Annotated in this window: 64 protein-coding genes and 1 pseudogene (2 of these 65 only partly in view); 14 read left to right on the forward strand and 51 right to left on the reverse strand. The window is 43.5% G+C overall.

What is annotated here, in order from left to right; genetic code table 11:
* Positions 1 to 87 carry the 3' portion of a LysR family transcriptional regulator gene (locus ACED48_RS10155; protein WP_017058547.1) on the forward strand. Its footprint begins 846 nt before the window's first position, so only the last 87 of its 933 coding nucleotides appear in the window; the start codon falls outside the window, past its left edge; it ends in the stop codon at positions 85 to 87.
* A gap of 49 nt (positions 88 to 136) precedes the next feature.
* Here the strand turns inward: ACED48_RS10155 and ACED48_RS10160 are convergent, their stop codons facing one another.
* Positions 137 to 964, reverse strand: coding sequence for a LysR family transcriptional regulator (locus tag ACED48_RS10160; protein ID WP_017058548.1), 828 nt, complete (start codon positions 962 to 964; stop codon positions 137 to 139).
* A 158-nt stretch (positions 965 to 1,122) separates the two neighbouring features.
* Here ACED48_RS10160 and ACED48_RS10165 point away from each other — a divergent pair, with 158 nt between their 5' ends.
* Complete coding sequence (locus ACED48_RS10165) at positions 1,123 to 1,311, forward strand: hypothetical protein (RefSeq protein WP_017058549.1); 189 nt, start codon at positions 1,123 to 1,125, stop codon at positions 1,309 to 1,311.
* 244 nt (positions 1,312 to 1,555) lie between these two features.
* On the opposite strand, the gene ACED48_RS10170 is transcribed toward ACED48_RS10165, so the two are convergent.
* The 4 genes from ACED48_RS10170 to ACED48_RS10185 all read right to left on the reverse strand — a co-directional run bounded on the left by ACED48_RS10170 (position 1,556) and on the right by ACED48_RS10185 (position 5,170).
* Positions 1,556 to 3,091, reverse strand: coding sequence for a PepSY domain-containing protein (locus ACED48_RS10170; RefSeq protein WP_017058550.1), 1,536 nt, complete (start codon positions 3,089 to 3,091; stop codon positions 1,556 to 1,558).
* Between the two features lie 112 nt (positions 3,092 to 3,203).
* Positions 3,204 to 3,554 (reverse strand): hypothetical protein, encoded by a 351-nt coding sequence (locus tag ACED48_RS10175; RefSeq protein WP_017058551.1) that lies wholly within the window; start codon positions 3,552 to 3,554, stop codon positions 3,204 to 3,206.
* A gap of 307 nt (positions 3,555 to 3,861) precedes the next feature.
* Positions 3,862 to 4,257, reverse strand: coding sequence for a cytochrome b562 (locus tag ACED48_RS10180; RefSeq protein WP_017058552.1), 396 nt, complete (start codon positions 4,255 to 4,257; stop codon positions 3,862 to 3,864).
* A gap of 166 nt (positions 4,258 to 4,423) precedes the next feature.
* On the reverse strand, positions 4,424 to 5,170 hold the full coding sequence (locus ACED48_RS10185; protein WP_017058553.1) for a phosphatase: 747 nt from the start codon (positions 5,168 to 5,170) through the stop codon (positions 4,424 to 4,426).
* Between the two features lie 319 nt (positions 5,171 to 5,489).
* Between ACED48_RS10185 and ACED48_RS10190 the strand changes: the two genes are divergently transcribed.
* On the forward strand, positions 5,490 to 8,507 hold the full coding sequence (locus tag ACED48_RS10190; protein WP_017058554.1) for an HD domain-containing phosphohydrolase: 3,018 nt from the start codon (positions 5,490 to 5,492) through the stop codon (positions 8,505 to 8,507).
* Between the two features lie 15 nt (positions 8,508 to 8,522).
* Here ACED48_RS10190 and ACED48_RS10195 read toward each other — a convergent pair whose 3' ends face one another.
* Positions 8,523 to 9,542: a DMT family transporter gene (locus ACED48_RS10195; protein ID WP_017058555.1), complete on the reverse strand. Its 1,020-nt coding sequence runs from the start codon at positions 9,540 to 9,542 to the stop codon at positions 8,523 to 8,525.
* A gap of 91 nt (positions 9,543 to 9,633) precedes the next feature.
* Here ACED48_RS10195 and ACED48_RS10200 point away from each other — a divergent pair, with 91 nt between their 5' ends.
* Entirely contained in the window at positions 9,634 to 10,533 is a 900-nt protein-coding gene (locus ACED48_RS10200; RefSeq protein ID WP_017058556.1) for a LysR substrate-binding domain-containing protein, read from the forward strand.
* Positions 10,534 to 10,641: 108 nt separating this feature from the next.
* The gene (locus ACED48_RS10205) at positions 10,642 to 10,962 is read left to right on the forward strand and encodes a heavy metal-binding domain-containing protein (protein WP_004730185.1); all 321 of its coding nucleotides are present in this window, start codon (positions 10,642 to 10,644) and stop codon (positions 10,960 to 10,962) included.
* A gap of 143 nt (positions 10,963 to 11,105) precedes the next feature.
* Here ACED48_RS10205 and ACED48_RS10210 read toward each other — a convergent pair whose 3' ends face one another.
* The 7 genes and pseudogenes from ACED48_RS10210 to ACED48_RS10240 form a co-directional block, all read right to left on the reverse strand.
* Entirely contained in the window at positions 11,106 to 11,945 is an 840-nt protein-coding gene (locus ACED48_RS10210) for a tetratricopeptide repeat protein (protein WP_017058557.1), read from the reverse strand.
* A gap of 176 nt (positions 11,946 to 12,121) precedes the next feature.
* Positions 12,122 to 12,547, reverse strand: a complete 426-nt coding sequence (locus ACED48_RS10215) for a hypothetical protein (RefSeq protein ID WP_017058558.1) — start codon at positions 12,545 to 12,547, stop codon at positions 12,122 to 12,124.
* Between the two features lie 73 nt (positions 12,548 to 12,620).
* The gene (locus tag ACED48_RS10220; protein ID WP_017058559.1) at positions 12,621 to 12,905 is read right to left on the reverse strand and encodes a hypothetical protein; all 285 of its coding nucleotides are present in this window, start codon (positions 12,903 to 12,905) and stop codon (positions 12,621 to 12,623) included.
* Between the two features lie 233 nt (positions 12,906 to 13,138).
* The gene (locus tag ACED48_RS10225; protein ID WP_017058560.1) at positions 13,139 to 14,923 is read right to left on the reverse strand and encodes an ABC transporter ATP-binding protein; all 1,785 of its coding nucleotides are present in this window, start codon (positions 14,921 to 14,923) and stop codon (positions 13,139 to 13,141) included.
* Entirely contained in the window at positions 14,917 to 16,683 is a 1,767-nt protein-coding gene (locus tag ACED48_RS10230) for an ABC transporter ATP-binding protein (protein ID WP_017058561.1), read from the reverse strand. Before ACED48_RS10230 ends, ACED48_RS10225 begins: the two co-directional genes overlap by 7 nt.
* A 246-nt stretch (positions 16,684 to 16,929) precedes the next feature.
* Positions 16,930 to 17,067: pseudogene (locus ACED48_RS10235) on the reverse strand (DNA mismatch repair protein MutT); the annotation flags it as partial.
* A gap of 236 nt (positions 17,068 to 17,303) precedes the next feature.
* A complete protein-coding gene (locus ACED48_RS10240) occupies positions 17,304 to 17,978 on the reverse strand; it encodes a Rha family transcriptional regulator (protein WP_017058563.1) in 675 nt (224 codons plus the stop codon).
* Between the two features lie 632 nt (positions 17,979 to 18,610).
* Between ACED48_RS10240 and ACED48_RS10245 the strand changes: the two genes are divergently transcribed.
* Complete coding sequence (locus ACED48_RS10245) at positions 18,611 to 18,820, forward strand: hypothetical protein (protein WP_017058564.1); 210 nt, start codon at positions 18,611 to 18,613, stop codon at positions 18,818 to 18,820.
* Between the two features lie 2 nt (positions 18,821 to 18,822).
* Positions 18,823 to 19,533: a nucleotidyl transferase AbiEii/AbiGii toxin family protein gene (locus ACED48_RS10250; protein ID WP_017058565.1), complete on the forward strand. Its 711-nt coding sequence runs from the start codon at positions 18,823 to 18,825 to the stop codon at positions 19,531 to 19,533.
* Positions 19,534 to 19,621: 88 nt separating this feature from the next.
* On the opposite strand, the gene ACED48_RS10255 is transcribed toward ACED48_RS10250, so the two are convergent.
* The 23 genes from ACED48_RS10255 to ACED48_RS10365 all read right to left on the reverse strand — a co-directional run bounded on the left by ACED48_RS10255 (position 19,622) and on the right by ACED48_RS10365 (position 36,840).
* Positions 19,622 to 21,262 carry a hypothetical protein gene (locus tag ACED48_RS10255; protein WP_017058566.1) on the reverse strand — a complete coding sequence of 547 codons (1,641 nt, stop codon included), beginning with the start codon at positions 21,260 to 21,262 and terminating at the stop codon, positions 19,622 to 19,624.
* Positions 21,259 to 21,732, reverse strand: coding sequence for a hypothetical protein (locus ACED48_RS10260; RefSeq protein WP_017058567.1), 474 nt, complete (start codon positions 21,730 to 21,732; stop codon positions 21,259 to 21,261). The genes ACED48_RS10255 and ACED48_RS10260 overlap by 4 nt, the downstream gene beginning before the upstream one ends.
* Positions 21,726 to 22,613: a hypothetical protein gene (locus tag ACED48_RS10265; protein WP_017058568.1), complete on the reverse strand. Its 888-nt coding sequence runs from the start codon at positions 22,611 to 22,613 to the stop codon at positions 21,726 to 21,728. Before ACED48_RS10265 ends, ACED48_RS10260 begins: the two co-directional genes overlap by 7 nt.
* Before the next feature lie 5 nt (positions 22,614 to 22,618).
* The gene (locus ACED48_RS10270) at positions 22,619 to 23,185 is read right to left on the reverse strand and encodes a hypothetical protein (RefSeq protein ID WP_017058569.1); all 567 of its coding nucleotides are present in this window, start codon (positions 23,183 to 23,185) and stop codon (positions 22,619 to 22,621) included.
* An 8-nt stretch (positions 23,186 to 23,193) separates the two neighbouring features.
* Positions 23,194 to 24,720, reverse strand: coding sequence for a phage tail protein (locus ACED48_RS10275; RefSeq protein WP_017058570.1), 1,527 nt, complete (start codon positions 24,718 to 24,720; stop codon positions 23,194 to 23,196).
* Positions 24,721 to 24,771: 51 nt separating this feature from the next.
* Complete coding sequence (locus ACED48_RS10280) at positions 24,772 to 25,434, reverse strand: phage tail protein (protein WP_017058571.1); 663 nt, start codon at positions 25,432 to 25,434, stop codon at positions 24,772 to 24,774.
* 6 nt (positions 25,435 to 25,440) lie between these two features.
* The gene (locus ACED48_RS10285) at positions 25,441 to 26,631 is read right to left on the reverse strand and encodes a baseplate J/gp47 family protein (RefSeq protein WP_017058572.1); all 1,191 of its coding nucleotides are present in this window, start codon (positions 26,629 to 26,631) and stop codon (positions 25,441 to 25,443) included.
* Positions 26,628 to 26,993, reverse strand: coding sequence for a DUF2590 family protein (locus ACED48_RS10290; protein WP_017058573.1), 366 nt, complete (start codon positions 26,991 to 26,993; stop codon positions 26,628 to 26,630). Before ACED48_RS10290 ends, ACED48_RS10285 begins: the two co-directional genes overlap by 4 nt.
* Positions 26,974 to 28,794, reverse strand: a complete 1,821-nt coding sequence (locus tag ACED48_RS10295; protein WP_017058574.1) for a phage tail tape measure protein — start codon at positions 28,792 to 28,794, stop codon at positions 26,974 to 26,976. Before ACED48_RS10295 ends, ACED48_RS10290 begins: the two co-directional genes overlap by 20 nt.
* Before the next feature lie 29 nt (positions 28,795 to 28,823).
* Positions 28,824 to 29,012 (reverse strand): hypothetical protein, encoded by a 189-nt coding sequence (locus tag ACED48_RS10300; protein WP_371694013.1) that lies wholly within the window; start codon positions 29,010 to 29,012, stop codon positions 28,824 to 28,826.
* Positions 29,009 to 29,290, reverse strand: a complete 282-nt coding sequence (locus ACED48_RS10305) for a putative phage tail assembly chaperone (protein WP_017058575.1) — start codon at positions 29,288 to 29,290, stop codon at positions 29,009 to 29,011. The genes ACED48_RS10300 and ACED48_RS10305 overlap by 4 nt, the downstream gene beginning before the upstream one ends.
* An 11-nt stretch (positions 29,291 to 29,301) precedes the next feature.
* Positions 29,302 to 29,613 (reverse strand): hypothetical protein, encoded by a 312-nt coding sequence (locus tag ACED48_RS10310; RefSeq protein ID WP_241811125.1) that lies wholly within the window; start codon positions 29,611 to 29,613, stop codon positions 29,302 to 29,304.
* Between the two features lie 224 nt (positions 29,614 to 29,837).
* Entirely contained in the window at positions 29,838 to 30,437 is a 600-nt protein-coding gene (locus tag ACED48_RS10315; protein WP_017058578.1) for a lysozyme, read from the reverse strand.
* A complete protein-coding gene (locus tag ACED48_RS10320) occupies positions 30,424 to 30,633 on the reverse strand; it encodes an HP1 family phage holin (RefSeq protein WP_017058579.1) in 210 nt (69 codons plus the stop codon). The genes ACED48_RS10315 and ACED48_RS10320 overlap by 14 nt, the downstream gene beginning before the upstream one ends.
* A gap of 4 nt (positions 30,634 to 30,637) precedes the next feature.
* Positions 30,638 to 30,844, reverse strand: a complete 207-nt coding sequence (locus ACED48_RS10325) for a TraR/DksA C4-type zinc finger protein (protein WP_017058580.1) — start codon at positions 30,842 to 30,844, stop codon at positions 30,638 to 30,640.
* A 21-nt stretch (positions 30,845 to 30,865) separates the two neighbouring features.
* Positions 30,866 to 31,318, reverse strand: a complete 453-nt coding sequence (locus ACED48_RS10330) for a phage protein (RefSeq protein ID WP_017058581.1) — start codon at positions 31,316 to 31,318, stop codon at positions 30,866 to 30,868.
* Positions 31,319 to 31,321: 3 nt separating this feature from the next.
* Positions 31,322 to 32,455: a DUF2586 domain-containing protein gene (locus tag ACED48_RS10335; protein WP_017058582.1), complete on the reverse strand. Its 1,134-nt coding sequence runs from the start codon at positions 32,453 to 32,455 to the stop codon at positions 31,322 to 31,324.
* Positions 32,456 to 32,477: 22 nt separating this feature from the next.
* Positions 32,478 to 33,131 (reverse strand): phage virion morphogenesis protein, encoded by a 654-nt coding sequence (locus ACED48_RS10340; protein WP_017058583.1) that lies wholly within the window; start codon positions 33,129 to 33,131, stop codon positions 32,478 to 32,480.
* Complete coding sequence (locus ACED48_RS10345; protein ID WP_017058584.1) at positions 33,124 to 33,612, reverse strand: phage tail protein; 489 nt, start codon at positions 33,610 to 33,612, stop codon at positions 33,124 to 33,126. Before ACED48_RS10345 ends, ACED48_RS10340 begins: the two co-directional genes overlap by 8 nt.
* A gap of 11 nt (positions 33,613 to 33,623) precedes the next feature.
* Complete coding sequence (locus tag ACED48_RS10350) at positions 33,624 to 34,088, reverse strand: head completion/stabilization protein (protein ID WP_017058585.1); 465 nt, start codon at positions 34,086 to 34,088, stop codon at positions 33,624 to 33,626.
* 118 nt (positions 34,089 to 34,206) lie between these two features.
* Positions 34,207 to 34,944: a phage terminase small subunit gene (gpM, locus tag ACED48_RS10355; RefSeq protein WP_017058586.1), complete on the reverse strand. Its 738-nt coding sequence runs from the start codon at positions 34,942 to 34,944 to the stop codon at positions 34,207 to 34,209.
* Positions 34,945 to 34,953: 9 nt separating this feature from the next.
* A complete protein-coding gene (locus ACED48_RS10360) occupies positions 34,954 to 35,964 on the reverse strand; it encodes a phage major capsid protein, P2 family (protein ID WP_017058587.1) in 1,011 nt (336 codons plus the stop codon).
* Positions 35,965 to 36,840: a GPO family capsid scaffolding protein gene (locus ACED48_RS10365; protein WP_017058588.1), complete on the reverse strand. Its 876-nt coding sequence runs from the start codon at positions 36,838 to 36,840 to the stop codon at positions 35,965 to 35,967.
* Positions 36,841 to 37,015: 175 nt separating this feature from the next.
* Between ACED48_RS10365 and ACED48_RS10370 the strand changes: the two genes are divergently transcribed.
* The 3 genes from ACED48_RS10370 (at position 37,016) to ACED48_RS10380 (ending at position 41,479) form a co-directional block, all read left to right on the forward strand.
* On the forward strand, positions 37,016 to 38,794 hold the full coding sequence (locus ACED48_RS10370) for a terminase large subunit domain-containing protein (RefSeq protein WP_017058589.1): 1,779 nt from the start codon (positions 37,016 to 37,018) through the stop codon (positions 38,792 to 38,794).
* A 4-nt stretch (positions 38,795 to 38,798) separates the two neighbouring features.
* Positions 38,799 to 39,818, forward strand: a complete 1,020-nt coding sequence (locus ACED48_RS10375; protein WP_017058590.1) for a phage portal protein — start codon at positions 38,799 to 38,801, stop codon at positions 39,816 to 39,818.
* 1,409 nt (positions 39,819 to 41,227) lie between these two features.
* Positions 41,228 to 41,479 carry an ogr/Delta-like zinc finger family protein gene (locus ACED48_RS10380; RefSeq protein WP_017058593.1) on the forward strand — a complete coding sequence of 84 codons (252 nt, stop codon included), beginning with the start codon at positions 41,228 to 41,230 and terminating at the stop codon, positions 41,477 to 41,479.
* Here ACED48_RS10380 and ACED48_RS10385 read toward each other — a convergent pair.
* The 11 genes from ACED48_RS10385 to ACED48_RS10435 all read right to left on the reverse strand — a co-directional run bounded on the left by ACED48_RS10385 (position 41,454) and on the right by ACED48_RS10435 (position 48,061).
* Positions 41,454 to 42,098: a hypothetical protein gene (locus ACED48_RS10385; RefSeq protein WP_017058594.1), complete on the reverse strand. Its 645-nt coding sequence runs from the start codon at positions 42,096 to 42,098 to the stop codon at positions 41,454 to 41,456. The genes ACED48_RS10380 and ACED48_RS10385 overlap by 26 nt on opposite strands.
* Before the next feature lie 36 nt (positions 42,099 to 42,134).
* Entirely contained in the window at positions 42,135 to 42,356 is a 222-nt protein-coding gene (locus ACED48_RS10390) for a hypothetical protein (protein WP_017058595.1), read from the reverse strand.
* Positions 42,357 to 42,467: 111 nt separating this feature from the next.
* Positions 42,468 to 45,119 (reverse strand): replication endonuclease, encoded by a 2,652-nt coding sequence (locus tag ACED48_RS10395; RefSeq protein ID WP_017058596.1) that lies wholly within the window; start codon positions 45,117 to 45,119, stop codon positions 42,468 to 42,470.
* Positions 45,119 to 45,304, reverse strand: coding sequence for a hypothetical protein (locus tag ACED48_RS10400; RefSeq protein WP_017058597.1), 186 nt, complete (start codon positions 45,302 to 45,304; stop codon positions 45,119 to 45,121). Before ACED48_RS10400 ends, ACED48_RS10395 begins: the two co-directional genes overlap by 1 nt.
* A complete protein-coding gene (locus ACED48_RS10405; RefSeq protein WP_017058598.1) occupies positions 45,301 to 45,531 on the reverse strand; it encodes a hypothetical protein in 231 nt (76 codons plus the stop codon). Before ACED48_RS10405 ends, ACED48_RS10400 begins: the two co-directional genes overlap by 4 nt.
* Positions 45,531 to 45,932 (reverse strand): hypothetical protein, encoded by a 402-nt coding sequence (locus ACED48_RS10410; RefSeq protein ID WP_017058599.1) that lies wholly within the window; start codon positions 45,930 to 45,932, stop codon positions 45,531 to 45,533. Before ACED48_RS10410 ends, ACED48_RS10405 begins: the two co-directional genes overlap by 1 nt.
* Positions 45,929 to 46,372 (reverse strand): DUF3850 domain-containing protein, encoded by a 444-nt coding sequence (locus tag ACED48_RS10415; RefSeq protein WP_017058600.1) that lies wholly within the window; start codon positions 46,370 to 46,372, stop codon positions 45,929 to 45,931. Before ACED48_RS10415 ends, ACED48_RS10410 begins: the two co-directional genes overlap by 4 nt.
* Positions 46,373 to 46,374: 2 nt before the next feature.
* Positions 46,375 to 46,779, reverse strand: coding sequence for a hypothetical protein (locus ACED48_RS10420; RefSeq protein WP_017058601.1), 405 nt, complete (start codon positions 46,777 to 46,779; stop codon positions 46,375 to 46,377).
* Positions 46,780 to 46,889: 110 nt separating this feature from the next.
* Positions 46,890 to 47,183 carry a hypothetical protein gene (locus ACED48_RS10425; protein ID WP_017058602.1) on the reverse strand — a complete coding sequence of 98 codons (294 nt, stop codon included), beginning with the start codon at positions 47,181 to 47,183 and terminating at the stop codon, positions 46,890 to 46,892.
* 11 nt (positions 47,184 to 47,194) lie between these two features.
* Positions 47,195 to 47,734 carry a phage regulatory CII family protein gene (locus tag ACED48_RS10430; RefSeq protein WP_029627314.1) on the reverse strand — a complete coding sequence of 180 codons (540 nt, stop codon included), beginning with the start codon at positions 47,732 to 47,734 and terminating at the stop codon, positions 47,195 to 47,197.
* 114 nt (positions 47,735 to 47,848) lie between these two features.
* Positions 47,849 to 48,061 (reverse strand): hypothetical protein, encoded by a 213-nt coding sequence (locus tag ACED48_RS10435; protein ID WP_004742462.1) that lies wholly within the window; start codon positions 48,059 to 48,061, stop codon positions 47,849 to 47,851.
* 91 nt (positions 48,062 to 48,152) lie between these two features.
* Between ACED48_RS10435 and ACED48_RS10440 the strand changes: the two genes are divergently transcribed.
* The 3 genes from ACED48_RS10440 to ACED48_RS10450 are packed head-to-tail and all read left to right on the forward strand — an operon-like array spanning position 48,153 to position 51,741.
* Complete coding sequence (locus ACED48_RS10440; RefSeq protein WP_017058604.1) at positions 48,153 to 48,779, forward strand: phage repressor protein CI; 627 nt, start codon at positions 48,153 to 48,155, stop codon at positions 48,777 to 48,779.
* Positions 48,779 to 50,773: an ATP-binding protein gene (locus ACED48_RS10445; RefSeq protein ID WP_017058605.1), complete on the forward strand. Its 1,995-nt coding sequence runs from the start codon at positions 48,779 to 48,781 to the stop codon at positions 50,771 to 50,773. The genes ACED48_RS10440 and ACED48_RS10445 overlap by 1 nt, the downstream gene beginning before the upstream one ends.
* 47 nt (positions 50,774 to 50,820) lie before the next feature.
* Positions 50,821 to 51,741 (forward strand): HNH endonuclease, encoded by a 921-nt coding sequence (locus ACED48_RS10450; RefSeq protein ID WP_017058606.1) that lies wholly within the window; start codon positions 50,821 to 50,823, stop codon positions 51,739 to 51,741.
* A gap of 31 nt (positions 51,742 to 51,772) precedes the next feature.
* Here ACED48_RS10450 and ACED48_RS10455 read toward each other — a convergent pair whose 3' ends face one another.
* The 3 genes from ACED48_RS10455 to ACED48_RS10465 all read right to left on the reverse strand — a co-directional run bounded on the left by ACED48_RS10455 (position 51,773) and on the right by ACED48_RS10465 (position 53,934).
* Positions 51,773 to 52,348: a hypothetical protein gene (locus ACED48_RS10455; RefSeq protein ID WP_017058607.1), complete on the reverse strand. Its 576-nt coding sequence runs from the start codon at positions 52,346 to 52,348 to the stop codon at positions 51,773 to 51,775.
* Complete coding sequence (locus ACED48_RS10460; protein WP_017058608.1) at positions 52,348 to 53,277, reverse strand: hypothetical protein; 930 nt, start codon at positions 53,275 to 53,277, stop codon at positions 52,348 to 52,350. Before ACED48_RS10460 ends, ACED48_RS10455 begins: the two co-directional genes overlap by 1 nt.
* 276 nt (positions 53,278 to 53,553) lie before the next feature.
* Complete coding sequence (locus ACED48_RS10465; protein WP_017058609.1) at positions 53,554 to 53,934, reverse strand: hypothetical protein; 381 nt, start codon at positions 53,932 to 53,934, stop codon at positions 53,554 to 53,556.
* A gap of 133 nt (positions 53,935 to 54,067) precedes the next feature.
* Here ACED48_RS10465 and ACED48_RS10470 point away from each other — a divergent pair, with 133 nt between their 5' ends.
* On the forward strand, positions 54,068 to 55,138 hold the full coding sequence (locus ACED48_RS10470; protein ID WP_032548020.1) for a tyrosine-type recombinase/integrase: 1,071 nt from the start codon (positions 54,068 to 54,070) through the stop codon (positions 55,136 to 55,138).
* Positions 55,139 to 55,168: 30 nt separating this feature from the next.
* Here the strand turns inward: ACED48_RS10470 and ACED48_RS10475 are convergent, their stop codons facing one another.
* On the reverse strand, positions 55,169 to 55,444 hold the 3' portion of the coding sequence (locus ACED48_RS10475; RefSeq protein WP_017058611.1) for an NUDIX hydrolase. 243 nt of this gene lie beyond the right edge of the window; the window shows 276 of its 519 coding nt (coding positions 244-519); its start codon lies off the right edge, out of view; its stop codon occupies positions 55,169 to 55,171.

Genomic DNA, 55,444 nt, shown 5'->3' on the forward strand with positions numbered 1-55,444 from the left:
ACCAAGTACATGCCCGCTCGACTGCGTGTATTCATTGATTACGCCATGGAGCACTTGGGTGATAAGTTAGCCAGGGAACTAAAGTAATATTGATAGAGATCTGCTGCTCACAATGTCAGACTAACTAAAAGGATTATTAATTCAAAATCCTATCCAGTTCCATTCTAATAAATGCTGAAATTTCGACCAACTTTCTCGGCAGTGGATTTTGGTAAGGGTAGGCAATATACATGGATCTTTCTGTGTCAAAAACCTGCGTAATATGGATGTTCTTATTTATTTGACTTCCTTTCATAAGATAATTCGGAATCACACCCACGCCTACGCCTTTAGAAACAAAGTTCATTAGAATAGATGTATTATCAACTTCAATTACATCACTATACCTCTGCTTTATCTCCTCTTTATTAGAGTGTCTTTTATAAATTAATAACGTGTTATTTTTAGTATTATCAATTTGTGAGATTACAATATCATTATAATTTCCAACTTCATGTGCAATCAATGTTTCATCAACAACGTTATTTAGTCTAATTGCAATATCGATATTGCTTTCCAATAAATTTTCAACATTATTATTTGATGATACTTCAAAGTTCACGGCTGGGTATCGTTCTTTCAGGCCTTTAAGAATTTCACCGAAAATAGAAGAGGCGACTGAGTTAGGCATTGTTATTTTAAATTTCCCACCAATACAATCACTAAGTGATTTCGCTCTGTAATTCAACGCTTGTAAATTATCTAAAGCTTCGATGGCAAGCTCTTTGATACTTTCTCCGTGATCAGTCAGAACGAGTTTTCTTGTTGTTCTGTGAACGAGTGTCACTCCAATTTGCTTCTCTAAGGCTGCTAGTTGACGACTGACTTGAGCCTTCGACTTTCCCAGTTCCTTGGAAGCCTCCGTCAAGGAAAGGTGCTTACAAACTGCTGCAAAGCAGATTAGTTCATTGTTCATCAATTCCATGATTGTTACCTATTTGCAACTCTGGGTCACGTTGTATTTAAAATGTCTTCTTAGTATAACTACATTTAGTCGAAGGGGGGAAGTGGCATTAGAAATAATATTCAAGTAATAGACATATTTTAAAAATTAAATCCATAAACTATATACGGGTACATACCATGAAAAAAGAAAAACAAATTTCAAAAAAATTATATAACTTGATAGATAACATTATAAAATTTTATACAAAAGTTTTTGTTACGCTATTTGGTGATGAAATCAATTTCCGTCACAACAAGGATAAAATCAATGTTCGAAACACATCTGATTTTAGTGAACACATGAAACGAGACCTTGGTTTAGATTAATTGATCAATTTACTTCACTAAATAAAAATACACCATTTAAACTTCAATATAGTTTCTTATGTGTTAATGCGTAATGTCACAAACATTGTCGCAACTCCTGATGGACCACAGCGAGAACGGTGTTAATTATCATCGTCTATCAGTTAGAACTAATTTTCTATTAAAAAAATCAAAGTTGAACATATGCTCTTAATCATGAAACTGACCCTCTCAAACAAAGAAGGTCAGTTTGTGTATCAATTAACTAATTAAGAACAGTTTTGAACTTTTCAACACGCGAAAACAGCAGCCAATCCAACAGCATCGCAGCCACAATCGTTGCACCCGCAAGTGGAAACAGTACTGAAATAACAACGACTGTGCCTAAGCCTGCTTTCCATAAGCCAGCATCACCGAACTTAGGTGGCGTGCCAAGCTTACGTTGGCCTGAAGGTCTGCGCATCCACCACATCACTCCGCCAGTCACCGAAACAACAATAAACGCCAAGCAGAACAGAGCGTTTAGAAGCTTATTGATGATACTGATGTCACCTTGGTGCAGAGAAATACCGACCGCTAGTGTCTTAGCGATGATATTGTAATCCTGCCATGTGACTTCACCGAGAATACGGCCTGAGTATTGGTCTAGGTGAGTAGTACGATCCTGAGTAGGATCGACGATATCACCGCCCATGGTATTCGCAGTCACCGTGTAAACACCGGTTTCTGAACGCGGGAAATTCACCTTGTATTGAGTGAAACCAAGTGAGTGCGCTTTTTGGATAACATCATCAATCCCGAAACTGCTTGCTGACATCACATGTTGAGAGTGGTCTTCGCCCATCTTAGAGTGATCATGAGGTTCAGATGCCTCTTCCACGTGATGTACATGTTCTGCAGGCTTATCTTGAGACAACGGCATCGGTGCCTGTTCTAGATTCCATGGAAGTTCTTCCTCTGAGCCATGGTTAAGCGATGTGTGCGTCTTATCAGACAGCGGAATGTCATCCCACATTTGAGCAGGGAAAGTGCTCCATGCTTGAACTAATTTACCGCCCCAGAAGCCTGTCCAAGCTAATCCTGAGAGAATAAACAGCAGTAGGATGAGAGATAACGTGCCACCGATGTTTGCATGTAAATCACGCAAAAGCACACGTGGGCCAGATGAAACTCTCAGTTTGAGAAATCCAGCACGGCTCGCGTTGTCTTGTGGCAGCCACAAGTAGATACCGCTGACAAGAAGCAGAATCGATAAGCTGATTGCGACTTCAATGAGGTAATCCCCCCAATCGCCAATCAATAATGTGCCATGAATATCATTCGCGAGTTCGTAGAGGCTTTCACTACGTGGGACTTCACCGACGACTTCGCCAGTATATTGATTCACAGTTGCGAAAACCGACGTGCCATCTTCCAGAGATACTGAAAATCGGTTCGCCAAACCCGGCACTTTGCTCGGAGCAAACTGCGTCACCGAACCTTGTGGGTATTGAAGTTGTACTGCCGTTAGCTGTTGTGAAACCTTGACAGGTTCGCCCGATACTACAATCTCAATCGCATCGTGATGGAAAGCGAGTTCGATTTCATCATCAAACAGCATCACCAAGCCAGTAATGCTCAACATTAACATAAACGGGATAACAAACAGCCCAGCATAGAAGTGCCAGCGCCAGGTTAGAAAATAGAGGATTTTATGCCGTTCTTTGCTTTTTATATTGGTTTCCGAACCGGTTGTTGCACTGCTTTTAGATTGCGAAGTTGCTTGTGCTTTCGCAGAGGTTTGAGATTCATTTCTCAACATTATGGTTTCCTTTGACATACACAAACTTACCTTCTGAAAAATCAGAAAGTAACTTGAGCATGGTTAACTTTACTTAATACTTTATTTTTTTAATTATTCTGGTGAGTTAGGTTTAAGCAAGATCAAAGGGAGGGCCACGTGGAGCTTGCCTCGTGTAGCGTTCACTTAGAGCCAAAAAAGCGTAGCTGTCTGAGACAATAGAACTCAATCGAGTTGTCAGTAGTGTAGTTGGAAGTTCGTCTTGGTGAAACGTGGAAAAATGGCTAAAGGGACACGGCTTACCTTTGTGAGTATTGGGTTCACCCTCTTCAATTTGAACCAGTTCAAAGCCGTTGACCGTACATAACGACGCCCATACTCCCGCACTATTACCATGAGCATTGATAACAGGCATTAGTGTTACTAACACCCAGCTTAATGCTGTGGCAAGTAACATTGGGAAGTTAAACGAGGTTCGGCGCATTATTCCTAATCTTTATAAATTTTCCTTATTATGAGGCACTTGGAATATAGGTAAACGTAAAGATTAACAGCAAGTTAAAAAATTGAAGCTAACGCACACTCTTTTTAGTTAAAAACGGGCTACAACGGAAGAGCCAAGAAAATGTGACGAAACTCTACATAACAAACTGTTTATAAAAAAGACAATAAAAAACGCCGCCTTACACCTTCCTCTAAAGAAGGGAATGTGAGGCGGCGTTTTAGAAATCGAATCTTGAGGTTTTGCTCTTTGTTACGTATCGAGCGAGCAAACGCTCATGATTTACGAATTAGCCGAAGATCTTGCTCCAGATGCTTGGGTTACGCTTCTCATGGTACTCTTCACGAAGGCCATCGATAGTGCGAAGTTCTTGCTGTGCAGAAGCAAAGTCACCTTGGTCTAGCTTTTGCTCAATGTTATCAATTGATGCGCTGATCTTTTTAAAACCTTCCATGAAGTGTTCTTCTTTCTCAATTGGGTAAACACCCGTTTTCAGTTCTGCAACTAACGTGTCTATGCGTACGATAGGCTTTTGCATCTCTTCAATGCTTTGAGCTTCTGCCGCTTGTTTGAATGCAAGCTTCATTTCTTGCATATTTTTCTTAAGGTCGACATTAGCAAAAGCGTTGCCAGACAATACTGAAGCAGCGATTAAACCAGATAAAAGGATTGAGCGAGTTTTCATTATTTCTCCAAGTGAAGCGGTGTCTTCGAAGATAGCGCCATCGTTATTGTGGCACTTTGACTTTATTATTTTCGGCTAGTGTATACAAAAATCTACCGGGTACAAAAATTGATTGTGCCGAAATGCAAACTAGCTAGCTAATTACTAAAAATTATCGGGCCTTCCATCACTCAAATACCGAAAACTCGGTGATAGATTGACGACCGCGCAGAGCTAAAAAGGCTAAGAATTGCTGTGGTGAATGGGTAACGACCTTGCTCGAATCGACGCCCACCTCATCAAGTAGTGAAGACACGAGATCCAACCCGCCTACATCTAAGCAGAAGTGGGCATCGCTTCCGGTAGTAATAAAAGCCCCTTTCGCTTTCGCAATTCTCGCGATCTCGAAACAGCGGTCGACACTACCAACACGGCTATTGCCTTTGAGTGTAGTGTTATTAATCTCGATTGCGACGTTATGTTGGGCTGCGCATTCAATCACAGGTTCGAAATCGAAATCAAAATTTGGGTTCCCTAAGTGGCCAAGTGCATCAATTCGACCGCCCTTAATCACATTCAACAAAGCCTCTGTATGAGTTGCGACATCCGACGGACGAAACACTGGCTCGTGGAAGCTGGCTATCACCCAATCCAGGTTCTTATCAACACTAGGATGAATATCGATTTCCCCTTGTGTGTTCATGATGTTTGATTCCACGCCGCGGACAATCGCAACGTCTTCGATAAAACGAGGAAGTACACGCTGATTACTGAAGAACCAATAGTGTGGCGCGCCCGGCATCGACTCTGAGTGATCGGTTGTACAAAACATTGTTAAACCGTTTTGCTTCGCCGACTTTGCGTTTTCGATCAGCGTGCTGTAAGCGTGACCACTCGCGTACGTGTGGGTATGGGTATCTACTTTTAGTTCCATGAATCAATGCCTCTAGCTTGGTCTCTAAACGTTTTTCAAAAAGGTATCCCTGATGTCGCTTCCTGAAAAGGAGTGCCTCGTGGCAACAATTTAACCAGTTTATCAGTTGAAAGTGACAATTAGCACCTAAGCATAGAGCCTTTTGTTTACTTCATACACCCTGTGGTTAGACATTGAGCTATCCAAATTTTATATAGGCTACCTCTAGAACGCTTCCTCTCATCAACGTATAACCGTACAAACTTGGTAATTACACCAATTTTTTGCAACCTACCCAAGTTCGTCAATACTTATACAAGTTAACAAACTGGAGTGTTTGATGAGAAGAAGACAATATCCGCTGAGTATCCACATCACTAGCCTTTTCTTAATTTTGACAATACTTGCCGGTGCAGTACTTATCTCAATCAGCTACCGTCATTCTCAAGAATTGTTACTAGGCACAGTGCGCGAAATTAGTAATGAGCATCGCGATAAGCTGGAATCGGTATTTAAGCAAGCCATCGCCCCCGTTATCACAACCTTGAATGTGATGGCTGTGAGCCCATTTGTGGCCCATCAAACCTTCTCTATCGAGAAAGAATCTTGGCTGGCATCAGTCGATATCATTTTCAAGCAGAATAAAAGTTTGGTTGCTTTATTCTATGCCTCTGATGATGGTGAATTCAGAATTTTCCGCCCTTTAAGTACCAATAGACAAAGAGCCGAAAACAATGCACCAGCCAAAGCGACCATGATGATCAGCAGTACGAATCTTAAAGGTGAAAATTTTATTACTTTTCTTGATGGTACACATCAAGTGATCAGTACCATGCAAGCTGAAAGCAAGTTTAATCCCACGGCCCGCCCTTGGTTCCGTAACGCAAAGCCTAATGGCTCAATACAACTTTCTGAGCCCTATCAGTTCTATTTTTTACAAACCAATGGAATTACGCTTTCTAGACGATCTGCAGACGACAAGCATGTGGTTGGGGCCGATTTCACATTAGAGTCTCTCTCGTCTCAAATCAGTGAACTGGCCTATTCCCCGCAAACCCGACTCGCCTTATTTGACAAACACTTTAACCTTCTTGGCCAACATCAGCTTGATCTACCGGTACCTAACCTTGCCCCTGATCAACCCGATGGTTCGATTAAACATAATGGCCAAGCTACAGGGAAGATTTCTGGTAGTGAACAAGAACACAGCTTCGTCAAAATGCCTAAACGAGAACAAATGGAAGCATTAAAATCATCCGTATTAGCACCTCTTATCTCTGATGAACAGAAATTTAATCTCAAGCTAAAAAACGTTGATTACAACTTAAATACTTGGGCACTAACGTTAACGCCCGTTGAGCTGACTCCAAACGTCACCCTTTATTTGGCAGAAGCAACACCGCACAATGATTTGCTCTCTGACCTTATTTCCATGCGAGATAAGCAAGTTGGCGTCGCAATTGGTATGTTATTAATCTGCTTCGGCATTGTATGGTTTGTCGCAAATCGCCTATCTCAACCACTCAATACGCTCGTGCAACTCACTGACAACATCACACGATTTGATTTCAGACGAACCCGCTCCCCCAAAAGCATGATTAAGGAAGTAGTTGACCTCACGCACTCGATTGAGCTGATGGAACACACGCTTCATGATCTTATCTCTCTACTTCGAGACACCGCAGGTAATCAGGAATTTTCGATATTAACCAAGAACATTGCTCATCAAAGCTACTTAATAACCAAAGCAGAAACCATTGTGCTCTTTACTCAATCAAAAGAAAAAGGCGTGTTTGATACAGCGACCAACCTATCCATTATTCCTTTTAAAGCAGATATCAATGATTTCATCGAACATACTCCTTGGTTGCTATCCCAGCTCAAACATGGAGAAACTATCCACTTAAACCGAGAGGATAACGTTCTTAACTATTATCAAAACTCGATCTTCAATTCAGACCTGTTCCTGTTTCCTTTATTGAACCGCGAGAAATTATTGATTGGCATCGTCGTGATTGGTTATGAGAGACCTATTACTAAGATTCAAGCAGACAAACATGCCTTTCTAAGAGAGCTGCTGAGTTTTGCTGAAATAGCCAAAGATAACATTGACCAAATGCAACAGCAGAAAAACATGCTCAATGCCTTAATTGAACTTATTGCGTCAGCGATTGATACCAAATCACCCTATACGCAAGGGCACTGCCAAAAAGTACCTGAACTCACCAAATGGATAACCCAAGCAACCATTGATGATGACCATTATTATCCGCAATTTTCACTCGATAATAAGCAATGGGAAGAGCTGATGCTAGCCGCCTGGCTTCATGATTGCGGTAAGGTCACTACCCCTGAATATATCGTAGACAAAGCAACCAAATTGGAGACGGTTTACAACCGTATCCATGAAGTTCGCATGCGTTTCGAGTTGTTAAAACAACAAGCTGAAACGGACTATTGGAGGGCCATAGCTAATGGTGCGCTTCAAGCAGAAAGCCTCAAGATCCTCAAACAAAAACAATCAGAACTGGACGAAGAATTTTCCTTCGTTGCTAAATGCAACCTGGGTAGTGAATCAATGACGGAAGAACAAATAGAACGCTTGGACCAAATTGCAAAACGCCAATGGAAACGCACATTAGACGATCAATTAGGCTTGTCTTGGGCTGAAAAAGAGAGGTACAGCACTAACCAAGGTACAGCAGAACAGGATGAAACAGCACCAAATAACAACAAACAGGCGCTTCCCGTAATGGAACCATTACTTGCTGATAAACCCGAACATAAAATACCGTGGGATAACGGCTTTAACCCAGCAGACGTGTGGCCAGAAGAGTTCGTACTCAAACCCGGAGAAACAAAATACAACCAAGGTGAGCTGCATAACTTGAAAGTGCGCCATGGTACGCTAAACGATGAAGAACGTTTCATGGTAAACGACCATATCATTCAGACTTTCATCATGCTCAGCAAACTCCCTTACCCATCTTATCTCAAAAACATTCCCGATCTCGCCAGCGGCCACCACGAGCGTATTGACGGTAAAGGTTATCCAAGAGGTCTAAACGAAGAGCAATTGCCCTTACCGTCTAGAGCAATAGCGATTGCCAGTGCCTTTGAAGCTTTAACGTCAAGTGACCGCCCGTACAAGAAGGGCAAACATTTAGATGAATCACTGAGTATCATGACCGACATGGCAACCAGCGGTCACATTGATCCGAAACTGTATTTACTGTTTCTGGAGAACAAGATCTATGACAAATACGCGGCTCGATTTCTTGAACCTAACCAACGGTGTAACATTGATCAGGATAAGCATATCCGTCGAGTGAAAGAGTACATGCGCTCGTTGTTCTAGCCTTAAATCTATCGTTTAGCTTTTAGCAGAGGAGTTCAACACAGAAGAGGCTATCTCATTGATTGTCGCTCGCGGTGTCTGCTTAGTTTTTGCCTTACTGTGTCTTTTGGCCAATAGCGTATTCGTTATGCTCGCGACGACAATTAGATTAATACCCATTAATTGCTGAGTTGAAAACACATCATCAAAGAACAAGCTCTGCCATAGCGCACTGAACAGCATGTTAGTGAAAATTAGAGGTGCCAACTGAGATCCACTGTCTACCATCTTATACGCTTTAGAGCGGAAAATTTGCGTATTAATAGTAAATAGCGCCAACCCAAAGACTCCAAAGCCAATCCAACTGATGCTATCAATTGACAATAAGGTCGCTAAGGCCTCATACCCTCTATCATTCCCAATTACTTCCGCTGCGGAAGAGAGCGACGTGACCGCGAGCATGGGAAAAACGAGTATTGCTGCGACTAAGAAGGTCCATGCGTTTAATTCTGCTGGTGTAAGGCTAGTCTTGGAGGCTCGATACAAACTCACTTGTGAGCCCGAATTAAACACACCAGCTAACAACCCAAGCAGCAGCTCGGGCCTAAAGAATCTCGAGCCTAATTCAAACTGAGACCAATCCCCTGCCATCAGCACTACGCCAACAAATGTCACTCCCAAGCAAATCACCGTCGTTGTATGAACTTTAGTTCCAAACATTAACTTTTCTAACAAGGGTATAAATAAAGGGCCAGTACTAAATAATACGATACCCTCAACCAATGTTAAGGTTTGTAATGATGTAAGAAAGCACCACTGACACGCAACCATGAAGATAGCCCGCATCACCAAAGGTTTCCACATCTCTCGTGAAGGCTGAGTGATTTTGTAAAAGGCCAAGAAGAAAAATAGAAATAAGCTAGGTAATAGAAACCGAGCGAAGCTCAGCAATGAGATTGCCATCGTTTCAGACAAATACTTGGCCAATAAGCCGCTTAAAGACAAACTGAATGTCGACAACAACATAAAAACTGTTGCCTTGGTAATATCAGACATAATTATCACCTCCTATGACCACTACTTTAAAGACATGACGAGATGAAAAATAGCGAGTAATATTAACCACAACTGTAAGGAAAACTTACCAATGAAGAAACTCGTACCACTAAAATCCGTTTACGCTTTCGTTGCTGTCGCAGAAACAGGCAGCATGACCGAGGCTGCTCATGTGTTATATGTCAGTCACTCAGCGGTCAGTCAGGCGATAAAATCGTTGGAACAACAGGTCAATAAACCACTGTTCCAGAGAGTGGGACGTCGCGTTGTGCTCAATGCCGCAGGTAAACGATATTATCGAAAAGTCGCACCAGCACTAGAACAAGTGATCGAAGCCACCGAGGAGCTGGCAAGAACGCCTAACGATCACCGCATAACTCTTAACATGGTGAACTCTCTCGCCATGCATTGGTGGATACCCCGAGTCCCTGATTTCCAAAATTTCGCTCCCTCACTCGATATCCGTATTTCCACGTTAACAGGGCCTTTCGATATAGAGCAAGAGGGTGTAGATATCGCCCTTGTGCATGGTAAACCCAATGAGTGGAACCAGTATTACAGCGAAAAATTAGGCGACGATGATCTGGTGTTGGTGTGCAGTCCAACTCTATTGAAAAATCAAATGGGCTTAAGCGTTGAGCAGATAGTAAAACAGCGTCCACCCATTGGTGTATTTAATCCTAGACGAAAACTAGACTGGCAAGTGTGGTGCGACCATTACCAAGTTCCAATGCCCACTTTCCACAGTAACTTGACGTTCGATGTCTCTATTCAAGCTGTGCAAGCCGCAATTCGCTCGCTTGGTGTCTTGGTCACTCATCGCCTATTTGTAAAAGATGACATAAGCCACGGCATGTTGGTTGAGCTTGGAGAGCCAGTCCCTAATCCACACCAGGATTTCTATTTTGTTTGCCCTAACAACAAATTGAAACAAGAAAGTGTGCTACAACTAAGAACATGGTTAAGGCATGAATTCACACGCAAAAGTTGACGCTCAATAGTGATTCAATAAGCAATAACGAATAGAACCCAACCATAACAACGTCAAAAATTAGATCTAAACCATCTAACAATAAAGCTAGCTTAATAAGAGGACACTATGATTATTACCACCACGCAATCTGTCGAAGGCAAACGCATTGTCGATTACAAAGGGGTTATTGCCGGAGAAGCCATTCTAGGAGTGAACGTTTTCAAAGATATGTTTTCAGGAATTCGTGACTTTGTGGGTGGACGTTCTGGCACTTACGAAAAAGAGCTAGAGAAAGCACGTAACTACGCATTCAAAGAGTTGGAGCAAAAAGCGATAGAAGCAGGTGCCAACGCGGTGGTTGGTGTTGATATCGATTACGAAGTATTAGGCACAGGTAATGGCATGCTGATGGTTTCAGCAAGTGGCACAGCTGTTGTCGTAGCTTAGTAGAGCAGGTAAACACGAAAATGTGTTATGTAACTATTAACCCTTCCTATCAAACTTGGAAGGGTTAAATTGTACTCATCTAGACATGAACGTCCATTCAGCAGTCAGCCAATCACATCACCGAATACTGTTTTTCGTGAGTATTACTCCTCTCGAAGCGCCTCGAAACGGTCTAGACCTCGCAACATTTCAAAGTCCGGCTCTTCAGCTAACAGTTCTCTCATTGAGCCACTAGCTTCAATAGCACGCTCTAAATCATCGATAGACTGAGCTTCAGCTCCTAATCTTGCGTATGAGCAAGCTCGTTGATACAAAGCGTGAGCATTTTGATCATCGACTTCTAATACACGGTTACATAGGCTCATTGCCCAGTGGTATTCCTGCATATCCATAGCGGCATCGGCTTTAGAGGTTAGCGCTTCTAAATCTCCAGGACGAATCTTTAATATTTCATCATAGATTTCAATCTTTTGTTCTGCCGTTTGCGCATTCTGCGCTCTCAACCATAAGTTATGAATCTCATTGATAATTTCAATCTCTCGGTTGTTATCCGAGATGATTCTGGTCTTACGCTTAAGATCCCTTTCAAGAACATTGAATTTCTTCTCATAGTCTTGAGCAATAGAATTAAGTCGCTGATCAGCCATTTCTTTAGTGGTATGTTTGAGCTCTTTAATTGATTGCCAACCAACCAAAGCAATGAGTGAAGCAACACCAGCAATGATATAGAAAAAATACGTCACAGTGACATTCGCATAGTTCAGTGACTTGTCAGCCACAGAAAGCTCACGATCCGTCATTTGAATGGTTAAGCGCCTTTCAAGATCTTGCTGTTCCATTCGCAACTGCTTCAACTCGTCTAAGATATAGCGTTCCATCAGCGGTCTATCTAAATACTCTTTTTCTGAGTAGGTAACCTCCTCGCTTGCAAAGCTCATGGTTGTTACCAGTGAGAACACTGCAATCAATAGGATTCGAAGCATTTACATATTCCTTATATATTTCATAGTTGTGTCAATGTATCTCCTAAATGAGAGACAAGCGATAAAGCCGGCAATTTTAAAACTTCAGCGTCATTCGTAAAAAACCATAGCATACTCACTATGGTTTTCTTATTTCTATTTAGTTATTTAGTTATTTAGTTATTTAGTTATTTAGTTTAAGTATTAAGCATCATTTGCCAGTACTCACATTTAGCTAAGAACTCTTTTAAGTAAAGCTCTGGGTTAGCAAGCTTCTCACCGCCTTTCACATCAGCACCAGTCACTCGCCAAAAGTTATGAATCACTAAGTTCCGGTGGTCAATAAATTCGTTAATTTCGCTTTTTTTAATAGGAAGCTGCGCACCAAACGTTTGTTCATAAAAACTCAGCGACGAGTCTTGTTCACTTGGTTTTTCTCTTAAAAATGTATCCAAGTCCAAGCCTAGTTGCTGCTGCCTTTCCTTTGGTAGTGCTTTAGCTAATCTAGAAACAACATTGAATAGAGCTAGCTCAACTTTTTGCGCTGCTAATAAAGACGCACCTAGAAGCGCATTCTCACTGGAAATATGTTGCTCTGTTGGTGATACGGTAGCTATTGTCACTTTATTAACCTCTAATAATCATAACTGGTGTTACTGTACTAAGTTCGATTTACTAAACTTAGCGTTGCCTTACTTACGCTATTTTGTTGATCTGAATGGCGTCTTGTAATTGAGTACGTTCAGCATCAATAATGAGGAAGCCGGATGCGTCATCATTCTTCTCAACTCGTACCTGGCCGTTAAAGCCACTTTGCGACAATTTTTTTGCTAACTGCTCTGGCGCCGTTTCAAAAACAATATCCATGAAAGGTAAAAGCTCAGCATCAACAAAGCCATACTCGTTAAACCGTTCCATTGCTTGAGATAAATGGTCTGAGTCCGTGAATTCAATAATCTCTACTACTTCTTCCAACAACATTTTCGATTCCATATTCGCCAGAAAGTGACTAACACAAGCACATAGGTTTTGCTTACAGACATTTTTGTGCTCAAAGACAATCCTTAAGTTATCGCAAAATCATAACATATCAACACTCGTAAATATTCTTTATTTACCTCTAAGCTATTGGGAATACTAGAGAACAACAGAAAACTAGCCAGGCGTGATCAAGCCAAGATCGTCTGTTTAAGTGCCGCAATCTGCTGGAGATTTCAAGCTAGAATAGACTGAGAATCACTCGTTTCAACAATTGACTCTTTCAACAAACCAGCATAAATACCATTCAGAGCAACCAACGATTGATGGTTACCTTGTTCGACAATTTCCCCCTTCTCCAACACCAAAATTGTATCAGAATGACGAACGGTGCTCAGACGGTGTGCAATCGCAATCACGGTTTTTTCCTTGAAAAGGCGCTGCATTGCTTTTTTAATCAGGTCTTCAGTGATTGAATCTACCGAACTGGTCGCCTCATCAAGCATCATCAATTGACCACCCTGTGCAACCGCTCGAGCGAACGAGATAAGCTGCGTTTGCCCTACAGACAAGTTAGAGCCGTTCTTTTCCAAGTGGAAGTCATAACCTTGTGGCAATTGTTCAATAAACTTATCGGCGTAAACATAACGCGCTGCCTGCTCAACCTCGGTTTTAGATAGATGCGTTTTACCCAGCGCAATATTGAACTGAATTGTCTCTTCAAATAAGTGCACGTCTTGCATCATCATTGAGAACAAATGAGCAGAGTCTTCGCTTGAAATCTGCGACAGCTCAATACCATTCAATAAAATGCTGCCCTCATAGTTTTGATAAGTTTTAGAGATCAAACGAAGAATCGTAGACTTGCCAGATCCAGTGGAACCGACAAGCGCAATTTGATGTCTCTTCTCCAATACAAAAGAGACATTTTTCAACACATACGGAGCATCGTCTTTGTAGCGGAAACTCACGTTCTTAAACTCAAGGCTCTCAAACTGCTCTAGCTGTTTTTCAACCTTTTTTGATGGCAATAAATGATGCTCTTCCTCTTCAGTTGGCTCAACAAACAGCTCTTCTATATGGTCAAACGCCGCGAATGAACTCTGAATCGAAGCGATCTGCGAGGTAAAATCACGGATCGGGACAAACACTTTCTCTAACGTGTTGATGAAGGCGATCAACACACCTAAGGTTAGTGCGCCTTCAATCACTTGCTCAGAGCCATACCAGATCATAATCGCGATGGTGATAGAAGTGATGCCAGAGATAAACGAGAACAAAATCGCATCGTATTTATTGATCTTCTTCTGCGCTCTTAAAAACTCATCAGTATAGCCTTGGTAGCGCTGTTCGACTTGCTCTTCCGCTCGGTACATCTGAACAGTTTTCATGCCAAACAAGACTTCTTGTAAAAAGCCAATCCCCCGAGCCAGCGAAGAACGAGTCACCTTATATAGAGCACGAAGTCGGTTTCTCACATACACCGTCAAATACATCACTGGCGGCATAATGATCAATACAATCATCGTTAACTGCCAATCAATAAAGAACATCATCACCAACAGAGCAATGGTATTGATACTGTCTTTAACTAGCCCTACAACCGACTGAACAAACGTCTCGCCGATGGTTTCCAAGTCACTGGTTAATCGTGAAAGCGTTACCCCAATCGGTGTGTTATCAAAATAGCTGCGCGGCAGTTTAAGTACGCGAGCAAACAACACTGAGCGCATGTCAGTTATCGTGTATTGCCCTGTTTTACGCAGGTTGTACGAATAGGTGGTATCCACCACATAGCTCGCCACCAGCACGGCAACAAGATAGAAGACATATTCGAGCAGACCATCCATATCCCCATGACTCAGATGAACATCGATCACTTGAATGATCAGCCAAGGGAACAACAAACTCGTGATGACAGAAAGAGGAAGCATAGCGATGCCCAAAATCGCAGAGCCTTTGTATTTCTTAGCAAACTTAAAAAAGTGCTTGAGGTACTTGAGATCAACACCTTTTAACATGCTGCTGCCTCCGTTTCATTCTGCTGTAGTTGCCATGTATCGTAATAGTAATCACAGGTTTTCAATAACGTGGCATGGTCGCCCTTCGCGATCACCTTACCTTCGTTCAACACAATGATTTCATCCATATATTCAAGAGCATTAACACGGTGTGAAACCACAAGTACTGACTGATTTTCCAAGCGCTTAAACAGGCCTTCCAAAATCTTACGTTCTGTTTCATAGTCGACAGCCGATAGAACGTTATCCATGATGATCAGGTCGGTGGGTTGCAATAAAGCACGCGCAATACTTAAGCGCTGCTTCTGGCCGCCTGACAGCATAATGCCTTTCTCACCGACTAAGGTTTGGTCACCATGCTCAAAACGAGTAACGTCACTCGCCAACTGGCTGAGCTCTAACACTTCATCAACCTGACTCTTTGCCAAGTCAGTATCCAAGCTACCAAAACGAATATTGTCTTCGACGGTTGCGGAAAACAGGTAAGGATCTTGAGTAACTGTTTTAATATAGCGGCGCAAGTCACGGCGTGAGAAGCTAGTGACATCTCTTTCGCCAAGAAAAACCGAACTTTCTGGTACATCCAAGTGATGGTTCAAGCAGTTCACTAATGTCGTTTTACCCGCTCCGATCCCGCCTAACACACCCACTTTCTTACCTGCTGGAATATCAAAGCTGATGTCATCGAGAATCACGCGTTCTTCACCCGAATAGCTGAAGCTGAGGTTGCGAACGGAAAACGTTTTTCCCTTCAGCGATTCAACATCTAACTCAGTAAGCTTATCTTCATCAAGCTCTGGGACTTTGGCATTAAGAATGGTCTGTGCACTCTGAATACCGACCATGCCTCGCTGATAAATAGTCGCGATTCTGCCAAGCTGCATCAATGGCATAGCGAGCAAAACCGAGTAAGTCAGAAAGGCGGTAATCTCACCGAGAGTTAGCTCTTGTCTCATTAACATGTAGCCACCCAGCCCAAGAATGATGATTTTCATCAGGTCATTGGCGTAGTCGAGTACCGGCATGAAGAAGACTTGAATGCGTGTAATTTTGAGGCGGCATTCAAGCAATAACTGGTTAAGCTTTTCAGTTTCGGCTTTCACCCAAGGTGACATCTGTTGACTTTTAATCAGATCAATTCCAGACAAGTAACTCATCAATTGAGCCGACAGGTTTTGTAATCGCTTCATATGTTCTAAATGCAGCGTTTTCATACGCTTGAAGCCGACACGGAAAATCACAAAAGCGATTGAGATAGGAATAATCGAATAAAGCGTAAGTTCTGGCGATATGCGCCACATGTAAAGAGGCGTCAGCGACAACGCAAGCAACGCATTGAAGAACTGCAAGAAGCCGACACCAAACAGCAGTCGAATGCCACTGAGGTCATTGTTGATAATCGAGATCAGTCGACCCGAAGCAAAGCGTTCATGGAAGCTGCTCGGTAAGCGATTCAGCTTTTGTAGAAGTGTACTTTTGAGCGCTGCTTCTGTAATTCGCCCCGGATTAAGCGCATAGATACGAGACAGAATTCTCACCACCACCATGGCGACAGACATGCCGACTACAATCCAAACATAGCTTTGCAGTTGCTGATGGCCAGTTGAAGAAGCGTCATCAATTAAATCTATCGCCAATTGGATATAACGAGGGATCTCTACTTGTAACCAGTTAACGAGGAAAATGAACACGACCGCCATCAAGTAAGAGGTGCGATTCATGCGCAGGTAGTGGGCAATAAACTGTCTTTTATTCTTCATAAGGATTCTTTGCTTAAGGCAGGTTCACAGCGATTGGATATATAACCCAAGCTAAGTTGAACAATCGCGGGGGCAAATATACACCAAAACAATTTAGCTAGTAGCACCAACCACATTGAACAACCTATGTACAATGCCAAACTAAATGTTGTGTTTGGCGCTGGGGAAATCCGCCCAAAGCCGGCCACTTTCAGGCGGTGCACAATTAACGAGTTTAAAAAAGGAGGTTTAGAAGTCGAAGACCATTTACAACATTTCTTTAGCGATCAAGTGCAATAAAAATGTCTCACGTTCAATGCTCATGCCTTTTTTAGGGCTTTCCGCTATGGTTTTTTCATTATGGGCAATCGCTTCATGGATATTCATCCAAATAATATTTCCACCCCAAAATAGAATATAAAAATCAATAACTTAAACAATGGAAAATCACAAAATGGCGACAAAGTGGCGACACATTTAAAAAATCCTGTCGCCATTTCTAAGTAGAAAACCAGCTTGTTAGCTATTAATAATTTACACACCAAATCGTAAGAGTTTACATTACTTGTAAACCAAACCCAAACGCCTTTGCTTGCTGCGTCTGGATAGGCCAAGTTCGGGGGAGCTTGGCCGCCCTTCTTCTAATACGGGCTATGTGCTCGGTATTTTTCTAACACTAACCTTACGTTTTCCCATAACTCTTCAATGTCTCGATACTCTAGGTAAAACCCACTATCAATAAATTCAGCACCACTTGATGAAAACCACGGTTGAGTTTCACCTTTCCCTCCTACCCCTAACTCAAATTTAGCGTAGTACTTGCCGCCAGTTGGGCGAATTTGGAATTTGATGTGATATGTCCAATGAGTTTGTGAATGGCAGCGTTCGTAATGGGCAGCTATCCAACCAGAATCGTAAAAGTTTGGTAAACGGCTTGTTGGCAACTGATATTGTGAAGGCGGAAGCGTTGGCATTGCGCTACGCAGTTGGCTGGCCATTTGGTTGAATGCGTTAATGTAGGCTTCTTTAATTTGGGCGGCTTTCGTACCAGTGAAGCCCATAACCAAGAACATGAAGCCATCTTTGGTCATTTCAAACATAGATAACTTTCGCCCTGAATTATCTTTATATTCACTGAGCGTAAAATTGCGCTCAGTAAATTCATCTGAACATTCTAAGGTTTTCAGCTTACGAATTACGTCTTTGTGCTGCTTGTTAAATGCTTCTGCAATTTTCAATGAAGTAGTGCGGATTTGCTCGCCTTGGTTAAAGACCAGATCAGATACAGTCAGGGTAAGGGAAGTTGTATTAGGCATGATGGCCTCCGTAAGTGATTTTTATATCACCACACAAAGGTACTAATCTTCGGGTGGTGAACTGAACAAGGTTAGTACTACCGCACTTACGAAACGGCGCGCCGAAGCGCCCTCGCCCAGCCCACCATAATGCTGATAGTGCGTTTTTTTAGGTAAAACGCCTATGTTCAGGTGTGCCGAAGCCGCACATAAAAAACCAGCAAAACGCTGGCATCCATGTGCCGTAAGTTACTGCGGGGTACTAATCCCGACACTGGATTTTGCCAGTGCCGTTACAGGTTAACGATGTGAAAGATCGGTGTCAAACGTTTAATATCGGCAGATATCGGGGAATAGCTATTGACACCTGAGCATACACACATGATAAGCTGCTTATCATGTGTGTATGCTCTACTGGAGATTGGAGGTGGTTTGTGTATTTTTCAAGCGTGATGTGTACATTCAACACTCTAATATGTACTATAACGGCATAAATCGACAGCTGCCGTATTGAATTAGTCGCTTCACTCTGTTAGGTTGGTGCTACACACCAACCTAACAGAGTGAAGCTTCTTAAAAGTTCATACAAGTTAAGAATTAAAGCTATACTGTTAGTAACAACCAATTTTATAAACGACAAAGGAGCATTTATTATGGGCAATATAAACAGAACTGAATACCATGAACTAGACTTGCTCCTTTGGGATATGCATATAAAATTTATAGCACCTAAGGTTGCGCTAAGCATCTATGAGAAGCGTTGGGCTTTCGTAGATCAAAAGAAAATTAACCCAAATGAAAGAAAATTATTGGATCGCTTAATCAATGAATTCGGTAATGGTTGTTTCATGCCTGCGATTTAAATATGTCTCAATACTCTATAAAGCACCATCAAGTTATTGAATCAGCGTTAAAAAACTTTAACGCTGATTTTTTTTGTGAAAACCAAATAACTTTTGGAGGTGGAACGCGAATTGCTTTAGAACTCAATGAATTCAGAGAATCAATTGATATCGATTTTTTGTGCCCAAATAAAGCATCTTATCGTGCAGTTCGAGAACAGGTTACTAACGTCAGCCTAGGTAGCTTAGTCCATGAACAATTCGAATACGCTAGAGAGATCATGGCCAATCGTTACGGTGTTCGTGTTTTTATAAAATACCAAGAGACTCTGATCAAACTCGAATTCGTAAGTTTTGATAACTACGAACTTACACCAATCCAGTGTGATACAAAATTCCCAGTACCATACTTAGATCAAAGGTCATGCTTCTATACAAAGTTGCTATCAAACTCAGATAGGAAGTTACAAGAACCATATAAAGACATACTGGATATTCTTGCCATGTATAAATCTTGGGGTAGTATTCCTGATATAGCAATTACACAGGCCGAATCCCATAATGGTAAAATTATCGTGCGCGATTTAAAAGAATCACTGCAAGACATCATTGATTTCCCTGAAAAATACATTGAAGCTTCAGAAGTTGTAAAAATGAACTCCGAATGGGTTGACGATATTGTAAAAAATCAACCAATCGCGTTACTTAATGAGCTAAATATAACATATAAATAAACTTAACCATCAAATCTTTAACTATACAAAGACTTTATGCTTTATTGCCGATAGTTTCCCTCAAAACTATCGAAGTGTTTAGCAGAACTTACTCGACATGACTTATCGAATCCACTCGTCCCTTTAGTTCTGAGCTGTCCGACCCATGTCCTGTAATTGCGCTCGCTTGAACAGGGGCTTGGGTTGTGGATGAGCCAGACGCAACACCACTATGCGTATGAGTCGCCAATGTGTCGGCTAGTTCTTTCACTACCTGCATCAGTTCAGACAGCAAAATTAGCACGTTCTCTTCTTTAGAACCAACCCACGTTTTAGGTGCTTGTAGCCATTGGTGTTCTGCAGCAATGCTTCGGCGGACTTTACCAATAGTCTCCACCAATTCGCCAGCTGTCGCGGTTTGCATGTTGCCCAAACTGCCTAGCACAATGTCATCACCTGCTATTAGGTTAATTGCGCCGAGTGCTTCAATTAGCTTTTTGCCGATCACTTCTTCAATACTGTGCTCATCAACCAAAATATGGTGCTGACCAAATTCACCGCGATAGCGTTCTGCTTGATCAAGCTTTTCGAATGCTTTTTGATTTTGCGTTTGGTCGGTTTGCTGGGTGGTATTTCCTGCTGCATCAATTCGGTTGCTTACCTCTTCACGTTGCTGCTGCAGTTGCTCCCCCGGCTCAATCGACGGCAACGCATATTCACGACCATAAACACCACGAATGATAGGTCTGTCATTCCGACCATATGCGAAAGCGATTTCAACCAATGTTCCCTCTAGAGGGTAAGACAGCAATCCAGATTCATGCCCACCCATATGAACGGGCAATGGAATCGAGCGATAGACAGGCACGTTAATATCTGGGTTTAAGTTTTCATCAAGTACCTGAACATCTACGGCAAACCTTGGGCGGAATGAGTCAGCAACTTGCCCGGCTTCTGCTGTGTCTCTTACTACTTCAACACGGCCAAACTTAGGCAAATGAAAACCTGCCGCCAACTCTGGGAAGTTCTGCAGCGTTTCACGTTTCTTTGGTGGGACTTCGGATTGCTCAACCTTCCAATATGCAGTCATTTCGTCTTGAATTAAATCAACTCGATTGACGCGCTTATCGTTCATGACTCTGCCCGGCCTTAGCATAGGAAACGGAACAAAGGTGACACTGTTACCACTTTGGCGACTGGTGAACTCTTCCGGTAGTTCCATCGGTTTGTTGTTGAAGTGACTATCTTGATACGAACCGAAGTACACGACCTGATCAGTATGTTGGAACCAAACACAATCAGGAATAGAAAACGCCTTAGAGATTTGCTCTAAACATTGATAGCCAGTTCCCTGGCTAACAAAGTTTGGAATCGTGGTTTTGATATAATCCGCATCAGGCAGATTGAACTCGAGCCCTATCAAATCTGAAAGAACGCCGATCACCTGCTCTGCAGTTGGGTGCTCTAAGCTAACCGCCCAACGTTTAGACAAAATTCCTGTTAGCTCTTTGACCGTGAGCTTATGGTACCCATTTGCTGCAGGTTGAACTTTGTCGATATACCCCTCAAACCAAGGAGCTGTTTTGTTCTCATAACCAATATCTAAACGTACAGACGCAAACTGCTCTGGCTTTGCTTTGGTTTCAACTTCAAAGATGGCAACACTGCCTAGTGATAGCTTTAGGCTCACCATGTTACTCACCAGTTTGACTTCTTCACCACTGATAAACAGGCGTTTCTCTAGCTTCATTGCGTTGCTTCCTCTGCGTTATTCAGTGCCTGTTTTAGTCGGGTGTTTTCTCGTTGTTCCGGTTTGCTTTGCTCTTTGGCTCGTTGCTCTTTTTGCTCTGCGACACTGTTATGCTCTCGTAGCTCAAAAGAGACATTCCAAGCCTGTAAGGTTTCATGCTCCCTCGCATTGATACGACCAGTGAATTTCACGTTGCGAATCTTGAGTGCTAACGCAATATCATTACCAATCCGATAAACCCTGCGCGTATTGGTGTCGTCTTTGTCCGATGCAAGCGAATACAACTGAGTGAGCGTTTCTACACGTGTGAATGGAACACGACCACTAAAGGTCAGTTTCTTACCTTTATCGCCTTGCTCTGCCGTATCGGTACCCGATGATTGACCGCTCATGTCTTGGTCTTTTAACTCCATCGACATTTCAACTTTCATCGAGTCTAAGTTAACCGGCACACCATCGAGAGCTAACATAGCAACTCCTCAAAAAAGGTCATTGGTTCATGGCTAAGCAATAGACTCGCCACAGTGAATTGATGATTGTTTGGCGCACCTGCTTGGTTAATCTGCGTTGCTATACTCTCAGCATTGCCTGTAACAGAAAAAGCGTAAACACTACCCTTTAGGTTTTTAAGTGCATTTATCTGCGCTTTGACATCGCCTAACTTATTAGCTCGTTTTGCCGCCAATGCCTGCAACTTGCCGATCACGTTACTTGCATCATCAGCTAACGATTCCAGTGTGGCAATTTGCGCACCCTGCCAATGCAAAACGTCATGCAATAGATTGGCATGGAGTTTCGCCATAGGTTTAAAACGAGGTTGGACGATTGCTGCAGGTTGGTGAAGCTTATCGGTTTCATTGGTCACTAGAGCCTGGGTTTGCCTAGCCACCTGACACCAATCTGGCATAGGGAACACGGAAATAAGATCCGCCAACTGATTAGCGAACTGTGCTAATTGTGAAGCGGTTACCATAAGCGCAATACAGTGAATAGTCCCTGTTGGTCGGTACTTATCAGCATGGTCACGGAGTTTCCCAGATAACACGTTGACTGCTGCCAGTGGGTTTAGGTAACAACCCGAATCCAGCTTGGTACCGACTTGAAACTGATAAGGGGTAGCTGTTAGTACGGTGCCAGTTCTTAACAAAGATTCAAGATCACCACGCAACCCAATTAACGCACTTGCATTTTCACTTAAAGAGTGACGCCCATAACTGGCGTCACTTTCAAGGTGAGTTAAGCGGCTAACGGCATCATTCATCGTTGTGCCGATTTGGTCTGTTACCTGCTCGGCACTGGTTTGGATTGCTTGTGAACTGCTAGGCCAACTGAGTGGGGATTGTTGCCACATACAGCTTATACCTCGGAAGAAAGCTCTGGCTGAATTGGCCACGGGTGCTCAGCTTTGATTAGTTCAACTGCGGCATCCGCTTGTTGTTTGAACGCTGCCGCTTCATCAGTTAAGCCTTTTGACTCTTTGATCCACGCTTCCATGTATAGAGGATCGCTGACTTCACGGTAAGCAGCTCGACGCGCACTATCCACTTGGTCGTACTCAGCGATGTATTCATTACTCTGGTTTGTAACCCAAGCGTCACTAATGCGTTCATCAAATAGCGTTTTTGGTTCATCGTCTGTCCAACCATCAGGAATGGAGCCTAACTTTTCCACCGACTTAAACTTAGTACAATCTGACTCATCAAAAATCACTTTCCCAATGTGATCTTCAACATACTCAGTGCCTGTCGGTAAGTTATTATCTAACACAACAATGACCTTGAAACCTTCTTTCTCTGCCTTTGGTTCAACCTTTAACGCACTACGTGGAATGTGATGTTGGCCGGCTCGACATTGAGATTTAATTGCTTTTTGGTCGACAATTTTCGTCTCTTTATCCCAAAGCCAATAAAGTTCATCTGACATACTCACTCCTAAACAAAAATAATCTTGTTCTCTATTGTTGTGATGGGTTGGTTTTGTGAGGCTGTAGGGACCACACGCGACGCATCAAATCCAGTGATTTGAGAACGCTTTGACGCTATTGTAAATTTTAATGAAGACATCGTATTAGTGATAGTTGAACCAAACATAGCTCCAGAATGACCATTTACAATGGTACTTGTTGATTCTTCATAGCCAGCTATATTCACTCCACCCACAATATTTCGAATCGCATCATCATGCGTTTGGTTTAGTTGGTAGCTAGCACCGTCGGCAGTACGTACATAACGACCAAGAATGTCACGAGTATTAATGATTGCAGTATCACCGACACCCGAAACTAATTCAGGCCAACGCAAAGCCAAACGCCAGTACATTTTTGCGTTCAAATCCACTTCGTTCTCCAGAACTGCTTCTTCGGGAATCGTACCAGATAACCAACCCGACATTTGACCAGCCGTATTGCCTGTGTACGGGACCCACCACCAAGGCGCTGGTGCACCCGCCCACAGCTCATGCCGATTAATTGGGTCTTCTGGATTTTTTCCTTTACACTTTAAATTTGGCCCTGCATACATTTGCCAAACCCTTAACTGACCATTCAGCCATGTAGTACAAATTTCACCTGTCTTGTACTCTCGTTCAGAGTTATACGGCATAAACTGTGATACCAACTCATGCTCAGCCAAACCACCTTTTACCCGCCAATCAATCACCGAACCATCAGCATTAATTCCAGCCAGTTTTGCAACGTAGTGCTGATCACCGTTGCCATCAACATAATCGTTTAGCTCAGTTTCAGAAACTGCAATCGTGACTTTGTTTTCCCACACTGACAGTGCAGTACCTTGGCGAACAACATCCACATACAAACCGCTGGGGTTAGTGGTGATGGTTTGCAACACTTCACCAGTCAACACACCACGTAAACCGCCGACATAAACAACACCAGGCGTCACTTTGTATTTATTCGGGTCAGCTTGTTGGGTTACATCGAACCCATCAACAAAGGCCGTGTGACCGTAGCTATCTAAACTAGCCAAACGGTGGTCTTCTTCGATACCTTTCAAGCGGGCTTGATAGTCAATCTGCCAAGTCGAAGCATCAACGGTAATTCCAGCGATTTGCGCGGCTCCGTCATAGGCTTGCACCAATGACTTAGTGCTAGCCATACCGTTTTCTTTGGTTTCTTCTGCTTTGTGTACCACCATTCCGCAAGAATTTGCCACACTCTTGTCACGCAGATACATTGCATTAAAGGTGAATTCTGCAACAGTACCGGGGATCACAACTGAATACGCCAGTGCGTTGTCACCCAGTTTACCCACTTGGTCGATGTCTTGTTGGTGAACCCACAGCGAACTATCAGGTAAACCATTTTCACGGTTAATTGTTTGGCTTGGGTCTAGCCCTGGAATGTGCGCAAAAATCATTTCATTCATATCTGGCGCATTACCGGCACCAATCTGACTTTGCAGATAACGCTCAAATTCGAGCGGGATTGTCGTTTGACTCATTGGGATATCTCCCCCTTATTCTTGCTTTAACTGCCTATAGAACGTTTACAATTAAAGGCTGGCAATAAAGACTTGTCTTTGATGCTCAATTGACTGTGGTTCCACATTAATTTCAACAATTTGCTTGTCTTCTGCTCGAAACAGACTGAAATCATGTGAAAATTCACCGCTGGCAACGGTCAGCGTTGTCTGAAATATCACTTGAAAACGGTAGCGCCGACACGTCCGTCCATATTGTTCAATCAAGGTTTGAACCAACTTGGTGTTATTAGAAATATCACCGTCGGTTAGTTCAATGGTGCACACATCCCACTGCGCTGAATCTTCACGCTCTTTAAATGCAACGATACCAATGCCCAACCTTTCAAAAATTCGCTTAAACCCTTCAACGCTGCCTGCGTCTTTGGCATTCACAGCAGCGTATTTCACTCGTTTACGAAACAGCGAAAGCGGCTCACCCTCAAAGCGTTTGATGTCTCTATCCCAAGCCATTAATTCCAAGGTGTTTTCGCTGCATGTCAGCGCATCCATTTGGCGAAGCGGGAACAGTAGCCAGCTCCAAACCATTTTAAAGAATGCGAACACACCTTTTGATAAAAAGTGCGGCTCTTTGATTTCTTCCGATGTGGTGCTGCCGTCTTGCCACCATGGAATAACCGTTTCCGGTAACTCTGGTGCATGTTTCTCTTGGTTGTAATTTTGAGGTTCCGACATGGCTTACTACCTTACCGTTAGCGTTTTCAAGCGTGGCTGCTCTAGGTCGCTGATAATATCCTCTTGAACCTTTCCGCCTACGGTGAACTTTACCGATTCGACCTGCGCCATACTGGTGTGAATCTCACTGCCAAGCAGAGAAAGGCTAAAGCGGCTTTCTGGTTTTGCTCGGGTCATTCCTGGATATGCGGCCGTCTCACGAAATGCCGCCCTGATACGGTCTTCGACTTCCAGCAGCTCGTTAACTTTGGTTGCTTCGTCTAAGTTCGCTACCAAAACAACATCGGCGATCACATCGTGCTCAGTATCTGGGATAGCTTTACAAGTCAGCACATCACCATGGCCGTGATGTCCTTTAGCCATAATGTAGTCATTTAACTGGTCAAGAACTGGCTGTGGTGTTACTCCGACCTCCATCAAGATCAATGCTTCAGCAGTACCCGGTTTCACTTCACCTGTATTGTTGAAATAGATGTTATCGCTGCGAATCCCGGCAACACTGGAAATAATGGAGCGGTAGACATCATCAATGTGCCATTCACCCGAACTGGTGAAAGCGTTCTGAATACGCAATGCCAGTTCTTCTTCACTTTCAGCGTCTGCGCCCAGTTTTGTTATCCAGTCAGGTTCATTAACTGCATCGACAATGCCCGGAATCTCTTCTGGAATGATATTGAAGTAACCGGCAGGTAAGTTAAAAGCTGCGCCTGCTTCGAATGCTTCAACCAAAACTTTGCCCGTTAGCTGACCTGCATCAATCACGGTTTCAGCAAGCACTCGAACTTGATACACCACACCATCAATCGGCAGGGTTTGAACCACCTTACCCGCTTCTATCGTGACAGCATCAGCAGCGTTCGCCTTGATTAAGGTGATATTGCCTTGTGTTTTCTCTGCGTCTTTCGGCTCGATGTCATGTTCCCAAGCTTTCAGCTCTAAAGCCCAACGCTCTGCCGTTGCCACAAACATATTTGGCATGACGTGTTCTGCTAGTAGTGTTCTGATCAGCCACACACATGGTGTAACTACAGCAGCACGAACCCATCGCCAAAACGGTGACATTTCAGAGTCGTTAGATACCTTACTGCCAGCTCCTACGACTTCTTGTTTTAGCTTCGCTTCAAATTCTTCTTCGGTAACAGGCACACCCGATTCACTTAGAATCTCAACAAAGTCTGCGTTTGGTCGTTTGCTCATGCCCCGTTATCTCCTACAGAAAGTTCTAGATCACCATATTCATAAGCGGTTGCAGTTAAGGTGATCTCACCCGCTTCTAACTCTGTTGCCGTTGCAGTGCCGGGGACGACTCTCACATCACGCTCAGCTAACTGCTCAATCTGCACCATCACATCAGCTCGTAACGCTGGGTTACGTTCAGCAACCAATTGACGGGCCAAACCCGATTCCATAATGGCATGCTTAATATCTTGTGCGATGCTGTATAAATCGCTGCATTCAGCGGGCTGTTGACCTGCATCCATATCCCAGCCACCGTCAATCACTTTAATGTCGATGTATTTTTTGCTTTCTGATAAATGGCTATCCGGCATTGAGTTCATCCCATTCGGCTAACTGGTCTGGTGTCATTCCATTTGGTGCAGTGATGTAGACGTCACCGTATGAGCTCATGTTGCCGCCTTGTGGTTTATGAGTGGTCGTTACGTTTTGAACCATGTTTGGCGGTAGCGTTGGCATCGCTCCCAGTTGTTTGTATTCGGCAATGCTGCGACCGTTACCCGTTGGCATTTCTGGGGCGTCGAACGCCATTGGCTGAATAGATGTAGGCGCATTTCGCTCTGCTTGAACGGCTGCACTCACTTCTGGTGTATCAACCTTGCTACCCAGTTCAATATCCACACCGGGGATCATGTTCAGCAGGTCAACAATGCCCTCAATCGCTCCGGCAATAACATCAAACCAAGCCGTGTCTTTGAATGCTGCAGTTAAGTCGTCCCACCAATAGATTGCAGCGGCTACACCACCAATTAGCAGTGCAATACCAGCCACTACCCACGTGATTGGGTTCGCCCATAAAGCGGCATTAAATAGCCAAGCGGCGGCGGTGCTTGCCATTGTGGTAATGCGTAGCAGTTTCATGATGCTGTTTAAGCCAGTCATGGTGACGGCCCAACCTGCAGACATCATTTGCCCAATCCCCATAGCCAGCGATAGTGTTGCGACTACCCCACCAAGGGATAAACCCGCAATAGCGACGTAACCTAGAATTTCAGCAAGCCAAGGAAATTCCTCAGTCCAGCCTACAACTATCATCAAACCGTTGGCCATTGAGCCAACAACCGCATTAATGGATGGAAGCACCGCACCAAAAACAGCAGCGCGAACAGCAAACCATACGGATTGCAATCGCTCCCACTGATCAGTCATAGCGCTGGCCATCTCTTCAGCTTTTGACATGCCTTGAACTTGGCCTAATGTCTCAATACTGCCAGCTAACCCCTGAGTATCAGCCATTAACAGCTTAATCATGGCGGTGGCTTCTTTTGTGCCGAACGCTTTATCAAGCTCTGCAGATTGAGCAACCGATAAAGTATCCCCGTACTTCCCTTTTAGCTCTTCAAGAATGTCGAGCATTGGAAGCATATTGCCATGACTATCCGTAAAACTGAGCCCAAGCTTATCTTGGGCTTTTGCTACGCCACCTAAGAAAGCACGGTATTTAGTACCCGCTTCACTGCCACTCATTGTTGACTGTAGAGTACCCAAAATTGCCATTTGCTCTTCCATGGCAATACCAGCCGCCGTTGCATTAGCGCCTACACTGGTAAACGCACTGCTCATTCCTGCGCCTGTAGTCTTGAACATCTCAACAGATTGAGCGGTCATACCAGCAACTTGCTTTGACCAAATCCCTGTTCCCATTTCATCAGCACTATTTTTAAATATGCCGTACATTGTCCCCATGTAATTGGTGATGGTAGCCGTGTCTGCTTTCGTTGCTGCCGCGAGAACGGCCGAGCTTTTGGTGATGTCAGAGAGTTCTGCACCGCTAATACCACCAAATGCCGATTTAATATCATAGGAAGCCCCGACAATATCTGTCGCTGACTTACCATATTGAACCGATGTCCAGAGCGCCGTTTTTGAAAGCTGGGCAAGATCTTCATCCAGTACACCCAGTGATTTCACCTCACCAAGTTTTCTGTCCATTTCAATCGCAGGCATCAACGCATTTTGAATAGCAAAGCCAGTAGCCACCAAACCCGCACCACCTGTCGCCATGTTCTGCATGCCTTGCTTACCTGCTTCCATGGAAGATTGCACTTCTTTGGTAATGCCTTGCAGTGGCTTGGTGATTTGATCAACCAGTGCCACGTGCATTAGTAGCTTTTCCATACTCATGCGTGATGCTTACCCGCTCTTGATTTCAACTAATTACTAAACAACCGGCTAATTGCGCTCATTACTGCTCGCTCGCTGCGTTCAAACTGGTTTTTATCCAGCCAGATAGCGCGACTTAAACTTTGTTCGTCGTCGGGTTCATTGGGGAGAAAATGACGACGCAGGGCAAAGGCTTGTTCAAGTGGGTTATCTTCAATCCGCTTTGCCCTGTCAGTTATTTTTTTAGTGAGATTTCAATGCCACCTTTAGAGGCGTTATTCACCGTTGCGAACAACTCAATGGTTAGACCGGGCACGCTATCAAGTAACTCGATCAGCGTATCTTTCTGCTCTGATTTAACAGTACGAGTCAAATACGTGTACGCAGGAGCCACTTTGTTATTTGGCATCATGTCATTGGTGTAGTTGTTCGCATCTTGCACCGTTGGTGTGAATTCGAAATCAGTAGCACCGATAGTCACTACTACCGGTTTTGATGTGAAAGCAGGTTTCGTCATTTTCATCTCTCTTAGTTTTGTGTGTGCTTAGCGTGTTCGTGCTTGGCACGCCATTGCAAATAATCTTCGGCTTGCTGTGCGCATTTACTCAGAGCCGCTTTTAATTTGGGTACATCTTCACTCGCGGTGATTAACGGGCTAGTGCCTTGAATTTCTGGTTTATGACAAGGAACAATCAGTCCTGCAGGGGGCAACTTGATCACGACTTGAGTTGCAACCAACTCAGTACGGTTCGCGCAACCTGTTAGCAACATCACTAGGCCAAGGCTTTTGATAACATTCATCATCGGCCAATTGACGTCGAAGCATTTCAATGTCTTCATTGAGCTTTCCCTCTATAGTGCTGTGCAGCCTTGTTCTATCTACCAGTAACTGGTTTGCATCACTGTTTTCTTGGGTGAGCGTGTCAATGCTGGCTTGGCTAACTTGATTCGTTGATAAGGCATTATCTAAACGAGCCCTTAAAGCGGCCTGCTCTGACTTACTTGCTTTCAACATTAACCACATCGACATCATGGCAACCCCCACTACAGCAACAACTAGCCACTTAACCCATTTGATGCTTTTGAATGGAAAGGCAGCGATCATGCTCTTTATCCCTACGGTCAATTAAACCTTTCAACTTCACACCACCGCCATACACCCACCTTGGCAACTCATGACAGGCTTTTGTAAAGTCACCCTGTTTGATGAAGCGATAAATCTGCGTTTCGCTACCATCACGATTTCGCATAAATCGAGTACAGCCAGTGTTAAAACTAAAAGAAGTGAATGCATCGAACTGACCTTGTGACATCTGTTTGCCTGAATCTGCCTCTGCACGACTGATACATTGCTCAGCTTGCTGCAAGTTCTTCACCCAGTCGGTTGCAATTTGCTCTAACGACACGACTTGGTCTTTCACATCGTGCGTGTTGCCAATGCCATTCGTCGCCAGTCCTGCAGGGCATGTGTACGGGTCTTGTCTGCACCCCTCGGCATTACCGATAATGTCCAAACCAATAGGGCTCGTTCTTAGCTCCCCAACTTGTGTGCCTGCAATGGTCACGGTGCCCGTTGGGAGTTCTGAACTGTTCAGTGTCACACCACCTGTAACCAAACCGATCACAGCAGCGACAGAACAAATAATTCGTTTAGTCACTTTCACTGAGTGCCACTCCTTTTTTGTTAGCGATACGTTGCATCGCTCGCTTATGCCAGTAATTCAATCCTAGAGCTGCCAGACCAATGACAAGCGATAAGACGAAATACCATTGTTCAAATGTCAGCTTGCTGAAGGTCATACCCGCCAAGGATACGATATAAGCAATTCCGCTGGTTATTCTGTCGTACCAATCTTTCATTCCGTTACTCCCGCTCTGCTTGGCAAAATGCACAGTAATGACACCCTGCTATAACCACTCGACGCGCTTCTGGGATTTCATCGCCACACTCGTAGCATTCTTTCGCACTTTCTTGCTGGCTTGTTTGCACTGACCGTTTACGTTGACTTGCAATCGCCATTTCGGTGAATTTGGCTTCATTACTACTGGCATGGTCGATAAAATCTGGCATTCGTACTCTCTCTGATTAGGCTTAAACTAGACCGCGTGTGTCATCTTTGCTTAGATATGAAATACCATTGATACGGACAAAGAGTGGGCTCGTTACAAACCCTTTCAGTTTGCGCTTGGTCTTATCGCTGCTATTAGGATCAACGCTGAGTAAATCTGAAATCTGCAATTTCACGCCGAACAACTCAACTTTGTCTTCATCGTCACCTGTATTTGCATAAAACATGCAATCATGTGGTTTGATGCCACGCCAACTGCCTGCTTCACGTGCCTTTTGTTGTAGCTTTCGGAAGTTGTTCAAATCCAACTCGTATTCCACATCACAGCCAACCGCACCGTGAGTAAAACCTGTTGGGATCCCACGCTCTTTATCAACAGCTGATTCATCATTGATAGTTGCAGTTGCTGATTCCACATGAACCAAAACACCCAACATATTTACGTCGAAGCTTCGACCTGTATAACGAGAATGCATGAATTACTCTCCTAATCGCTGGTTGAGCATAATGCCGATGGTGATTTTTACTGGGCATTCATAAGGCGTAACAGCGAGCAGAATTTCCACTTCTTCACTGTTAATCCAAGTGATGGTGATATCTTCATCTTGTGGTGGTTTGATTTCACCGGGGAACTCGTAATCACCAATTTTCGTTACCACCGCCATTTCGCGCAGGTCTTGGGTGAAGTAGAGTTTTGCACTTGCTTCACTGCCCGGCGTTGAATTAAATTCACGATCTGCGATTCGAGCAATCGCACGGACACGGACTTTACGCGCCGCTTTCATCGCCACACGGATATGACGAATGTCTTGATAATCGCCACCCGGCACGTCTAGAGTTCGCCCTGTTGTCCAGTATTGGCCCGGATAATCTGGGTACCACATCGGAACTGCAATTCGAGCGGCTTCCAGTGCTTTAAGGGTCGCCAACTCCAAAGGTTTGCCGTCTTTATCCGTTGCCAATGCCATGCTACCCAGTACGCTGCCTGTTTTTACTCGTGCAGGGGAATCTGCGATAGACACTTCTTGGTTTGCCAAACGGCCAGCGTAAATACCTACTGTTGAGTTTTCTTTGTGAACTTGAGGAACGACAGTGATGTACTCACTTGCGATATCAGTCGGCACACCGACTGTCGCCGCTAACCACTGCGCCCATGTTTCCCCATCGACGGCATCATTATTGATGCCAGGCAAAGTGCAGATCATGAACACTTCACGACCTAACTTGGCTTTCAGTTCAGTGCGAAAAGCAACCGCTTCTTCAAGAACCGTCTTACCTGTCTCAGGTTTATCTAGTACCACGGCTTCAAAGCTCGATGTTTCATTGGCTTTAAACACGGCGGCTTGCCAGCTGTCTGCGGCGTCTAAGACGATCACACCTGCAGTCCAGTTCTGCTTCCCGTTTAACTGGGCCGCTTTTAGCGTAAGCATATGTACTGGGTCGATGTTATCGAACGTGCTGTCTGCAAAGTCCGTGGTGTTATCCACCATGATGAGGTTGCGCTCTGTTCCTGCGACGGTGCCGTACACAACAAACAGAAAGTGGAATTCAACGCCCGGAATCGGTCCGCGCATCATGTTCAGAATATTAATAATGACGGTAGGCCATGCCATGTGTCTTAGCTCCTATTTCGATTCAACTATTTCGGTTAAGTTCGCGCTTGATAATCATTGCAGCCCGTTTAGGGCTAATGCCTATCAATCGGCGTTCTGGGCGATCTACTTCCCACTTACGTGATGGAGTTTTGTTTTCCAGATCACTAATCAGTTTTGCGGCTTCGGCTACGGTCATATTCTGAGTAATGAATTTGAGCGTTGGCTTTTTGCCTCTCTTCTGCTTGCCTTGGGGCGAAAGTCTGTAACCTAAATCGCGTAGCTCTTTCGCCTGCTCTCTCGTTGCAGGGTCGGTTTTCTTTGGCTCTTTCGCTTCCTTGGCTTGCTTGAACCGCTGCTGCAAACCGCTTTTCTCTGCTTCACCGGTATGGTGAGCCAGTGCCACCGTTCCTCGTCTTGAGGGCCAACCCACAACCAAAACCCGGTTATTATCTTTTTGAAAATGCTTTAGCTTCTTGGTGAAGCCTCTAAGCATCTTTCGCCTGCCTTTTTTGCGCTTTGACCACGGTTTACCGTCTGGGTCACGCTGTGCTCGAATGTTCTTTTTGGTTGTCTTAGTAATGTATTTACCCAGCTCTTTTAGCACTCTGGCTCTGGCTTTTTTATCAAGTTTTAGCAGCTCGAATTGCTCTTTCACTCGCAGGTAACTGCGCTTGTCAGCTTTAATTTCAAACATTGCGAATAACTACATTTGATAGCCTTTCCGCCTGCCAAATCTCGTATTCTTCAATCTTCCAGCGCTGACCACTCCAATGGATAGGCCCGTCTGGGTCAGCAATCACTTTGACTGGTTCTTCAAACATCACTGAGATCAGCACTTCGGCGTTTTTCTCATCTTCCAGCACGACATCTACGTCTGGGTCGTCTAAGTCTTCAATGCGGAAACGGTCGGAATCGTTATCCATCAACCAAGCCCCAACATTCGCAAACAACACTGCAGGGTCGTATTCCTTGAAGGGGAACTTATCGAAGTAGAAGTCAGCCACATAACGCTGATAAAGCAGGTCGAAACCATGGCCCATGTGTTTGGTTTCTAGTTTCAGTTCAACCTTGCCCATTTCACATTCCATGCGCTTGGCTATCTTGTCGCCCACGACACTGGTTAAAAATGCGTTTAGGTCACGCAGCTTGTAACCTGCTTGATACTGCGTACTCATAACCGTTCCTTTCACAACAAAGCAGCCGATGAGCGAGAAACCCCCAACATATTTCGAATAATGCGCTGACTTTCTGCCATTAAGTCATCTCGTGTATCTGTTGATCTATCAGCGAGGTGGTCACCTTGATCTTTGGTATGAACCGTCGCAATATCAGGAAGTAGGTCCGCTTTAGCTCTCGAATTAACCGCGGATTCATATTGAATCACTAAGCGGTTTTTCCCATTCACAATGGGCGTGACTGGCACATCAGCGGCGTTTTCGTAACCTTGCTCTTGATACTCAGCTTTTAGTTGAGCAAGAGAACGGTTCACTTCAGCCATGGCATTCACTAAAGCAATGGTGATGCGATCAGGATCTTGCGCTGCTGGTATTCCCCTACGCTTTTCAAAATCGCCTACGTTTAAGTTGGGCCAGAAACCATCATTAGTGATTTCAGTATCTTGATAACGCGCATCTGAAGAACCCGTAAACATACTTAATCCCTTTTAAATAGGTGCGCCTCTAGCCACTGAGTCGACGGAATAAACAGGGTGATAAATCACTTGTTCTTCCTCGTCAGCCGAGGCGCGACGGCTTAGGAGCTGTTCTAAACTAGAGGTTGTCGCCACTCTCTAACGCTCGGATACGTTGCTCGATTTTATCAATCATCGTTTTTACGCCGATGGCTGGGTGTTCGTCTTGAGCTTTAAGTAAAAAGTTTTTGGCTTTCTCTAACGTTTCCGTATCACCCACGGAGCCTGCATGAACATCACCTTTTTCATTCCGAAGCAGGTAAAGGCCTGCGAACTTGAACCACTTAGCGCTGAGTTTTTCCGTGATTGCCCACTTAGGTTTTTCGCCGTTTTCATCCGGGGTTAAATTGGCAAACACATGATTGAAGTACGGCTCAATTGAATGACCATATGACGCCATACGCTCAGACCATTTCAACACTTCATCGGCACAGAAAGTGGCAAAGTCTCGCTTGAATCGCTCGGGAGTATCTAACCCACGTTCGATAGCAATGTCACACCACTCAATCGCAGTTTCTAGATCTTCGATATCGAAGAGCCAAATTACCATTTGAGTAAATAACGGGTTATCGAACTGCTCATCACCGGCTAAGTACTCCTCAATCGCTTGACGGTATTTAGGAACCAAAACTTCACGTTTGTGGTTAACCTTCTCATCCGTTCGATTGAAGGTTTTAAGCACCTTCAAATCACTTTCGAGTTCAGATAGAAGCAGGTGCAAACTGTTTGGGTTAGCGACAAACTGTTTCTCAGGTGACGATTTCTTTTGCTGTTTTGCCAATGCTTCTTGGCGTAACTTAGCTAATGGACTTGCCATGATTCACCCTTACGCTGGTACTGGTTCAACAACAGTGACGTCTTCGATAGCTGCAAACTTGTTGTAGTTGCCCACGGCATAACCTTCTTGGCGAAGATATGACGTTTCGAAGCGTTTACGATCTTCTTCGTTACGAGACTTACGCCACTGCGTACCCTTTTGAGTCAGGATCTGCAGGTTGGTTAAGTTTGTCACCCAAATCATATTTGGTGGGAAAAATGGCGGTGTATACACCGTTTTACCTGCAACGGTCTTCGCTAAGCTTTGAGCTGCTTTATGCTCAGTCGGTACTTCCGCTGATTCCAATAAACGATGCTGCTCTGCGGCCACTAAGTTGCGACCAATCAGAACCACCAAGTCAGGGTCGCCTTGATGCACTTCATGGATAGTGGTGTTGGTTAGATCGTTAACCAGTGAATCTAGGTTTTTATACGCCCCGTCGGTTGCACCAGTAGAATCAAGCTTGGCAGCAGGAAGAACTTGAGCTGGCGCCTTTTCTTTCGCAAGCTGCAACCAACCCTTATTAACGTCTTGTCCCATTGGGTTTGCTACTGGGTCCGTGTTTTCACCTGCTATGGAGGTACCATGGAAACCAATTCGCAGCTTATCTAAAGCAAAATTCCGCGTGATGGCGTTGTTCATCAGCTTCATCCACTGACCTTTGCCACCCGAATTCGCCCAGATTGTCATGGTAATCCAGTTGATATGAGCGCCAGAGTCCGTTTCAGTTAGCTCGTAGGTATTACCGCTTTGGTCAAGCGAGCCCATGAAACGACCGTCTTTAACTCGACCTGTCAGCAAACCACTGTCGCCCACATCGATCACTTGACCTTTAATCTGGTCAACCGAAATATTGGAAATACGGTTTAAGAAAGAGTCTGATTCAACAATGGCTTGGCGAAGCTTCGTTTCCATCACTGGCGTGATGTTGAATTGCTTAGACGCATCTACCACGCCACCCGCTTTTGCTACGGCTTGGCAATATTCATCTAAAAATTTTGTCGATACTGCATTGAGCATTTACACGACCTCCACAGTTGATTCGCCGCCGTTGCCTTCTTCACCTGGCTTTTGACCCGGTACTTCTTGCTTAAGCTTTGCGAACTGGGTTTCAAGGTTTTGTACTTGCTCGGCTACAGGAGCAAGTTGTTTCTCTAATTCACTAGAGAACTGCTCTAAAGAGAACGTTTGAACCTCACCTTCTGGTTTAGCTTCGGGTTCGTTAGGTGTTTGCGCTTGCAGGTTAAACTCTTGCTTGAGTTCATCCTTTAGTTCACCTTTCATGATGCCGAACTGCTCTTTCAGTGCAGTTTTAAGTTGTTCTTCGGTCACTTTTTCTTCCTCTGGTTCAGGATCAGGTTTTTGCTCTGGTTGTTCATCACCAGAATTGAAAAAGGCATTACACAAGGCAAAGAATCGGTCTGTTTTTGAGTAACACTCATCAAGGCTGATTTCTTCCAGTTGGCTGCAACTCAGCTCTGTGGTTTGACCTTCTTGTCGTGAAAACTGAAGTAATGAAACACCAGACGACGCAGGGGAATCGGTCACGGCTAACCCCATCAGGTAGCACTTTCCTTGCCCTTTATAGTCTGGATTGGGTTCTATGGAGGTAAACAGCTTCTGCCCAAGCTTATTGGCTTCAAGTAAATATTGATTAGGTTCAAGTTTGGCAAACAAGCGCATTTTCCCATCCACTTCTTCAGCTTTAACGGCAAGCACTTTGCCCCAGTTACTTCCGTAACCAGCAAAGCGTTTGTGTTCAGGCCAAATCAAAGCGGTGTATTCACTCAGGGCATAATTTTCTGCAATCTGCATGAGCCATTCTCGGGTGATCTTACGACCATCAACCGTCGGCCCTTCTGTTGCTACAATTTTCCAATCACTGGTTTTTGCCATTTGAGTTTTTACCTAGTATTAATTTGTCAGTTAGGTGTTTCAGACCTTCACAATACGCCTTTGATTTGCCCGTTTCAGCCACTTCAATTCCGACCAATTCGGATACAGGACGTATCCGAACCCATCCGAATTTTGCTATGCAATTTAGGCGGTTACCTCGGCGTATGATTGGTTCATGGCATATTCTCCTGAAACACGACACGCGGCCCGTTCCCTTTATTTAAAGGCTTGGACGCCCAATGAAATCGCTTCCGAACTAGGTTTGAACAGCACCAGGATCATTTATCACTGGGCTGACAAATTTGGATGGCGTGATATGTTGCGCGAGCAAACGATTGATGAATCGATAGCGCGTAGAATTGAAACCCTGCTTGAGCTGGAAAACCCGACCAAAGGCCAGCTCGATATGCTTGATAGGCTCATCAAGCACCACGTACAACTTAAAAAATTCCATGCTCAAGCTCAGCCAGTTGGAGAGAAACACTCAACTAACGAAACTGAACCTGTAGCTAAAACGAACGGTAAAAGCTCGCGTTCTAATAAGTCTGACGACAAGCAGAAAAAGAAGAGCAAAAAGAAGAACAACATTGCAGAGCTGACCAAAGAGAACTTCGCGACCTGGCATGAATCGCTCTTCGAATATCAGCACACGATGCGTAACAACCTGCACCAACGTACTCGTAATATTCTTAAGTCCCGCCAGATTGGCGCCACCTACTATTTCAGTGGTGAAGCGTTAGAAGATGCGATTTTGACCGGCGATAACCAGATATTCTTATCTGCGTCTCGCGCCCAGGCAGAAGTATTCAGAAGCTACATTATTGCGATTGGTGAAGAGTTCTTAGGTGTTGAATTGACGGGCAACCCGATCATTCTCTCTAACGGTGCCGAGCTACGCTTTCTATCGACCAACTCAAAAACCGCACAAAGTTATCATGGCCATGTTTATGTGGATGAGTATTTCTGGATCCCGAAATTCGATGAGCTCAACAAACTCGCCTCAGCCATGGCCACCCATAAGAACTGGCGCAAAACCTACTTCTCGACCCCTTCCGCCAAAACGCACACGGCTTATACATTTTGGACCGGTGACCAATGGCGCAGAGGTCGTGATTCTCGCGCTAACATCGAGTTCCCGACCTTCAATGAATATCGAGACGGTGGCAGGCTCTGCCCAGACAAACAGTGGCGTTACGTTGTTACGATTGAAGATGCAGCTGCAGGCGGTTGTGAACTGTTCGACATAGATGAACTGCGCGATGAATACAGCAAAGACGATTTCGATAATCTGTTTATGTGCATTTTCGTTGATGGCGCCAGCTCCGTCTTCAAGTTTTCAGCGCTCGAAAAAGCCATGGTGGATATTAGCCGGTGGCAAGACTTTAAGCCCAGTGACAAAGACCCCTTCGATCGCCGTGAAGTGTGGTTAGGTTACGACCCAAGCCGAACTCGAGACAATGCTTGCTTGGTTGTAGTTGCACCACCGATTGTTGCTGTTGAAAAGTTCAGAGTACTTGAAAAGCACTACTGGCGAGGATTGAACTTTCAGTATCAGGCGCAGCAGGTCTCAAAGGTATTTGAACGATATAACGTGAGCTATTTGGGTATTGATACAACGGGCATTGGCGCGGGTGTCTATGACCTGATTAACAAGAAACACCCACGTGAAACCGTGGCCATTCAATACAGCAATGAGAGTAAGAACCGGTTGGTGATGAAGATGATTGATGTGGTCGAAGCCAACCGCATTCAATTTGATGCTGAACACAAAGACATCGCCATGGCATTCATGGCCATCAAGCGAGCGACCACCAATAGCGGTAACAGCATGACCTTCAAAGCAGAGCGCAGCGAATTAACCGGACATGCCGATGCATTTTGGGCGATTTCTCATGCCTGCATTAATGAGCCGCTCGATCATTCTGAAAAACGAAAATCAACATGGCAGATGTAAATCAATGACTGAACAGACAACAGAAATAATCACGAAAGAATCCGCTAATGATGAAAGCTTGATGTTTAGCTTTGGTGAGCCGGAAATCATGGATCGTGATTTCACCAACTACGATTACAACGAGCTTTACTACAACGAAGACGGTAACTACTGGGAACCACCTTTGGATAGAGTTGGGTTAAACAAACTCACTAGAGCCAACGCTTATCATGGTTCTATCTTAATGGCTCGCCGCAATATGATCTCAGGTCGTTACACCCAAGGCGGAATGCAGAAGCAACAAATGCAATCAGCAGTGCATGACTTCTTAGAGTTCGGTGACACGGCCCTGCTTAAGCTGCGTAACTACTTTGGTAAAGTCATTGGGCTATGGCCTATTCCTACGATGTATTTACGCAAACGTAAGAACGGTGACTTTGCTTTCCTAGAGCGTGATGACAAGCAGAAGAGTTACAAGAAAGAAGACATCATATTCATCAAACAATATGACCCAGTCCAGCAAGTTTACGGTGGACCAGATTACCTTGGTTGTGTTCAATCAGCGTTACTGAGTCAAGACTCAACCACGTTCCGCCGTCGTTACTATAAGAACGGTTTGCACATGGGCTTTATCTTCTACGCGACCGACCCTAACTTAAGTAAAGAAGATGAAGACGACCTAAAGCAGAAGATGGCTTCAAGCCGTGGCGTGGGTAACTTCCGCTCAATGTTCATCAACATTCCAAACGGCAATGAGAAAGGAATTCAACTCATACCCGTTGGCGACATAGCGACCAAGGATGAGTATGAGAAAATTAAGAACGTCACTGCACAAGAGGTGATTACCGGCCATCGCTTCCCTGTTGAACTGGCTGCAATCATACCAAATGGTGGTACGCGTGGTGACCCTATTAAATTTGATTACGTTTACTGCAAAAATGAAGTAATACCCGCTTGTGAAATGTTCATGGACGCCGTGAACCGAGACCCAGAAGTACCCAAGCATCTCCATTTAACCTTCAATTTGAACAATGTTGCGGCCTAAGTAGCGTGACATTTTTTGCAATTTTGTTTTTCTCTGTCATTTACGTTCAGCCCTTGTGCCATAAGGGCTGAACAACACCGAAAATGATCGTCACAAAATACACACGATCATTAAAAAACTAACCTAAAACACAAAAACCATTATATTTCAATCAGTTAGTCAAACCAATCAGATCAACACTGATCGTCAGAATTTCAATTCCTTGCAATTTTTTGCACTCTTCGCAATTTTATTAGGCGCTCTGTAAGCCATTTTAAGCACTGTTAACTTACTGCAAGCACCGTTATTCCTAAAGGGCTAGCGGCTTATTAGCATTCCATCACGGCAGCAGAATTTCACTGAAATAGAATTGCAAAAAAAAGTGTTCAAAAACGTCGCAGGCGGGTAGGAGGAGTGCGTTTTCCGTGGGTTAGGCGTGCTTGCGGTGAGTATATTGACCGAGCAACCAACTAACAGTTACTATATGCAGGTTGTGTGCTTAGGCTAGCGGGCAGCGGCGCAGTGTCGAAAGCTGCACAAGTGACTTTTGACCCATCCATCATCCTTTTGTTAATGATTGTTTTTTTCATCAAAAACATGTTGCTAATGGCATCGGAACCAAGCCGTACTCTTGGTAAGGGGGGTAGGATTATGAATAAAGTAGTAAAACGAGCAAGAACATTACTAGCTTCAGTAGCTGAAACAATTGGCGGGCTGGGGATTAGTCACTTGGCCACAGACGGGCTGCTAGCCTAAGCGCATAAATACAAAAAACCGCCTTACTTGGCGGTTTTTTCGTTTAAAGAATCTAATTTAAACAAGCTTGAAGATTGATGGCTCTTCGGGGACCAGGTAAATGTGTCCAATCAGCCTTACCAAACTGGGCAATACTATTTTGAATAGTAGATAAAACATGGGGATTTACGAGCCTATGTTGATACATCGTTCTAATTGCCCAGCAATCAGCATTTTGTTCATTTTGCATACTAGGACCACTGACTGTATGTCCTAGAGCATGGTGCGCACATTCATGATATCTGAAGAACGTTCTAGTTGGACCTGGCATCGATTGCAAGACGTTAGGGTTATACAATATGATCGGCATTCCCATATTATTGTTAGTCGCAATTGCCACATCATTTATATTGTAATTGTAAAACTCCCCTACTTGCTGCCCCTGAAAGTTGAAACATTGTGCCCATAAGTTAGTACTTATGAACAAACCTAAAATGAATAGATACCTCATAATTTTCACTCCTAGCTATGACCCATAAAGCATAGGAGAATACTCTAATTAATGCATATGTAATATTGACAAATCTAAGCTTTTGGTTGGGGAGTTTAGTTTGTAAAAATGATTACTGACTGTATAAAAACACATCGAAATTTAGTACCATAAACTTATCATTTAGATAGGTTTATGGTGTTATATGAGAGTAGTTTGCCCCGAGTGTGGCGAGAAAGCCCGCATACAAAAATCAAACCGTATTTCAGCGGGTTATAGCGACTTATATTGTAGTTGTAGTGACCCCGAATGTGGCCACTCTTTCGTAATGAACCTAACCTTCAGCCATACTCTTAGCCCTTCGGCTAAAACGACATCTCAGTTAGCTTTTGAAATGGTTAAAGCCCTGGCACCTGATCAACGCCAAGAACTTAAGCAGCAGCTTTTAGTTCTTTAAAATCTTCATTTCTTGTTAACTTGTCTTCCTCTAACACGTGCTTAAGAGAGATAACCGTAAGTCCATCAAAAAAGAGTAATGCGCACAGGGGTAAGTACAACAAAGCTGCGATTGGAAATTCAAAAACGGCTTGATGATCCAAAGTCACCCACAACGACATCGACAACGCGATTAGGAACATAACCCCCAAAAAGAGTAACAGTGAAATTCCAATTTCTACATACATCCAAACCCTATGCAAAGTACCAACAGAAGGTTTCAGTTCACCATTATCGATTTTGAGTACTTTGGCAGATCTTTGAAAATGCTCTAACCGAATACCACTTTTCTTCTGGCTATATATATAAAGCAACCTATCACGAATCTCACGAGGTGCCCTTATTCCAGTTGCCTCAACGATATAAAGTTCAGATAACTCGTTTTTAAGGATCTCTTTATTATCGTTATCAACCCAATCACAGTTGATTGCGTTTTCCAACTTTTTAAATCTACTGGCTTTTAGATCATTAACCGTGTGAAGGATATCTTTATGATTCATAAGCAAAGTAACTACGAGGACCACAAATAGTATCCAGACTGGGGTTTCACCGCCAATGAAACCAATAATCGCCTTATCCAAACCGTTTACCCCTATGCAATGAATTGAGTCATTGAATCATAACTCAAATCTATTACTACCTACACCGTCAGCCATCTCAATTAGCTGCTTCATTGCAGTTAACTTTTCAGGCTCCAATTCTTCTCTTTGGTCCGCAACCAATAAACTCATCAAATAAATACCTACATCAGCTCTGCTTTCACCTTCAGTGCTGAGTGCTACAGCATCTATAATGAACTCCATCGCTTGTAAAAATATGTCCTGTTGTTTTAATGACATAGCTCTACTCCAAACCAAAAGACTGTACGAATATACAGTACTTTTAGAAATATTAATACAGTGTTTTTATGAAGCGAGATTCACCCCTCATTCTGAGAGCTAATCTGAGCCTTAAATCAACGGCCACTCGTCGGTTTCAGGAAAGAATGACAAATTAGGCTGTTCATACTCATAGTCGTCATCTTCTCCGGTAAGAGGTTCAGGCTGTTTTAGCTCGAAATCATCTAACCAGCTTAAATCTGGCTTGGGTTGGTACTCTTCAACCAGCTGGGCTGGGCGAACCGTGCCGCATGGTAGGTACTCCGCAGGGCGGATTCTTATACTCGTTTCATCATCTATTCGAATTGAACTGCCTTCTTGCAGCGCGATTAATGCTGAATCATCAATATTTGGCGGTAAATCACCACCTACTGAGTAAGGTTCTAATAATCGCTTAAGCTGATCGCTGACCTGTACTTTCTGCGGTAGCGTACAGTTATTGACAGAACTCCGAGAGGAATCAGAGATTCCAGAAAGAGCAAGATCAAAAGCCCCCGCTTCAGCGTCATCGCTATTTTCAGTTTTTGTTACTATCTGCCAGGTCTTAAGACGAGTCTTAACCAACTCACCTGCAGCAACAAACCCTTCTATCTTGCGAACGTCTTCGCCATGCGGAGAGGCAAACGGCAGCACTTCATAAGAGTTCGTGATCAGCAAATCCTCACGCTTAACAAACGGGCCTCCCTGCCCCATGATGTAGCCTTGCCAGTTACCATGGTCGGCCGCTTTCATTGTTCCTGCGACATTCACTTGGTCTGTATCAGCTCTCACCTCATAGTTCTCAGCAATCACAGCTACTAACTCTGCATTCGTCATGACATGAACTGGTTTAAACGGACCAACTAAACGGTACATCGACATGAGGTAAATAGAAGCCAACTCTTCACGTTCTTGCTTGAAAACGTATTCCATAAAGGCTTTCTTGTTTTGGCTAGCTAGGCGGCGCAGTTCACGGTAAGTGGTAACCGGCGCCCCACCAAAGAATTGAAATTGACGAACACCCCAACGGCTCTTCCATGCGTTGACGTTTTTGGCCATAGCTTGCACAGATTGCCCGGTCTCTTTCGAAACCTCTTCACCCATGGCATAGCCATCAATATTTTTTGAAATGTACTTAGCGATGTAGCCTGTCGCTGTGCCTTTTTCTGGGTCGATGTACCCAAAGTCACAACGAGGCTGATAATTGAATGGGCCTTGAATAGATTGCTTCTTCGCTGCTCGCTTTTCGTTGCGATCGAAGAACGGGTAAAGCTCTTCTTTGTCTTCATCAACCGCATAGCGAATGAATACGTCACGTACCTTGGCCACATGCTCAGGCTTAACCCAAATCAGCAAATGCCAGTGCGGAGTACCATCATGATGTGGCTCAGCAACGCGAATACCAAACCAACGAATTTCATCACGACCTAATTTGGCACGAATGCGCTGCCAAACCTTATTCAAATAGGTTTGTGCTTCACGTGGGCTCGCGCCGTTCCAGTGTGGAATGAAGCCGCCTTTCTTATAACTATTATGATATTTCGATGGTGTTGTTAGCGTTAAGAACAAACCTTGTAGGCCAAGCTCGTTGCCAATATCTTCACAGCCACGACAACGAACCATTAACTCATGACGACGAATTGCAGGGTTCGACATGCTTTTCAAGACCATGTCTTCCATTTCAACTTCTTCGCCAGTGGTTTCTTCTTGAAGTAAGTGGCCTTGAATAAAGTCCCAGCTCTTCTTTTGCTGAACTTGATGCTCTTGAATGCAATCCCATGATGCATAAGGTGACGCCTTTGCCGACACTTGCCCCATAGCAATGGCTAAGTGTTCACGCATAATCTTGCGGATGCGCTTTAAGCGTCTAAACCACCACTTTTCACAGCTCAGCTTAGAGATAAACGACATGATATTTTCAGGCGTTATCTTCTTGTCATCACTTGGTGTTTTTACTCCAAAGCTACGCACCAAAGAAACACACTGTTTGTACACCATTAATGCTGCGATGTTCTCACCGTTCTCGGTTTCACATTCAATGGTCTGAGTCAGTGCCGTTTGATAGCGAATCAAGATAGACACAATTTTAAATGCCATCTCTCGAAGTTCATCTTCTACTAGCTCGGCAATGACTTTGCTTCTAACAGGTTTACGGTTTTTCTCGGCTTGCTCAAAATCGAAACAGGCTTGCTGGTTCGCTTGCTCAAAGTTGTTTTGCTGAGGCTTGCTATCATCGTCGACAGCATCACTCAGCAAAGCAACCTTAGAAGTAGTAGGAAGTTGTTTGTATTGCTCTAGCACCAACAAAACACGCCTATGCGCGGGCACCATTTTTTCACGAATGAAAGTGTTTGCGGCAAAGCGGCCTTGCTTCTTAAAAATCGAAACATAGCGATTTGCGAAGTACTTAGTTAGATAGTGAGGAAGATCGGCAAAATGCTCGGACAACCATTCTCGATCTGCGGGGTTAACTTCATATAATTTGCGCTCAACAACAGAAAGGTTTTCAGGTTCACGCTCGAGCATCGATCGTGAAGACAAAACGATGTCATTAGGGATTGGAGCAACAGTCTGATCACCGCCAACCCATTCAAGGAAGGCTTCGTGTGATCGCTCTTGTTGCTGTTCATTAAATTCAATGCTGCTGATATCAACATCTTGATACCACGAAATAAGGCGCTCACCAGAAGTTTGAACCTTCTGTCGCGAGCGCCTATTTTTCTTGGATGCGTAGGTCGGTACCATCAACACTCATCCAAAAAGTCTGCGGGGTTGCGTGTGATTTTCAATTGAACCTGGGTAGACTCATCACCAGATAGCAAAGTACCCAATAACACTTCATTATCTGGGTGATCACCTTGGAGCAATTCTACTAATAGGGTTTCAATATAATCAGGTGCTTCAGCCGCAACTTTCTGTGCTTCGCTCATAACGCTGCTAGCTCCTGTGTGTCCATAATCATATGACCACCCGTATGGTTGCCTTTGATAATCACGCCATTCAAAACGTGTTGGCAGTTGAACAGCTCGCAAGCCGTTTCAATCGCAGGCTCTGCCGATTCAAACTCACCTAACAGAACGTTCTTCACTTCGTTGGTTTCATCGTGGCGAACGACACCGCCACCGTTATTAAGTGCAACAGCTACATAACTCAGCATTACCCCGCCTCCACAGTTGGGTAGCCGTGTTCATCGGCCATATCGCGCCACCACATTTGCATTTGAGTAGTTTGAGACGTGGATTTATTACAAGCCGACACAAAGAACAGCGCACGAACGGCACCTAAAGCTTGATTTGCGATATCTCGGTCAGAAGCCGTGTTGTAAACCACAATCCAAAAAGCCCACCAAGCGGTAATGAAATCTTCTAAACAGAGTCCCTGTTCAGTACCGTTCACGTTCACAAGTAATGCTCGAGTAGAGTCCAAGCTCAGCACATCGCCTTGGCTAGTTTCTGTAATATTGAAAACACGCATGAACTGTTCAATCTTGCGAGTAGTAAACCCTTCTGAACGCAACGCGTGGTTCAAGTCTTTCTGATAAACAGAGATAGTGCTCATGCTGCCTCCTCCCCTAACTTTTTAAGTAGAGTCGTTGCCTCTGTAGCAAAATAGCGTGAGTCTTGAATCTGTCTTTCTAGATCAGCGGTTGTGAGCCCTGCCTCTCGAACCACATCAATGCCCGCTTCCATGCAGTCGGCAGCTTCCACTAAACGATCTCGTAAATGCCCCATCAAAATCACACTGTTTAAGTGAGATGAATTTGAAAGAGAAAGAACACATACCTCTTTGCTTAAACCAAACTTACCGCCCTGCAGTACATGCGTAATTTCATGAACCAGGGACGCTCCCGTTTTATTTCCTTCATTATCAATTTCGTGCTGTATCAACACATCGTTTGCTTGATAGTTACGATCATTGACTCGAATTTCAGCCGTTTTACGGCCTAAACGAACCTCGTTAAAGAACTCTGATTGGGTTTTTACTTCATGTAATTTCATGCTCATGCCCCCACTGCAGATGAACAGAACTGCTCGAATTGATATAACGCTTCATCATCAAAATGGCCTAAGTCACGGAGGCCAAGCATTTCAAGAAACAGGTGGCGGTTGCTCATATCTAAGTTCGCCCAATGATGAAGTTGTGAAACTTGTTCAATCGAACCGTTGCGGTACCAGCTTGGGAATGAATAGCCAAAGAACACACGAGCTCGATCGCTTTCCATTGCTTTTTTGATATCGGCTAAGACTTCTTCTTGAGGGCGATGGGTAGCGATAGGCTCTTGCTTCTTCGCGATAGCATCGAGGTGAATCAAAACTTGGTGTTGCTGCTCTTGATTGCTTGAATTAAAACGCTCAGCGATTTGGTTAAAAGACTGACTAAATAGGTGCTCTTCAATATTACTCATCATCAATTCCTCAAATTTTGGATATAAAAAACCCTCCCTCTTTAAATCAAAGAGGGATAAAGGGTGTAGGCATAACGCCTAGTGGCTAGGTTTGCTTGGGTGTCACTAAGTTATGACCAGCGCGAAAGTACATCCTGTGCGTTGGCATCAATTCGGTTAATTTCACGTGAAATGCGCATTTGTTCAGCGCGGCAATTGCTCTTAGAAAACTGAGCCTGTAACTCTTCACGCTTTGAGCGAAGTGGCTTTAATTGTCGCTCGCCAAGTTCTCTTCGCGTGCGCTGTAATGCAGAAAGGCCACGTTCTTTTTGCTCACGGTTCAGAGACCAACAAGGCAAATCAGGGCATGGGTTTTCTAGCGGTGGGACACCTAGGTTTGAATGTTCGACTGTTGCAACTGACATACTATTTTCCTCTAACTTAAGCCGGGGATTGGTGCACCGTTGGCGATAAAGTCGATTCCCATACTCAAGAACGGGGTTACGCCAGTTGTGCGGTTTTCTACATCCGCGATAAGCTGCACTAAGTTACTGATACCGCTTTGAGCTTTACGAATGATCTTTTGCTTATGCGAACGGGTTAATCGGTCGTTCCCTGCATGCTCTAAAGCCATGCGAGATAAATCACCAGAATGCATTGCGTTTTCTAATGCGCGTTTAATGAAAGTTTCTTCGCTCGCATCATTGGGAATTTGTGCGGTCACCACACCGAGGCCAAGCAAAAGGCTATTAAGAATGGTGAAGTTGCCACTCGCCTTGGTGATCATTACAAGTTCTACGTTGGTAAGTATGTGCGGCTGCTCTGGGTTGAGCTTGTTACGTAGCATAGTGGCATTCATATCCACGGCCTTTGCTAACTTGGTCATGTTCTCCGAGTTCGCAAATGCACAACACGCTTCGTTAAATGCCTTTTGTTTAGAGCCACGGAATTCGCACATTGAGTCAATTTCGTTCATAACCAATACTCAATTGAAGATAAACGGGACGAAAACGAATCCCCAACCAAGAACATTTAGCCACAACGGGCAATGCTCTTTGGTTGGAATTAGGGAAGATAAATGCATGACTGCCTACCCCAACTTTTCCATAGCTTCACGAGTCGCCATTTCAACTAAGGCGATCATGTTGATGAGAGGAGTTTCTTTACCTTTTGCTTTAGTTTTAATAGGTAAGCGGCCATCGGCTACCCAATCCATGATGGTACGTTTAGGCATTCCAGAAAACTGAGAGTATTGGTCGTACGTCATGAAAGGCGTATTTAGGACTACTTGATATGAGAGCATAGTGATATCCTGTCAGGTAATTAAATGTACACATAAGTAGTCAGAAGTTGCAGCTCGCTGACTACGCTTTAGCAAACATTATTGATCGCTTATGCCAACTAATCAAGAAGAGTTATCCGCTTTCTCGTATTTAAGTGGGAAGAACTTTGTTCAAAGATTGATCGAAGTAACAGAATCGAAGAGTCAGAAAGTACTTTCTGAAAAGCTAGGAGTTCCGACTTCCACTATTTCGACGTGGGTAAAGCGTGGATTAACACCTCATGAGATCGCGGTAAGAGCTCATTTACATACCGGTGTTTCATTGAAGTGGCTTTTATTGGGAGAAGGTGAGGCGTTTCCGAACAGAAGTTCACAAAAGCACGAATCGAAAAGGCTAGAAACGAAATACCTATTCGACATCGACTCTTTTAAAATTCTCAATGGCGAATTATCAGAATTAAAAACACTAACTTTTGATAAATCCTTGCTTGATGAAGTTTCTGTAACCAATGCAATGGCTATACGCGAAGGTGAGTTCACATCAATCATTGATAAAGAAGTTCACCAAGCAGTGAGCGGCACGTATTTGGTGGATATGGACGGCCTACTGTCTCTAAACGACATTCAGCGTTTACCAGGCAAGAAACTAGCCATCAGCTTTAACGGCTCGACTCTAACAGTCGAAGAAGATGAAGTGAGAGTTGTAGGTAGAGTTGCGTTGGTGATGGAGAAGAAGTGATGAGTGTTGAATTAAGTAAAGTGGATGCTTTTTGTGTCCCTGAACTTGAGAACCAAGATTTTCAGTTAATTGAGGCTCGCAGTAACACTATTGAAAAAACACGACCGATTAATGTCGTGATTGGGGCCAATAGCGCCGGAAAGAGCAGACTTCTACGGTCTTTATTTTCATACTCCATAGATTCCTTTGACTATGAAATAAAGCTTTTCGAGCGTTTAAAAGAAAAAATCGAGAACTCTACTACCCCACCTGCGGGTCTATCTAGAACAGTTTGGGAGCGTATTAACAATTTTATGGTGCAGCAGTTTGATTCTAATGCAGCGCTCTTGGACTCAAACTTACACTCAACACTGCAAGCTCAAATCGAACAAACAACAATAGACATTCAACGAAGATATTCTGAAGCAGACATAATTCGAACCGCGAATGAATGTTTTTCGCCAGAACTATGGCAGGACATTTCTAACGCAGCGGCCTCTATTACTTTTAACCTTAGCGGGGTACACAAAGAATATATCCCTATACTTCGTGGACTGCGTACGTTGATACCAAATAACGATGTGTACTTAGAGCGAACACTTCAAGACTATTTTGGTGGAGCTCTCCCTGGCTCAATACTAAAAATCTTTAGTGGTCATACATTGTATGAAGACATGGTGTATTCGTTACTAGGTACGGAAGAAGAACAAGCTAGCGTCAAAGACTACCAAGACTACCTCTCCACGCACTTCTTTGAGGGACAACGTGTAAATATCATCCCTCGCAAAGACAGAGATGACAAAAAATCGTCGACAGAAAACAATGTCGTCCATATCAAAGTCGGGGATGAACCCCAGCGCCCAATCTATGAGCTCGGCGATGGCATTCAAGCAATGATTGCGCTAACTGTTCGTCCGTTCTTGGAAAAAGAGCCAACAATCTTCTTCATCGAAGAACCGGAGCAAAACCTGCACGCCGGTATGCAGCGTGCGCTGATTGAAGCATTTAGAGCATGTCCACAGCATATGTTCTTCTTTACTACTCAATCAAACCACTTTGTTGACCTCACTTTAGAATCTGACGACATAAATCTAATCAGTGTGAAGAAAGAAGTCGATGATACTGGTAAAGCGACATCTATCGTTCAAAGCCAAGCTAACAATAATGAAGTTCTCAAAGAGCTGGGTGTTCTCGCATCTTCGATTCTACTCGCTAACTGTTCTATTTGGGTCGAAGGTGTCACCGACAAACGCTATCTACAAGTTTATTTGAACAAATACTTAGATGAACTCGAAGCGTTCTGCATCTCGGATGATGGGACACCAGAAGAACGCGCAGCAGTAAAAAAACGCGCAGGAAAGCTACGCACATACAACGAAAACCTTCACTACGTTTTTGTCGAGTATCAAGGCTCTAATATTACCCACTGGGCCTTTACAGATGATGTAGATCCCGAAGAAACATCGCAAACACCAGCTCAAAGGCTAAGTAGAGATGTACTACTTATCGCAGATGCTGATATCGATAGTAAAGGCAGTCGTGTTACAGATTTGCAAGAGGCTCTTGACGACCGCTTTGAGCTACTCGAATGGAAAGAAATCGAAAACTACATTCCTCAAGACATTATTGTCAAAGCAGCGAAAAAACATTGGGATAGCTTCCAGCAAACTCAGGGTTCTAGCTATGACTTTGAGAGTTTACCTGACAAATATTTTGAAGATCCAGAGATCGGCATCGGTGGCTTACTCGAAGACAAAGTTTCACGTTCTGAAACTGCGACTAAAGCAGAAGGCAGCTACTTCTACAGAGATGGTGCACCAACGAAGAAAGTCGGATCTCAAGTGGTCGACTCCCCAAGCTCAGGTAGCACCATACGAATAAAAGTGGCTTTTTGTGACACTGTCGTAAATATTATGAAGGGTAAAGATGAAGATAACCAAGTTGATTGGGAGCTAACTCCTGAACTAAAAGGCTTGTGTGACAGAATCTGGGCATTTATTGAAGAGTGTAATTAGATTTAGCAGCCAACATAGTTGGCTGTTTTGTTATAAGGATTTAGATAATGGCTTACTACTGGGTAAACCTTGGGGTCTCATACAAAGAAGTTCGAGACTACAAATTTCTTTGGGCTCCGTCTCATTCATATACAACAAGCGGTGAAAAAACTGTTAAAGCAGGATGGGGCCACGTTCCAAACATCAAGAAAGATGACGTTATCATTTGTCACGAGAACAAACGAATTATATACATAGCTCAAGCTATGGCCGATGCCTACCCTGCACCTAGACCAGAAAGCCGAACCTATGATGAATGGAAGAAAGATGGCAATAAGGTAGACGTAAACCTTATTGTATTAGATCGCCCAGTTCCTACCGATGAATTTAAACATCACATCATTGAACGATTTAATGAGCAATGTGAGCCGAAGCTTTTCAATATTGAAGGCAATGCTACACAAAATTATATGGTAGCTATTCCAGAAGGAGTAGCCAGTATTGTTTTATCTAGCTTAGATAGCGTCAACTTGGATGAGTTAAAGCAACCCTCTAAAGCTAAGAGTGGTTCTAAACGCAGAAAAAAACGTAAAGCTACAAAAGGTGGGGTTCGAAAAGCACGATCAAATGCTCGTATTGGCCAAGGAGCATTTCGCGATGAGGTACTCGATATATGGAACGATACATGCCCGGTTACCAATGTTGCTATCCCTGAACTATTGATTGCCTCGCATATTGTATCTTGGGCTTTAAGTGATGACGAAGAAAAAATAGATGGCTATAACGGCCTACCCTTGTCTCCAAACGCCGACAAGCTCTTTGACAAAGGGCTGATCTCATTCGCAGATGAGGGAGTAATCTTGATTAGTCCTGTCTTACCCATAGCAACACTTAATGCACTTGGAATCAGTGAAAAGACCAAAATAACAGGGCTCACTAATGAACATGCTTTCTACTTAAGTCGACATCGAGAAATATACGGTTTCTAATAAAAAGCCCCGTAAGACGGGGCTTTTATATCTAACTTGTTGTTAATAAAATATGCATTCGCTTAATTATCATCAGGATGGTAAGTATTAAATGTATTGCCACGAAAACAACAAGTGGCATTAAGAACCAACTCGAAAAATCAATGCACCCAGTAAAATCTAACATACTCGATTTTACCGGGATTACCTTCCCACGAGCAATTGACTCAAGGACACACGAAACTACTAACAAAACAGAAAAAACAATCGCATAACAAATATTATAATAAAGTTGATCCAGCAATGTTTTTTTAGTGTCTATCATCGCGGGTACTGCTTCACCAGCTTGTTTACATTGTGCCGCTTTATCTTCAAGTTTTGAACCTTGATCATAAACAAGTACCAAAACGCTCAAAAGTAATGCTGTAAAAATGGCTCCAAAGTTGACCAACAATGATGTTAAGTCACTAGTTAAACTGAAGCCGAAAAAGTAAGAAAGAGACGCAATGCCAATAGGGAAAACGAAAAACGTAATGCTATCTGAGAGGCTTAATCGATCAGAACCTGCATTTTTTAACGTGTTAATATGCCCTTTTAAAATACCAATGACATTGATTTTATTGCTCATTAGATCTCCCCAAGTGGAACATTTGGATACATACGTACTGCGTATTCCTTAATTATATCACGAACCCAAGTTCGTATTGAATCAAGCTCAGGAACACCAGAAACAAAAGTAACATCTTCTTCCGATATTTCTATTTCGCATAACGAAGTTGATTCATGCCTACCGATACAAAAGGTCCTTTGTTTACCATCTAGTTCAACTACCGTTTTAATTGGGCCAGCAAAGTCACTCATAACCTCTACAGCAGCTAACCTTTCACTACCTTTCGTCAAGTAATCTTTCAATTTACCTAAATTGTTTCTTCTTGGTGGTTTAATCACAAGCTCTTGCTCATGATGACCAAGCTTTTTAACTTGATCAGCAATGTCTTTTACACCAACAAATTTAGTTAAGCGAACTTCTTTTGCCGTTGCTTCTAGCCAAGCATCAATTGCTTTATCATAAGCTAATGGCTTCATTTGTAAGGTAAGGTCTGTTCTAACAGAAAAATACGAAGAGAAAAGAACATAGAAAAGCGTTTTTACACCAATACCTCTATACGAATGCATAAACGCCATCGCTTCATTAAAACCTTTCGGTATATAAAAATGGACATAGTGCCTAATAATTTCAGCTTTATCTTGTGCTTTTTCGTAATCTACTTTACCTGTCTTTATGTCGATAATTTCAGTCTTCATTCCATAATTACCAACATTAAACCAACCGGATATCTGTCTCTTATGCTCGTCGAATGTCATATCTGAGAAGAGACAAACCTGTTTGGCTTCTTCAAACAGCTTATATTCATCACTATTCGACTCAATAAAATCTTTTAACATGTAATATAAGTCATATGATTTGATGTTATCTAAGGATGAGTAACGTTGTTCATGTTCACCGCTTAGGTTTTTATTAAAGCAACGAAGAGAGTACGGAGAAACTGAATGCATTTTTGATGACTACCTAAGGAATAAAACGACCTAAATTGTATCAAAACTCTCCAACACATCACACCAAATTGCATTGAAACACCATGCACAAAGCCTGATTTAAAACAATATTTGACGTCTTGATCAGGGTTTTCCTTCTTTGAATATGAATTAACTTATTCCTCGCTTTATTTTGTGCGCAAGTAGAAAAACATACACACTCCTTTTAGGAGACTCGGTTACCTTACCCAAAGTAGATGTAGCAATAATCAAACTTATCGAATTTATCGAATTTCTTCAAAACAACCTGTACACATTGTTTTTCCCATCCTGTTCAAGCCCCTTAATCTGATGATGCTTTGGCTCCCCACCAAACAATAAGATATACAACTTCCGGTCTTGATACGTCCCTACTACATAGTGGTCTTTTTGTATCACGTACTCGATGGTTTCAGCTTCCTCATCGGTGCACAGATACTTAATATCGACCAGCTTCACCCACTTCAAACCAACTACGTTCTCTGCTTCTATAAACCCACCAAATGGCGCCGTAAAGCGATTGCCTAGCTTCAATAGCGCATCAATCACCCCTTGGTTCTTCTTACTTACCCCAATTGGACCATCACTGTTGATTTTGAAATGACTGTAACCAGCAGTTACATGAATTGATTGATACATAACAAAAACCCGTTAACTTTCTTAGCACTTTGAGAAAGGTGTCTAACCTGTGCTTTTTGTTCGATATAAAACATTGTTCTACGTTTTAGCTCGATTTATACTGTTTTTATATACAGTTATTTTAGGCTTTATTATGTCTATCCGCAATTTAAAAGATGGCTCTACCAAACCTTGGATTTGTGAATGTTACCCGAACGGACGATCGGGGAAGCGTGTTCGTAAGAAGTTTGCGACTAAGGGCGAAGCCAAGGCCTTTGAGCTTCACACAATGAAAGAGATTGACGATAAGCCCTGGATGGGAGAAAAGCCGGATCACCGTAGGCTTTCTCAACTTATCGAGCTTTGGTACCAACTACATGGTGTAAACACCAAATCAGGGCCTAGAGCGAAGCGAAGAATGGAAATCGTATGCGAAGCTTTAAATGATCCTATCGCGAATCAGCTGAATGAACGAATGCTTGCCCATTACCGCGCAAATCGCATCTATAAAGGTCGTAACAAAGATAAACTCGCAACAAATCAACCTATCTCTATAGCCACACATAACCATGATCTTATCTGGCTTAAAAGTATGTTTAGCGAACTTATTCGCTTGAAGGAGTGGAAAGGCCTAAACCCAATTGCTGATCTCCGAAAACTTAAAACTTCAGAGCCGGAATTAGCGTTTCTAACCGTCGATGAGATCACTCACCTACTTGATGAAGTAAAAGATAGCCCAATGAGTGAAGAGCTCACTGCCATAATAAAACTGTGCCTAGCAACAGGGGCGAGGATTCGAGAAGCTATCGAGATAAAAGGAGCTCAACTCTCTAAATTCAAAGTGACCTACATTAATACCAAGGGAAAACGAAATAGAACGGTGCCTATATCAGAAGAGCTTTATCAACTGATTTACAAAGACACATCAGATCGCTTATTTAGCTGTGCATATAGCACTGTCTATAAATGGCTTACTCGAGCATTGCCTAATTTACCCAAAGGGCAAGGAACGCATGTTTTACGCCATACCTTTGCAAGTCATTTTATGATGAATGGAGGGAATATTTTGGTATTGCAGAACATTTTAGGTCACACCGATATTTCAATGACGATGCGCTACTCGCATTTTGCACCGAGCCATCTGAGCGATGCTATTCACTTTAATCCTCTGAATTCTTTGCCGCCAAAAAGTGGCGACAAAGTGGCGGCAGAGGATGTTATTTAGCGTTTAAAATGGTGTTCAAACGTTTTTAGCCTACAGCATTTCTTTCGCGACTAAATGCAGCAGAAACGTTTCCCGCTCTATGCTCATGCCCTTTTTAGGGCTCTCAGCCATGGTCTTCTCGTTATGAGCGATTGCCTCATGAATGTTAATCCAAACAGGCTTCATCCCGTTTTTAACTTCGTAGTCTTCGTAATCCGTCTCACCAAGCTCACGATCAATCTTGCACGAATAACAATAAGAGATCATGTGCATCATATCTGCATCATCTTTATACCAAGGACGAAATTCTTCAAATATCCCGAACGG

The organism is Vibrio sp. 5S239 (assembly GCF_041439575.1).
Lineage (GTDB): Bacteria > Pseudomonadota > Gammaproteobacteria > Enterobacterales > Vibrionaceae > Vibrio > Vibrio kanaloae.

What these genes read in the sequence shown, in the direction of transcription:
- ACED48_RS10160 (WP_017058548.1), bottom strand. Translation starts at nt 964, where the DNA reads ATGGAATTGATGAACAATGAACTAATCTGCTTTGCAGCAGTTTGTAAG.
- ACED48_RS10165 (WP_017058549.1), top strand. Translation starts at nt 1,123, where the DNA reads ATGAAAAAAGAAAAACAAATTTCAAAAAAATTATATAACTTGATAGAT.
- ACED48_RS10170 (WP_017058550.1), bottom strand. Translation starts at nt 3,091, where the DNA reads ATGTTGAGAAATGAATCTCAAACCTCTGCGAAAGCACAAGCAACTTCG.
- ACED48_RS10175 (WP_017058551.1), bottom strand. Translation starts at nt 3,554, where the DNA reads ATGCGCCGAACCTCGTTTAACTTCCCAATGTTACTTGCCACAGCATTA.
- ACED48_RS10180 (WP_017058552.1), bottom strand. Translation starts at nt 4,257, where the DNA reads ATGAAAACTCGCTCAATCCTTTTATCTGGTTTAATCGCTGCTTCAGTA.
- ACED48_RS10185 (WP_017058553.1), bottom strand. Translation starts at nt 5,170, where the DNA reads ATGGAACTAAAAGTAGATACCCATACCCACACGTACGCGAGTGGTCAC.
- ACED48_RS10190 (WP_017058554.1), top strand. Translation starts at nt 5,490, where the DNA reads ATGAGAAGAAGACAATATCCGCTGAGTATCCACATCACTAGCCTTTTC.
- ACED48_RS10195 (WP_017058555.1), bottom strand. Translation starts at nt 9,542, where the DNA reads ATGTCTGATATTACCAAGGCAACAGTTTTTATGTTGTTGTCGACATTC.
- ACED48_RS10200 (WP_017058556.1), top strand. Translation starts at nt 9,634, where the DNA reads ATGAAGAAACTCGTACCACTAAAATCCGTTTACGCTTTCGTTGCTGTC.
- ACED48_RS10205 (WP_004730185.1), top strand. Translation starts at nt 10,642, where the DNA reads ATGATTATTACCACCACGCAATCTGTCGAAGGCAAACGCATTGTCGAT.
- ACED48_RS10210 (WP_017058557.1), bottom strand. Translation starts at nt 11,945, where the DNA reads ATGCTTCGAATCCTATTGATTGCAGTGTTCTCACTGGTAACAACCATG.
- ACED48_RS10220 (WP_017058559.1), bottom strand. Translation starts at nt 12,905, where the DNA reads ATGTTGTTGGAAGAAGTAGTAGAGATTATTGAATTCACGGACTCAGAC.
- ACED48_RS10225 (WP_017058560.1), bottom strand. Translation starts at nt 14,923, where the DNA reads ATGTTAAAAGGTGTTGATCTCAAGTACCTCAAGCACTTTTTTAAGTTT.
- ACED48_RS10230 (WP_017058561.1), bottom strand. Translation starts at nt 16,683, where the DNA reads ATGAAGAATAAAAGACAGTTTATTGCCCACTACCTGCGCATGAATCGC.
- ACED48_RS10240 (WP_017058563.1), bottom strand. Translation starts at nt 17,978, where the DNA reads ATGCCTAATACAACTTCCCTTACCCTGACTGTATCTGATCTGGTCTTT.
- ACED48_RS10245 (WP_017058564.1), top strand. Translation starts at nt 18,611, where the DNA reads ATGGGCAATATAAACAGAACTGAATACCATGAACTAGACTTGCTCCTT.
- ACED48_RS10250 (WP_017058565.1), top strand. Translation starts at nt 18,823, where the DNA reads ATGTCTCAATACTCTATAAAGCACCATCAAGTTATTGAATCAGCGTTA.
- ACED48_RS10255 (WP_017058566.1), bottom strand. Translation starts at nt 21,262, where the DNA reads ATGAAGCTAGAGAAACGCCTGTTTATCAGTGGTGAAGAAGTCAAACTG.
- ACED48_RS10260 (WP_017058567.1), bottom strand. Translation starts at nt 21,732, where the DNA reads ATGTTAGCTCTCGATGGTGTGCCGGTTAACTTAGACTCGATGAAAGTT.
- ACED48_RS10265 (WP_017058568.1), bottom strand. Translation starts at nt 22,613, where the DNA reads ATGTGGCAACAATCCCCACTCAGTTGGCCTAGCAGTTCACAAGCAATC.
- ACED48_RS10270 (WP_017058569.1), bottom strand. Translation starts at nt 23,185, where the DNA reads ATGTCAGATGAACTTTATTGGCTTTGGGATAAAGAGACGAAAATTGTC.
- ACED48_RS10275 (WP_017058570.1), bottom strand. Translation starts at nt 24,720, where the DNA reads ATGAGTCAAACGACAATCCCGCTCGAATTTGAGCGTTATCTGCAAAGT.
- ACED48_RS10280 (WP_017058571.1), bottom strand. Translation starts at nt 25,434, where the DNA reads ATGTCGGAACCTCAAAATTACAACCAAGAGAAACATGCACCAGAGTTA.
- ACED48_RS10285 (WP_017058572.1), bottom strand. Translation starts at nt 26,631, where the DNA reads ATGAGCAAACGACCAAACGCAGACTTTGTTGAGATTCTAAGTGAATCG.
- ACED48_RS10290 (WP_017058573.1), bottom strand. Translation starts at nt 26,993, where the DNA reads ATGAACTCAATGCCGGATAGCCATTTATCAGAAAGCAAAAAATACATC.
- ACED48_RS10295 (WP_017058574.1), bottom strand. Translation starts at nt 28,794, where the DNA reads ATGAGTATGGAAAAGCTACTAATGCACGTGGCACTGGTTGATCAAATC.
- ACED48_RS10305 (WP_017058575.1), bottom strand. Translation starts at nt 29,290, where the DNA reads ATGACGAAACCTGCTTTCACATCAAAACCGGTAGTAGTGACTATCGGT.
- ACED48_RS10310 (WP_241811125.1), bottom strand. Translation starts at nt 29,613, where the DNA reads ATGAAGACATTGAAATGCTTCGACGTCAATTGGCCGATGATGAATGTT.
- ACED48_RS10320 (WP_017058579.1), bottom strand. Translation starts at nt 30,633, where the DNA reads ATGAAAGATTGGTACGACAGAATAACCAGCGGAATTGCTTATATCGTA.
- ACED48_RS10325 (WP_017058580.1), bottom strand. Translation starts at nt 30,844, where the DNA reads ATGCCAGATTTTATCGACCATGCCAGTAGTAATGAAGCCAAATTCACC.
- ACED48_RS10330 (WP_017058581.1), bottom strand. Translation starts at nt 31,318, where the DNA reads ATGCATTCTCGTTATACAGGTCGAAGCTTCGACGTAAATATGTTGGGT.
- ACED48_RS10335 (WP_017058582.1), bottom strand. Translation starts at nt 32,455, where the DNA reads ATGGCATGGCCTACCGTCATTATTAATATTCTGAACATGATGCGCGGA.
- ACED48_RS10340 (WP_017058583.1), bottom strand. Translation starts at nt 33,131, where the DNA reads ATGTTTGAAATTAAAGCTGACAAGCGCAGTTACCTGCGAGTGAAAGAG.
- ACED48_RS10345 (WP_017058584.1), bottom strand. Translation starts at nt 33,612, where the DNA reads ATGAGTACGCAGTATCAAGCAGGTTACAAGCTGCGTGACCTAAACGCA.
- ACED48_RS10350 (WP_017058585.1), bottom strand. Translation starts at nt 34,088, where the DNA reads ATGTTTACGGGTTCTTCAGATGCGCGTTATCAAGATACTGAAATCACT.
- gpM (WP_017058586.1), bottom strand. Translation starts at nt 34,944, where the DNA reads ATGGCAAGTCCATTAGCTAAGTTACGCCAAGAAGCATTGGCAAAACAG.
- ACED48_RS10360 (WP_017058587.1), bottom strand. Translation starts at nt 35,964, where the DNA reads ATGCTCAATGCAGTATCGACAAAATTTTTAGATGAATATTGCCAAGCC.
- ACED48_RS10365 (WP_017058588.1), bottom strand. Translation starts at nt 36,840, where the DNA reads ATGGCAAAAACCAGTGATTGGAAAATTGTAGCAACAGAAGGGCCGACG.
- ACED48_RS10370 (WP_017058589.1), top strand. Translation starts at nt 37,016, where the DNA reads ATGGCATATTCTCCTGAAACACGACACGCGGCCCGTTCCCTTTATTTA.
- ACED48_RS10375 (WP_017058590.1), top strand. Translation starts at nt 38,799, where the DNA reads ATGACTGAACAGACAACAGAAATAATCACGAAAGAATCCGCTAATGAT.
- ACED48_RS10380 (WP_017058593.1), top strand. Translation starts at nt 41,228, where the DNA reads ATGAGAGTAGTTTGCCCCGAGTGTGGCGAGAAAGCCCGCATACAAAAA.
- ACED48_RS10390 (WP_017058595.1), bottom strand. Translation starts at nt 42,356, where the DNA reads ATGTCATTAAAACAACAGGACATATTTTTACAAGCGATGGAGTTCATT.
- ACED48_RS10395 (WP_017058596.1), bottom strand. Translation starts at nt 45,119, where the DNA reads ATGGTACCGACCTACGCATCCAAGAAAAATAGGCGCTCGCGACAGAAG.
- ACED48_RS10400 (WP_017058597.1), bottom strand. Translation starts at nt 45,304, where the DNA reads ATGAGCGAAGCACAGAAAGTTGCGGCTGAAGCACCTGATTATATTGAA.
- ACED48_RS10405 (WP_017058598.1), bottom strand. Translation starts at nt 45,531, where the DNA reads ATGCTGAGTTATGTAGCTGTTGCACTTAATAACGGTGGCGGTGTCGTT.
- ACED48_RS10410 (WP_017058599.1), bottom strand. Translation starts at nt 45,932, where the DNA reads ATGAGCACTATCTCTGTTTATCAGAAAGACTTGAACCACGCGTTGCGT.
- ACED48_RS10415 (WP_017058600.1), bottom strand. Translation starts at nt 46,372, where the DNA reads ATGAAATTACATGAAGTAAAAACCCAATCAGAGTTCTTTAACGAGGTT.
- ACED48_RS10420 (WP_017058601.1), bottom strand. Translation starts at nt 46,779, where the DNA reads ATGAGTAATATTGAAGAGCACCTATTTAGTCAGTCTTTTAACCAAATC.
- ACED48_RS10425 (WP_017058602.1), bottom strand. Translation starts at nt 47,183, where the DNA reads ATGTCAGTTGCAACAGTCGAACATTCAAACCTAGGTGTCCCACCGCTA.
- ACED48_RS10430 (WP_029627314.1), bottom strand. Translation starts at nt 47,734, where the DNA reads ATGAACGAAATTGACTCAATGTGCGAATTCCGTGGCTCTAAACAAAAG.
- ACED48_RS10435 (WP_004742462.1), bottom strand. Translation starts at nt 48,061, where the DNA reads ATGCTCTCATATCAAGTAGTCCTAAATACGCCTTTCATGACGTACGAC.
- ACED48_RS10440 (WP_017058604.1), top strand. Translation starts at nt 48,153, where the DNA reads ATGCCAACTAATCAAGAAGAGTTATCCGCTTTCTCGTATTTAAGTGGG.
- ACED48_RS10445 (WP_017058605.1), top strand. Translation starts at nt 48,779, where the DNA reads ATGAGTGTTGAATTAAGTAAAGTGGATGCTTTTTGTGTCCCTGAACTT.
- ACED48_RS10450 (WP_017058606.1), top strand. Translation starts at nt 50,821, where the DNA reads ATGGCTTACTACTGGGTAAACCTTGGGGTCTCATACAAAGAAGTTCGA.
- ACED48_RS10455 (WP_017058607.1), bottom strand. Translation starts at nt 52,348, where the DNA reads ATGAGCAATAAAATCAATGTCATTGGTATTTTAAAAGGGCATATTAAC.
- ACED48_RS10460 (WP_017058608.1), bottom strand. Translation starts at nt 53,277, where the DNA reads ATGCATTCAGTTTCTCCGTACTCTCTTCGTTGCTTTAATAAAAACCTA.
- ACED48_RS10465 (WP_017058609.1), bottom strand. Translation starts at nt 53,934, where the DNA reads ATGTATCAATCAATTCATGTAACTGCTGGTTACAGTCATTTCAAAATC.
- ACED48_RS10470 (WP_032548020.1), top strand. Translation starts at nt 54,068, where the DNA reads ATGTCTATCCGCAATTTAAAAGATGGCTCTACCAAACCTTGGATTTGT.